The 57671-nt window shown below is 62.3% G+C and carries 50 protein-coding genes and 1 tRNA gene (2 of these 51 cut by a window edge); 22 read left to right on the top strand and 29 right to left on the bottom strand.

Annotation, left to right across the window (positions count from 1 at the left end; all coding sequences use genetic code 11):
- Positions 1-2858, bottom strand: partial view of a retention module-containing protein gene (locus KI610_RS06985; RefSeq protein ID WP_264179201.1) — the 5' end (the start) only. It extends 7573 nt beyond the left edge of the window; 2858 of the gene's 10431 nt are visible here — the first part of the coding sequence; its start codon is at positions 2856-2858; its stop codon lies beyond the left edge, outside the window.
- A gap of 48 nt (positions 2859-2906) precedes the next feature.
- On the opposite strand from KI610_RS06985, the gene KI610_RS06980 reads away from it, so the two are divergent.
- Positions 2907-3215, top strand: coding sequence for a hypothetical protein (locus KI610_RS06980; RefSeq protein ID WP_226497935.1), 309 nt, complete (start codon positions 2907-2909; stop codon positions 3213-3215).
- On the opposite strand, the gene KI610_RS06975 is transcribed toward KI610_RS06980, so the two are convergent.
- From KI610_RS06975 to KI610_RS06925, 11 genes are all read right to left on the bottom strand, one after another.
- On the bottom strand, positions 3186-3800 hold the full coding sequence (locus tag KI610_RS06975; protein ID WP_226497934.1) for a helix-turn-helix transcriptional regulator: 615 nt from the start codon (positions 3798-3800) through the stop codon (positions 3186-3188). The two genes, KI610_RS06980 and KI610_RS06975, sit on opposite strands and share 30 nt — an antisense overlap.
- Positions 3800-5215 (bottom strand): HlyD family type I secretion periplasmic adaptor subunit, encoded by a 1416-nt coding sequence (locus KI610_RS06970; RefSeq protein WP_226497933.1) that lies wholly within the window; start codon positions 5213-5215, stop codon positions 3800-3802. The genes KI610_RS06975 and KI610_RS06970 overlap by 1 nt, the downstream gene beginning before the upstream one ends.
- Positions 5212-7389, bottom strand: coding sequence for a type I secretion system permease/ATPase (locus tag KI610_RS06965; protein WP_226497932.1), 2178 nt, complete (start codon positions 7387-7389; stop codon positions 5212-5214). Before KI610_RS06965 ends, KI610_RS06970 begins: the two co-directional genes overlap by 4 nt.
- A 107-nt stretch (positions 7390-7496) precedes the next feature.
- Positions 7497-9563, bottom strand: coding sequence for a sodium-translocating pyrophosphatase (locus KI610_RS06960; protein WP_226497931.1), 2067 nt, complete (start codon positions 9561-9563; stop codon positions 7497-7499).
- A 25-nt stretch (positions 9564-9588) separates the two neighbouring features.
- Positions 9589-10848 carry a 6-phosphofructokinase gene (locus KI610_RS06955; RefSeq protein WP_226497930.1) on the bottom strand — a complete coding sequence of 420 codons (1260 nt, stop codon included), beginning with the start codon at positions 10846-10848 and terminating at the stop codon, positions 9589-9591.
- Between the two features lie 9 nt (positions 10849-10857).
- Positions 10858-11511: an adenylate kinase gene (gene adk, locus KI610_RS06950; protein WP_226497929.1), complete on the bottom strand. Its 654-nt coding sequence runs from the start codon at positions 11509-11511 to the stop codon at positions 10858-10860.
- Between the two features lie 101 nt (positions 11512-11612).
- Entirely contained in the window at positions 11613-12386 is a 774-nt protein-coding gene (gene kdsB, locus KI610_RS06945) for a 3-deoxy-manno-octulosonate cytidylyltransferase (RefSeq protein WP_226497928.1), read from the bottom strand.
- Positions 12386-12562, bottom strand: a complete 177-nt coding sequence (locus KI610_RS06940) for a Trm112 family protein (RefSeq protein WP_226401137.1) — start codon at positions 12560-12562, stop codon at positions 12386-12388. The genes kdsB and KI610_RS06940 overlap by 1 nt, the downstream gene beginning before the upstream one ends.
- The gene (gene lpxK, locus KI610_RS06935) at positions 12543-13541 is read right to left on the bottom strand and encodes a tetraacyldisaccharide 4'-kinase (protein ID WP_226497927.1); all 999 of its coding nucleotides are present in this window, start codon (positions 13539-13541) and stop codon (positions 12543-12545) included. The genes KI610_RS06940 and lpxK overlap by 20 nt, the downstream gene beginning before the upstream one ends.
- Entirely contained in the window at positions 13541-13954 is a 414-nt protein-coding gene (locus KI610_RS06930) for an ExbD/TolR family protein (RefSeq protein ID WP_226401139.1), read from the bottom strand. The genes lpxK and KI610_RS06930 overlap by 1 nt, the downstream gene beginning before the upstream one ends.
- A 3-nt stretch (positions 13955-13957) precedes the next feature.
- The gene (locus KI610_RS06925; protein WP_226497926.1) at positions 13958-14563 is read right to left on the bottom strand and encodes a MotA/TolQ/ExbB proton channel family protein; all 606 of its coding nucleotides are present in this window, start codon (positions 14561-14563) and stop codon (positions 13958-13960) included.
- Positions 14564-14846: 283 nt separating this feature from the next.
- On the opposite strand from KI610_RS06925, the gene xseA reads away from it, so the two are divergent.
- The 9 genes from xseA (at position 14847) to KI610_RS06880 (ending at position 23747) form a co-directional block, all read left to right on the top strand.
- On the top strand, positions 14847-16199 hold the full coding sequence (xseA, locus tag KI610_RS06920; protein WP_226497925.1) for an exodeoxyribonuclease VII large subunit: 1353 nt from the start codon (positions 14847-14849) through the stop codon (positions 16197-16199).
- Between the two features lie 43 nt (positions 16200-16242).
- Positions 16243-16827, top strand: coding sequence for a superoxide dismutase (locus KI610_RS06915; protein WP_226497924.1), 585 nt, complete (start codon positions 16243-16245; stop codon positions 16825-16827).
- Between the two features lie 233 nt (positions 16828-17060).
- Positions 17061-17804 (top strand): class I SAM-dependent methyltransferase, encoded by a 744-nt coding sequence (locus tag KI610_RS06910; RefSeq protein ID WP_226497923.1) that lies wholly within the window; start codon positions 17061-17063, stop codon positions 17802-17804.
- Between the two features lie 77 nt (positions 17805-17881).
- A complete protein-coding gene (locus KI610_RS06905; protein ID WP_226497922.1) occupies positions 17882-18655 on the top strand; it encodes a class I SAM-dependent methyltransferase in 774 nt (257 codons plus the stop codon).
- Complete coding sequence (locus KI610_RS06900; protein ID WP_226497921.1) at positions 18652-19470, top strand: aldolase/citrate lyase family protein; 819 nt, start codon at positions 18652-18654, stop codon at positions 19468-19470. The genes KI610_RS06905 and KI610_RS06900 overlap by 4 nt, the downstream gene beginning before the upstream one ends.
- The gene (locus KI610_RS06895; RefSeq protein ID WP_226497920.1) at positions 19467-20414 is read left to right on the top strand and encodes a D-2-hydroxyacid dehydrogenase; all 948 of its coding nucleotides are present in this window, start codon (positions 19467-19469) and stop codon (positions 20412-20414) included. The genes KI610_RS06900 and KI610_RS06895 overlap by 4 nt, the downstream gene beginning before the upstream one ends.
- Positions 20414-21112 (top strand): glycosyltransferase, encoded by a 699-nt coding sequence (locus KI610_RS06890; RefSeq protein ID WP_226497919.1) that lies wholly within the window; start codon positions 20414-20416, stop codon positions 21110-21112. Before KI610_RS06895 ends, KI610_RS06890 begins: the two co-directional genes overlap by 1 nt.
- Positions 21113-21132: 20 nt before the next feature.
- On the top strand, positions 21133-22764 hold the full coding sequence (locus KI610_RS06885; RefSeq protein ID WP_226497918.1) for a hypothetical protein: 1632 nt from the start codon (positions 21133-21135) through the stop codon (positions 22762-22764).
- A 101-nt stretch (positions 22765-22865) separates the two neighbouring features.
- Positions 22866-23747 carry a lysylphosphatidylglycerol synthase transmembrane domain-containing protein gene (locus KI610_RS06880; protein ID WP_404827479.1) on the top strand — a complete coding sequence of 294 codons (882 nt, stop codon included), beginning with the start codon at positions 22866-22868 and terminating at the stop codon, positions 23745-23747.
- A gap of 262 nt (positions 23748-24009) precedes the next feature.
- Here the strand turns inward: KI610_RS06880 and KI610_RS06875 are convergent, their stop codons facing one another.
- Positions 24010-24543, bottom strand: a complete 534-nt coding sequence (locus KI610_RS06875; protein WP_226497916.1) for a hypothetical protein — start codon at positions 24541-24543, stop codon at positions 24010-24012.
- Positions 24544-24935: 392 nt separating this feature from the next.
- Here KI610_RS06875 and KI610_RS06870 point away from each other — a divergent pair, with 392 nt between their 5' ends.
- From KI610_RS06870 to KI610_RS06840, 7 genes are all read left to right on the top strand, one after another.
- The gene (locus KI610_RS06870) at positions 24936-26915 is read left to right on the top strand and encodes a tetratricopeptide repeat-containing protein (protein WP_226497915.1); all 1980 of its coding nucleotides are present in this window, start codon (positions 24936-24938) and stop codon (positions 26913-26915) included.
- 69 nt (positions 26916-26984) lie between these two features.
- Positions 26985-27821, top strand: a complete 837-nt coding sequence (locus tag KI610_RS06865) for a caspase family protein (RefSeq protein ID WP_226497914.1) — start codon at positions 26985-26987, stop codon at positions 27819-27821.
- 38 nt (positions 27822-27859) lie between these two features.
- Positions 27860-33301, top strand: coding sequence for a DUF7379 domain-containing protein (locus tag KI610_RS06860; protein ID WP_226497913.1), 5442 nt, complete (start codon positions 27860-27862; stop codon positions 33299-33301).
- Positions 33298-34146 (top strand): D-Ala-D-Ala carboxypeptidase family metallohydrolase, encoded by an 849-nt coding sequence (locus tag KI610_RS06855; protein WP_226497912.1) that lies wholly within the window; start codon positions 33298-33300, stop codon positions 34144-34146. The genes KI610_RS06860 and KI610_RS06855 overlap by 4 nt, the downstream gene beginning before the upstream one ends.
- Positions 34147-34149: 3 nt before the next feature.
- The gene (locus KI610_RS06850) at positions 34150-35718 is read left to right on the top strand and encodes a hypothetical protein (protein WP_226497911.1); all 1569 of its coding nucleotides are present in this window, start codon (positions 34150-34152) and stop codon (positions 35716-35718) included.
- Positions 35719-35730: 12 nt separating this feature from the next.
- The gene (locus tag KI610_RS06845; RefSeq protein ID WP_226497910.1) at positions 35731-36909 is read left to right on the top strand and encodes a patatin-like phospholipase family protein; all 1179 of its coding nucleotides are present in this window, start codon (positions 35731-35733) and stop codon (positions 36907-36909) included.
- Entirely contained in the window at positions 36906-38267 is a 1362-nt protein-coding gene (locus KI610_RS06840; protein WP_226497909.1) for a tetratricopeptide repeat-containing protein, read from the top strand. The genes KI610_RS06845 and KI610_RS06840 overlap by 4 nt, the downstream gene beginning before the upstream one ends.
- A gap of 5 nt (positions 38268-38272) precedes the next feature.
- Here KI610_RS06840 and KI610_RS06835 read toward each other — a convergent pair whose 3' ends face one another.
- From KI610_RS06835 to KI610_RS06815, 5 genes are all read right to left on the bottom strand, one after another.
- Complete coding sequence (locus KI610_RS06835; RefSeq protein ID WP_226497908.1) at positions 38273-41272, bottom strand: EAL domain-containing protein; 3000 nt, start codon at positions 41270-41272, stop codon at positions 38273-38275.
- A complete protein-coding gene (locus tag KI610_RS06830; RefSeq protein WP_226497907.1) occupies positions 41269-42294 on the bottom strand; it encodes a cytochrome-c peroxidase in 1026 nt (341 codons plus the stop codon). The genes KI610_RS06835 and KI610_RS06830 overlap by 4 nt, the downstream gene beginning before the upstream one ends.
- Before the next feature lie 73 nt (positions 42295-42367).
- The gene (locus KI610_RS06825) at positions 42368-42901 is read right to left on the bottom strand and encodes a chorismate--pyruvate lyase family protein (RefSeq protein WP_226497906.1); all 534 of its coding nucleotides are present in this window, start codon (positions 42899-42901) and stop codon (positions 42368-42370) included.
- Complete coding sequence (locus KI610_RS06820) at positions 42901-43344, bottom strand: DUF192 domain-containing protein (protein ID WP_226497905.1); 444 nt, start codon at positions 43342-43344, stop codon at positions 42901-42903. The genes KI610_RS06825 and KI610_RS06820 overlap by 1 nt, the downstream gene beginning before the upstream one ends.
- On the bottom strand, positions 43337-43912 hold the full coding sequence (locus tag KI610_RS06815; protein ID WP_226497904.1) for a pseudouridine synthase: 576 nt from the start codon (positions 43910-43912) through the stop codon (positions 43337-43339). The genes KI610_RS06820 and KI610_RS06815 overlap by 8 nt, the downstream gene beginning before the upstream one ends.
- A 179-nt stretch (positions 43913-44091) precedes the next feature.
- Between KI610_RS06815 and KI610_RS06810 the strand changes: the two genes are divergently transcribed.
- Positions 44092-44697, top strand: coding sequence for a Yip1 family protein (locus tag KI610_RS06810; RefSeq protein ID WP_226497903.1), 606 nt, complete (start codon positions 44092-44094; stop codon positions 44695-44697).
- A 7-nt stretch (positions 44698-44704) separates the two neighbouring features.
- Here KI610_RS06810 and KI610_RS06805 read toward each other — a convergent pair whose 3' ends face one another.
- The 7 genes from KI610_RS06805 to KI610_RS06775 all read right to left on the bottom strand — a co-directional run bounded on the left by KI610_RS06805 (position 44705) and on the right by KI610_RS06775 (position 48940).
- Entirely contained in the window at positions 44705-45235 is a 531-nt protein-coding gene (locus KI610_RS06805) for a hypothetical protein (RefSeq protein ID WP_226497902.1), read from the bottom strand.
- Positions 45236-45245: 10 nt separating this feature from the next.
- Entirely contained in the window at positions 45246-45587 is a 342-nt protein-coding gene (locus tag KI610_RS06800) for a 4a-hydroxytetrahydrobiopterin dehydratase (RefSeq protein WP_226497901.1), read from the bottom strand.
- A 57-nt stretch (positions 45588-45644) separates the two neighbouring features.
- Positions 45645-46193: a hypothetical protein gene (locus KI610_RS06795; RefSeq protein ID WP_226497900.1), complete on the bottom strand. Its 549-nt coding sequence runs from the start codon at positions 46191-46193 to the stop codon at positions 45645-45647.
- Positions 46194-46216: 23 nt separating this feature from the next.
- Entirely contained in the window at positions 46217-46486 is a 270-nt protein-coding gene (locus KI610_RS06790) for a DUF3460 family protein (RefSeq protein WP_226497899.1), read from the bottom strand.
- A gap of 255 nt (positions 46487-46741) precedes the next feature.
- Positions 46742-46826 (bottom strand) — tRNA-Leu (locus tag KI610_RS06785).
- Between the two features lie 77 nt (positions 46827-46903).
- Complete coding sequence (locus KI610_RS06780) at positions 46904-48148, bottom strand: nucleoside recognition domain-containing protein (RefSeq protein WP_226497898.1); 1245 nt, start codon at positions 48146-48148, stop codon at positions 46904-46906.
- Between the two features lie 57 nt (positions 48149-48205).
- Positions 48206-48940 carry a L,D-transpeptidase family protein gene (locus KI610_RS06775; protein WP_226497897.1) on the bottom strand — a complete coding sequence of 245 codons (735 nt, stop codon included), beginning with the start codon at positions 48938-48940 and terminating at the stop codon, positions 48206-48208.
- Positions 48941-49173: 233 nt separating this feature from the next.
- On the opposite strand from KI610_RS06775, the gene KI610_RS06770 reads away from it, so the two are divergent.
- Entirely contained in the window at positions 49174-49965 is a 792-nt protein-coding gene (locus KI610_RS06770) for a PEP-CTERM sorting domain-containing protein (RefSeq protein WP_226497896.1), read from the top strand.
- 324 nt (positions 49966-50289) lie between these two features.
- Here the strand turns inward: KI610_RS06770 and KI610_RS06765 are convergent, their stop codons facing one another.
- Entirely contained in the window at positions 50290-51219 is a 930-nt protein-coding gene (locus KI610_RS06765; protein WP_226497895.1) for a toll/interleukin-1 receptor domain-containing protein, read from the bottom strand.
- A 403-nt stretch (positions 51220-51622) separates the two neighbouring features.
- Between KI610_RS06765 and KI610_RS06760 the strand changes: the two genes are divergently transcribed.
- Both KI610_RS06760 and KI610_RS06755 read left to right on the top strand, forming a co-directional pair.
- Complete coding sequence (locus KI610_RS06760; RefSeq protein ID WP_226497894.1) at positions 51623-52216, top strand: TMEM175 family protein; 594 nt, start codon at positions 51623-51625, stop codon at positions 52214-52216.
- Positions 52217-52248: 32 nt separating this feature from the next.
- The gene (locus KI610_RS06755; RefSeq protein ID WP_226497893.1) at positions 52249-52836 is read left to right on the top strand and encodes an outer membrane lipoprotein; all 588 of its coding nucleotides are present in this window, start codon (positions 52249-52251) and stop codon (positions 52834-52836) included.
- A 99-nt stretch (positions 52837-52935) separates the two neighbouring features.
- Here the strand turns inward: KI610_RS06755 and KI610_RS06750 are convergent, their stop codons facing one another.
- The 3 genes from KI610_RS06750 to nirJ all read right to left on the bottom strand — a co-directional run bounded on the left by KI610_RS06750 (position 52936) and on the right by nirJ (position 56522).
- On the bottom strand, positions 52936-53100 hold the full coding sequence (locus KI610_RS06750; protein WP_226401232.1) for a DUF3149 domain-containing protein: 165 nt from the start codon (positions 53098-53100) through the stop codon (positions 52936-52938).
- 714 nt (positions 53101-53814) lie between these two features.
- Positions 53815-55386 (bottom strand): nitrite reductase, encoded by a 1572-nt coding sequence (locus tag KI610_RS06745; RefSeq protein ID WP_226497892.1) that lies wholly within the window; start codon positions 55384-55386, stop codon positions 53815-53817.
- Positions 55383-56522 carry a heme d1 biosynthesis radical SAM protein NirJ gene (nirJ, locus tag KI610_RS06740; RefSeq protein WP_226497891.1) on the bottom strand — a complete coding sequence of 380 codons (1140 nt, stop codon included), beginning with the start codon at positions 56520-56522 and terminating at the stop codon, positions 55383-55385. Before nirJ ends, KI610_RS06745 begins: the two co-directional genes overlap by 4 nt.
- A gap of 126 nt (positions 56523-56648) precedes the next feature.
- Between nirJ and KI610_RS06735 the strand changes: the two genes are divergently transcribed.
- Positions 56649-57671, top strand: the 5' portion of a protein-coding gene (locus tag KI610_RS06735) for a cyanophycin metabolism-associated ABC transporter (RefSeq protein ID WP_226497890.1). 1275 nt of this gene lie beyond the right edge of the window; the window shows 1023 of its 2298 coding nt (coding positions 1-1023); it begins with the start codon at positions 56649-56651; the stop codon falls past the right edge of the window.

The following is a 57671-nucleotide window of genomic DNA, read 5'->3' as shown; positions in this document are numbered from 1 at the left end:
ATGGTCAGGCTCAGGTTTTCTGTCGCTTCGCTGGTGCTGTCGCTGACCGTCGGAACGCTGACCGTGAAACTGGTGACGCCGGCCGGAACGCTGATCTGGCCAGTGCCGCTGTTGTAGGTGACGCCGTCACTGAAGCTCAGGGCGTTGGTGTAGTCGCTGCCCAGGTGGGCGCTGCCGTCGGCCAGAACAAGTGTGTAGCTGGTGGCGCTGCTGCTGGCGTTGGACAGGCTGACCGTGAACACGGCCGCGTTGCCTTCGCTGACGGTGACGCTGTTGATGCCGGCGTCGAGCGGGTCGTCTACGCTCGTGATGGTGGGGACGCCGTCGTCGTCAATGATGGTGCCGACGGCCGTGACGCCGCCAATGCTGAGGGCCGTCGTTTCGTCCGCTTCGTCGATGTTGTCCGGGCTCGTCGCGTAGCTCACGGTGAAGCTGGTGACGCCGGCCGGAACACTGATCTGGCCGGTGCTGCTGTCGTAGCTGACGCCGTCGCTGAAGCTCGGGGTCGTCACAAAGTCGGTGCCCGCCGTCGCCGTCGTGCCGCCCAGGCTGAAGCTGTAGCTGGTCGCCGTGCTCGAAGCGTTGGAGAGGGTCACGGTGTGGGCCAGGTCGCCGCCTTCGGTGATGCTGGCAGCCGTCACGCTGCTGATGGTCGGCGCCGCGTCGTTGTCGATGATGGTGCCGGTGCCAACCACGCCACCAATGGTCAGGCTCAGGTTTTCTGTCGCTTCGCTGGTGCTGTCGCTGACCGTCGGAACGCTGACCGTGAAACTGGTGACGCCGGCCGGAACGCTGATCTGGCCAGTGCCGCTGTTGTAGGTGACGCCGTCACTGAAGCTCAGGGCGTTGGTGTAGTCGCTGCCCAGGTGGGCGCTGCCGTCGGCCAGAACAAGTGTGTAGCTGGTGGCGCTGCTGCTGGCGTTGGACAGGCTGACCGTGAACACGGCCGCGTTGCCTTCGCTGACGGTGACGCTGTTGATGCCGGCGTCGAGCGGGTCGTCTACGCTCGTGATGGTGGGGACGCCGTCGTCGTCAATGATGGTGCCGACGGCCGTGACGCCGCCAATGCTGAGGGCCGTCGTTTCGTCCGCTTCGTCGATGTTGTCCGGGCTCGTCGCGTAGCTCACGGTGAAGCTGGTGACGCCGGCCGGAACACTGATCTGGCCGGTGCTGCTGTCGTAGCTGACGCCGTCGCTGAAGCTCGGGGTCGTCACAAAGTCGGTGCCCGCCGTCGCCGTCGTGCCGCCCAGGCTGAAGCTGTAGCTGGTCGCCGTGCTCGAAGCGTTGGAGAGGGTCACGGTGTGGGCCAGGTCGCCGCCTTCGGTGATGCTGGCAGCCGTCACGCTGCTGATGGTCGGCGCCGCGTCGTTGTCGATGATGGTGCCGGTGCCAACCACGCCACCAATGGTCAGGCTCAGGTTTTCTGTCGCTTCGCTGGTGCTGTCGCTGACCGTCGGAACGCTGACCGTGAAACTGGTGACGCCGGCCGGAACGCTGATCTGGCCAGTGCCGCTGTTGTAGGTGACGCCGTCACTGAAGCTCAGGGCGTTGGTGTAGTCGCTGCCCAGGTGGGCGCTGCCGTCGGCCAGAACAAGTGTGTAGCTGGTGGCGCTGCTGCTGGCGTTGGACAGGCTGACCGTGAACACGGCCGCGTTGCCTTCGCTGACGGTGACGCTGTTGATGCCGGCGTCGAGCGGGTCGTCTACGCTCGTGATGGTGGGGACGCCGTCGTCGTCAATGATGGTGCCGACGGCCGTGACGCCGCCAATGCTGAGGGCCGTCGTTTCGTCCGCTTCGTCGATGTTGTCCGGGCTCGTCGCGTAGCTCACGGTGAAGCTGGTGACGCCGGCCGGAACACTGATCTGGCCGGTGCTGCTGTCGTAGCTGACGCCGTCGCTGAAGCTCGGGGTCGTCACAAAGTCGGTGCCCGCCGTCGCCGTCGTGCCGCCCAGGCTGAAGCTGTAGCTGGTCGCCGTGCTCGAAGCGTTGGAGAGGGTCACGGTGTGGGCCAGGTCGCCGCCTTCGGTGATGCTGGCAGCCGTCACGCTGCTGATGGTCGGCGCCGCGTCGTTGTCGATGATGGTGCCGGTGCCAACCACGCCACCAATGGTCAGGCTCAGGTTTTCTGTCGCTTCGCTGGTGCTGTCGCTGACCGTCGGAACGCTGACCGTGAAACTGGTGACGCCGGCCGGAACGCTGATCTGGCCAGTGCCGCTGTTGTAGGTGACGCCGTCACTGAAGCTCAGGGCGTTGGTGTAGTCGCTGCCCAGGTGGGCGCTGCCGTCGGCCAGAACAAGTGTGTAGCTGGTGGCGCTGCTGCTGGCGTTGGACAGGCTGACCGTGAACACGGCCGCGTTGCCTTCGCTGACGGTGACGCTGTTGATGCCGGCGTCGAGCGGGTCGTCTACGCTCGTGATGGTGGGCTGGGCATCGACGCTAAGGATGACCGGAGCGCCTTCGATTGTCTCCAGCAGACGACCGCGCTCGGTTCCGAACTGGTAGGCCAAGGGATCAACCGTTTCGACGATCCGCAGTAGTTCGATGAAGGTGTGGCCTTCGTTGCCGCCCTGGCCGGCAAGACCGGCGGCCGGCGCTTCCTCTTCAAGCAGGGCGTCAAGATCGCTGCCTGACTTCAAGGCCGAAGCGATCTTCTTGAATCCGTCCTGGTTATTTACTATCGCGCTATCGGCGGCATCAGGCCTGATCGTTGCCGCGACCTCAGCGTCAATTTTCGCTGTTTCACCTGGGCGAACGGTCATTTCGCGGCCATCGGCCAGGGTCAGGACAACGTTGGCACCATCGGCGGCGACGACGCTCTCGCCCTCGCGTATCGCGTCTCCGAGCTTGAGGCGGCGCATATTTCCTGCGCTATCGCGCGCAAATGCTTGACCTGAAAGAACGGAAACTTGGGCGACGACTTGGGCTTGAGCCATGGTGAAACTCCAGACACTATTAGCAATGCTAAAAGTGTAAGTGCAACGATGCCTGTCCAGCTATTGAACCAAAGTACAGTATGGCGACTAAATGTGAGTTATTTCACGCTTTCGCGAGCCTTCACGGGGATTTTCAAGGAGAAATTTACCTGGTCAGAATATTTCAAATTTGGCAAAAATTTCCGGTTGACCGTGGAAGTCGACGCGTCGGCTTTTCAAGGATTTGACGCCAAGCTGATCAGGCATATTGCCCTACAGGTTTACGCCGTTGATGCGCAGTGACAGCTGCAGGCGGTCGCGCAAGGCAAGTTTCTCGAAAACTGCGGACAAATGCGCCTTGACCGTTCTTTCGGTAATCGAAAGCTGGTCGGCGATTTCCTTGTTGCTGGCACCGCCGGCGACGAGCTTTGCCACTTGTGACTCGCGTTCGGAAAGCAGGGCCGACCAGGTATCCACCCTGGCCTCGGGACGCACCTCGAGAGCCCTGGCGGTGCTGCCGACTAGTCTTTGCAGCAAGGACTGACCAATCCACAGTCCGCCATTTTCGACGACGAGGGCGACCTGACGCAACACCTCCGGCGCCGCGTAGGTATTGCAACAGCCGGAGGCGCCCAGGGCGCAGGCTTCGGCAATGATGGCGTCGCCCGGCTCGTCGGCGAGGACGACGACGATCTGCGACGGCGCAATTGTCAATGCACCCAATATCGACGCGAGACTTTCCTGCGGACGGCACCGGCACCAGATAACCCTCAGCTCCCCCTCGGCGGGTACTGGCACAGCATCCCGACGCACCACTCGCGCCTCCGGGAAGGCCTCCAGCCACGATGGCAGCGCCTGTGCATCGCGGTCAACAAAGCAATGAATCATCAACGCTCCGTCAAGGCCACACTCTTGGCCCGCAGGACCGGCTTGAGCATATAGGCCAGAACACTCTTCTTGCCGGTCAAAACATCAACCTCGGCGATCATGCCGGGAATGATCGGCAGGTTGGCATCGCCAAAACCAGGCTTGTTGGTACGGACCCGCACTGTGTAGAAGGCATTTCCCTTGTCGTCCATCACGGTGTCGGCGCCGATGTGTTCAAGCGTTCCGTCAAGGCCGCCATAGATTGAAAAGTCATAGGCGGTGAATTTGACGATCACCGGCTGCCCTGGGCGCAGGAAGGCGATATCCCGCGGCAATACGCGCGCTTCGAGCAACAGGGTATCTTCGAGGGGGACAATCTCGATCATGTCCTTGCCGGGCTGGATCACCCCACCGACGGTATTGACCAGCAAACGCTTGACCGTGCCCTTGACGGGGGAACGAATGGACGACTGCTTGACCCGATCCGACAGGGCAACGCTTCCTTCAGCCAGGCTGTTCAGCTTGGACATGACTTCGGAAAGTTCCTTGCTGGCATCGTTGCGGAAAGTCAGTTCGACCTCCTCGATCTTGCGTTGCGCCTCATTGATCGATGACTGGACCCGGGATATCTGGGCAGAAGCCATATCGCGTTCGCCACGATAGCGGGAAACGTCGCGCTCCAGACGCAGCAACTCGACTTCGGAAATCGCCCCGGAGTTGATCAGGGGCCGCGTGACGGCGAGCTCCTTGGAGGTCAGTTCATACCCCTGTGAGGCCTGCGCCCGCTTCGCCTGCGCTTCGTTCAGCTCCTGATGGCGTTGATTGAGCTGCTGGCGGGCAATTGAAACAGCCGCCGTCAACTCGTCGTTTCTGGCCTCGTAAAACTGGCGTTCCTGCGCGACGATGGACGGGTCGGCCTTCATGACCTCCTCCGGCGGAACGAATGGCTTGCCTTCCGAAATGGCGCGCAGGCGGGCCGCCCTTGCCACCAGCCCAAGATACTGGGCCTGGTTTTCCTTGACCGAGGAAACGAAGCGGGTTTCATCTATCTTGATCAGCAACTGCTCGGCCTGCACGACCTCGCCTTCGCGCACCAGTATCTCGGAAACAAGGCCACCATCGATACTCTGCAAAACCTGGACTTGCCGGGAAGGAATCACCTTGCCCTCGCCCCGCGTTACCTCATCCAGTTGCGCAACAGCCGCCCACATGACGAAGACAGCAAAGACAATCCCGATCGAACGTAACAACACGCGCGCCCGGAGAGGTTCCTGACGCAGCATGGCCAGATCGGCATCGCTGGCAAAATCGACGACTTCGACCTCCTCCCGGCTTGGCAGGCGCCCAAGGATGCGCTCGACATAGGGCATCGCCTTTTGAGCAACGCGCTCCAGCCAGGCGTGCACCGCCCCCAGAATCGCTTTCAGGCGCTTCATGACGCCCTCCCGATCCGGCCGCTCTGCAGCGCCTGAATAACCTGGTCGCGCGGACCATCGGCCACGATGCGCCCATCGTCGACGACGAGTACCCGGGTGGCAAGATCAAGCAGGCTGTTGCGATGCGTAACGATCAGGACCGTCTTGTGCCCCGCCATGACCTTCAGGCGCTCCTTGAATTGCTGCTCGGAGGAAAAGTCCATGGCGCTGGTTGGCTCGTCAAGCAACAGAATCGGCGGATCCATGAGGAAGGCCCGGGCAATCGCCACACCCTGCCGCTGACCGCCCGAAAGGGAATCGCCCCGCTCGCCGATCATCATGTCAAAACCATCCGGATGGCGATTGACGAACTCAGTCAAGCCACCCGCCTCGGCGGCCGCCACGATGGTAGCGTCGTCGGCATAGGGCGCACCGATCGAAATGTTTTCGCGCAGCGTGCCATAGAACAAAGTGACATCCTGCGCGACGTAGCCGATATTGCGCCGAAGATCGGCGGGGTCGAGCTGACGAAGGTCGACGCCATCAATGCTGACCGCCCCACCGGTCGGCTGATACAGGCCGAGCAGCAATTTCTGCAGGGTCGTCTTGCCCGACCCGATACGGCCGATCACCACGACCTTTTCGCCTTCGTTGATCCGGCAGGTCAGGCCCTTCAAGGCAGCCACCTGGCAATTCGGGTAGCTGAACTGGACATCGCGGAATTCGATATTTCCCTTCAGTTCCGGGCGATGCACAAAGTTGGCATCGGCCGGTCGTTCAACCGGGTTGTGCATGATCTGTTCAAGCGAAGTCAGCGCCACCTTGGCGTTGTGGTATTGCATCAGCAAACCGACCATCTGCCCCAGGGGCGCCACCGCCCGGGAGGTCAGCATCGTGCAGGCGATCAGGCCGCCCATACTGAGCTTCCCATCACCAATCAGATAAACGCCGGCAATGACGACCACGACATTGACGATCTGCTGGATTTCCATTGCCCCGTTGGTCGCGGCGGCAGACAGAAAACGCATCTGGTTGTTTATACCGGCGACGTAGGAAACCGTCTTTTCCCACTTGGCTTGCATCAGCCCTTCGGCACCTTGCGTCTTAATGGTTTCCAGCGCGGTCAGGCTTTCGATCAAGGTCGCATTGCGCAAGGCTCCCGCTCGATAGGTCGTTTCCGAAAGTGCATGCATCTTGTGCTGAAGCACATAGGCATAGATCACCACGAAGACGATGGCCAGCAACACTGGAATGATCAGTTGCCAGGCAATCAGGGCAATCACCAGAACGAAAAGCAGGGCAAACGGCAAGTCGATGAAAGCCGTGACCGAAGCCGATGTTATGAAATCCCGAACCGACTCGAAGGAGCGCAGGTTCGAGGCAAATGCACCGACCGCCGCCGGCCTGGACTCCATGCGCACGCCGAGCACGCGCTCCATGATCGAAGCGGAAAGCTTGATGTCGATCCGCGCCCCGGCCAGATCGATGAAATAACCGCGCAAGGAGCGCAGAACCATGTCGACACCAATGATCAACACAACGCCCAAGGCCAGAACCCATAGCGTTTCCATCGCCCGGTTGGGGACGACGCGATCATAGACATTCATCGTGAACAGCGGCATGGCCAAGGCCATCACGTTGATCAGCAAAGCGGCGCCAAGGACGTCGCGGTAGATCGGCATCTGCTCGGCCAAAGCGCCCCAGAACCAGTGGCGAAGCTTGACATCGCCAACCTGCGGAGTGCGACTGTCAAAGCGGAAATGCGGCCGGGCAAAAATAGCAATTCCCGTGTAGCGACGAGCCAAATCTTCGCGCGCCATCTGGTGGGAGCCCTGGCCGGTTTCCGGAAAGAGCAAGCGGGCTGTTTGGCCGGACTCGTCCCAGCCGAGCAATACGCAGGCCTCGTCACCCTCCAGCAAAAGTACGGCCGGCAGGAGCGCATCATTGACGCGATCCAGAGAACGCTTGACCACTTTGGCGGAAAGTCCGGAGCGACTTGCAGCACGGCCAAACAACGAAGGCGTCAGCGAACCTTTCTCGAGGGGCAGTCCGGCAACCAGCGCAGCCCGCGTACTCGGGCGTCCGTAAATTCGCGTCAACTCGACCAGACAGTCGAGCAAGGGGTCATGGTGCAGGATATCTTCCCGCACACCGGAATTGCCGACGCCGGCCGAACCGCTTGCTACTTCACTCATGCCACTCCCAGATTTCTTTTGCAGATTCTAACTTGGCTTGAAAATCACAAATCAAAGAAATGTAAAAAAGGCGGCCGCAGCCGCCTCCTTCAAAACAATACCGCAAATCAAGCTATCAGCGGAACAATCAACAAGGCAACCAGGTTGATGATCTTGATCAGCGGGTTAACGGCTGGCCCGGCCGTATCCTTATAGGGATCGCCGACCGTATCGCCCGTCACGGCCGCTTTGTGCGCATCCGAGCCCTTACCGCCGAAGTGACCATCCTCAATGTACTTCTTGGCATTGTCCCAAGCACCGCCACCCGTCGTCATCGAAATGGCAACGAACAGGCCCGTCACGATGGTACCGACCAACAGACCACCGAGAGCGACCGGACCGAGAACCAGACCAACCACGATAGGCACGGCGACCGGCAGGATCGACGGAATCATCATTTCCTTGATCGCCGCCACGGTCAACATATCGACGGCACGCGAATAATCCGGCTTGGCCGTCCCTTCCATGATGCCCGGAATTTCCTTGAACTGGCGACGGACCTCGACGACCACGGCACCGGCTGAACGCCCCACCGCTTCCATGGCCATGGCACCGAACAGGAAGGGAATCAGGCCACCGATGAAGAGGCCGATGATGACCAGGTGATTGGACAGGTCAAAGGTGAAGACCTTGCCCGACACGGCCTCCAGACCATGGGTGTAGTCAGCAAAGAGCACCAGAGCCGCCAGACCGGCGGAGCCGATGGCGTAACCCTTGGTCACGGCCTTCGTCGTGTTGCCGACGGCATCGAGCGGATCGGTAACGTTGCGCACTTCCTTCGGCAATTCGGCCATTTCGGCAATGCCGCCGGCGTTGTCGGTGATCGGACCGTAGGCATCAAGCGCCACGACGATACCGGCCATCGACAGCATGGATGTGGCGGCAATGGCGATACCGAACAGCCCGCCCATCGCAAAGGCAGCCCAGATGGCGGCACAGACCGAGAGCACCGGCCAGGCGGTCGATTTCATCGACACGCCGATACCGGCAATGATGTTGGTGGCGTGGCCGGTCTGACAAGCAGCGGCAACGTGTTTCACCGGCGCGTAATCGGTGCCGGTGTAGTACTCGGTGATCCAAACCAGCGCAGCGGTCAGCACCAGGCCGACGACGGAGCAGCCGAACATGGTCATGGTGTTGATCACACTACCGTCGGGCAACGTGGCACCCGCACCGATCAGCCAGGAGGTGACCGGGTAATAGAAGACCAGGGCCAGCACGCCGGCGACAATCAGGCCGCGATAAAGAGCCGCCATGATCTTGCCGCCTTCGGTCGCCTTGACGAAATAGCAACCAACGATGGAGGCGATGATCGACACGCCGCCCAGCGCTAACGGATAAAGCACGAAGTTTTCGCCCAGACCGGTTGCCGTCTTGATGATCAGCGCGGCCAGAACCATGGTGGCCACCACGGTCACGACGTAGGTCTCGAACAGGTCAGCGGCCATACCGGCGCAGTCGCCAACGTTGTCACCGACGTTGTCGGCGATCACCGCCGGATTGCGCGGGTCGTCCTCGGGAATACCGGCCTCGACCTTGCCCACCAGGTCGGCGCCAACGTCAGCCCCCTTGGTGAAGATGCCGCCGCCCAGACGGGCAAAGATCGAAATCAGCGAGGAGCCGAAGGCCAGGCCAACCAGCGGTTCGATGACATGGTGCAAGTCGGCGCCGGGACCATTGGCCGACTTGAGGAAAGCGAAGTAACCAGCGACACCGAGCAACCCAAGCCCGACCACCAGCATGCCGGTAATCGCGCCGCCCTTGAAGGCGACATCGAGTGCGGCCGAAATGCCGCTACGCGCTGCTTCTGCCGTGCGCACATTGGCGCGCACCGAAACGTTCATGCCGATAAACCCGGCAGCGCCGGAAAGCACTGCGCCGATCAGGAAACCGAAGGCGGTCAGCCAGCCAAGCTTGGGAATAAAACCGATCACCAGGAAGAGGACAATACCGACCATGGCGATGGTCTTGTACTGTCGGCTGAGGTATGCCTCCGCGCCTTCCTGAATTGCCTTGGCAATCTCTTTCATGCGCTCGTTGCCGGCTGGCAACGCGAGGATCTGCTGACTGGAAACCCAGCCGTACAACACTGCTAGAACGGCGCACCCAAGCGCCAACCACAACGGTGTAGACATACACTCCCTCCCTAGATTGATGGAACTACACGTTGAACGCCCCCAGCTTTCTAGTAATGGAAACGTTCTTCAAACGCACATAATCGGGGAGCCCCTTGCGGTACGGCGGCGGCTCCTCGCCTTCGATCAGCGGTTGCAGGTAGGCACGGCAGGCATCGGTGATATGAAATCCATCAGCCGAGATGAATTCGGGAGGCATCTTGCGTTCGACATTGGCGATGTCCTTGAGCGGCGCATCGCCGATTTCCCAGCGATATGGGGCATCGGCCAGACGATTGATGGTCGCCATCACGGCATTTTTGCCCTGCAAAGCCAGGTCCACCGCAGCAACGCCCAGGGCATGCGCCTGCTCGATATCGGTCCGCGAAGCCAGGTGGCGGGCCGAGCGCTGCAGGTAGTCGGCCAGCGCCCAGTGATATTTGTAGCCGAGCTTGTCCTTGATCAACTGCGCCACGATCTGTCCGACACCGCCCAACTGGGAGTGCCCGAAAGCATCCTTGGTACCGGATTCGGCAATCAGCTTGCCGGAAGCATCGGACAAGCCTTCGGAGACAGCGACGGTGCAATAGCCATACAGCTTGACGCACTCATCGGCGCGCGCCAGAAAGCGCTCCGGATCAAACGGAACCTCGGGAAAGAGCAGGATGTGCGGCGGTTCGCCGACATTCTCCGAAGCCAGACCACAGGCGGCGGTAATCCAGCCAGCGTGACGGCCCATGACTTCGAGGACAAAAATCTTGGTGGAGGTGCGCGCCATCGAGGCGACGTCGTAGCCGGCCTCACGGATCGAGGTGGCGACATACTTGGCGACCGAGCCGAAGCCCGGGCAGCAATCGGTCAGCGGCAGATCGTTGTCGACGGTCTTCGGCACCCCGACGCAAACTACCGGGTAGCCCATCTTTTCGGCGATCTGCGACACTTTCCAGGCGGTGTCCATGGAATCGTTGCCGCCGTTGTAGAAGAAGTAGCCAATGTCATGCGCTTTGAAGACATCGATCAGGCGCTCGTACTGGGCGCGATGCTCTTCTAGGCTTTTCAGTTTGTAGCGGCAGGAACCGAAGGCGCCGCCCGGCGTCGAGCGCAGGCGGGCAATGTCCTCGTCGGATTCGAGGCTGGTATCGATCAGGTCTTCGGTCAGCGCACCGATAATGCCATCGCGGCCGGCGTACACTTTCCCGATCCTGTCGGTATGACGACGTGCTTCCTGGATCAGGCCGCACGCCGTTGCATTGATGACGGCGGTAACGCCCCCTGACTGTGCGTAGAAGGCGTTTTTCACCGTCATCTTCGTCCCTTACTTCAGTGCTTCAAAAACGCTCTTGGTGATGCCATCGACGCTACCGACACCAGCCACCTTGCGAACCTTCGGGGCCTTGGCATCGCCTTCGGCCGCCCATTTGCCGTAGAACTCGACCAGCGGCTTGGTTTGCGAGTGGTAGATTTCCAGGCGCTTCTTGACGGTTTCTTCCTTGTCGTCATCGCGCTGGACCAGCGGCTCACCGGTTACGTCATCAATGCCTTCGACCTTCGGCGGGTTGAACACGACGTGGTAGGTGCGGCCCGAAGCCAGGTGGGCACGGCGACCGGCCATACGGGTGACGATGTCGCTGTCCGGCACGTCGATTTCGAGGACGAAATCAAGCGGCACGCCAGCGTCACGCATGGCCTGAGCCTGCGGAATGGTGCGCGGGAAGCCGTCAAACAGGTAGCCGTTCTTGCAATCGTCCTGGGTCAGACGATCCTTGACCATGCCGATAATGACCGCATCCGGGACCAGGCCGCCGGCATCCATGTGCTTCTTGGCTTCCAGACCGAGCGGCGTGCCGGCTTTGACTTGTGCGCGGAGCATGTCGCCGGTGGAAATTTGCGGGATGCCAAATTCTTTGGAGATGAATGTGGCTTGCGTACCCTTGCCGGCGCCGGGAGCGCCCAACAAAATCAATTTCATGAAAAGTCCCTCGGGTTTTTAACTATTGAAAATTATTGTTATCGGCTTCGTTTCAGCGTCTGTGACGGCCGTTCTCTAAAGGCGAAAAATTACTCGGAATTTCAGGCCCGGTCAAACAGTTTGCGCATCCGCTCTGCATCTTCGGGCGTATCGACGCCAGGCGCCGGGGCTGCGTCGATCAACGTCACGCTGATGCGGTAGCCATGCCACAAGGCGCGCAACTGCTCGAGCGATTCGAAGTGTTCGGTCGGTGCCACGGTCAACCCGGAAAAAGCCTTCAAAAACGAAGCGCGGTAGGCGTACAAACCGACGTGACGATAGGCCGGGAAATTGGCTGGCAGCGTTTCGCCACCCGCTTCTCTGGCGAAATGGTCACGAGCATAGGGAATCGGCGCGCGGGAAAAATACGCGGCGTCGCCATCGGCTCGGCAGACCACCTTGACGACGTTCGGGTTGAAGAAATCGGCCGGATCGGTGATCGGGTGCGCGACGGTGGCGATGTCGGCGCCGGAGGCAGCCAGTTGGCGCGCCGTCTGGAGGATGACCTCAGGCTCGATCAAGGGCTCGTCGCCCTGGACATTGACGATGATGGTGTCACCGCCCCAGCCACGTTGTTCGACGACCTCGGCCAGACGGTCGGTGCCGGTCGGATGGTCGCTGCGCGTCATGAGCGCGGCGACTTCGTGCGCTTCGGCGGCAGCACGGACGTCCGGATGATCGGTCGCCACCCAGATTTCCTCGGCGCCCGACAAACGCGCCCGCTCGGCCACCCGGACGACCATCGGCTTGCCGCCGAGATCAAGCAGCGGCTTGCCCGGCAAGCGGGTCGACGCGTAACGCGCCGGGATGACGACCTTGAAGGCGAGGCCGGACATTACTGCCCGTCCGCGTTGAGCTGGCGCGCTTCGTCCTCGAGCATGATCGGGATGTCGTCGCGGATCGGGAAGGCCAGCTTGCAGGGTTTGCAGACCAGTTCCTTCTCAGCCTTGCGGTGTTCGAGATTGCCCTTGCAAATCGGGCAGACGAGAATATCAAGCAGCCTGGCGTCCATGGAGTTTCTCCAAAATCAGTTCAATAAGGGCCGGCGAAAGCTCGGCCTCGACGGGCAGAACCCAGGTTTCACCCGCCGTCAGTCCGGCGCATTTTACTGCATCCTTCTCGGTCATCAGCAGGATGCCGTCTTTGGCAAAATCCAGATCGGCGGCCGAATAGCGATGATGGTCGGGAAACGGGTGATTTTCGCAGTTCAATCCCAGCGTTTCCAGCGTCTGAAAGAAACGCGCCGGATTGCCGATGCCGGCCAGCGCATGCAGCCGGCCGCGGCCACGCAGGCTCTCGGCCGAACAGGTTTGCTGCGAATCGCCGAGGCGATAAAAGCAGCCGGGCTGCAGCCTCATGTCGAAAGTTGGCGCCGAGGCGGCAAACCGGGATTTCAAATTATTGCCAATAATCGCGTCGACCGTGGCAAGTCGCCCCAGCGGTTCGCGCAGCGGCCCGACCGGCAGTCGCCAGCCGTTGCCGGCGCCGCGCGCGTCGAAAACGACCAGTTCGACATCGCGGGCCAGCGCGTAGTGTTGCAAGCCGTCGTCGCAGAGCACGACATTGACCTCCGGGTGCGCCGCAAGCAGGGCAGCGCCAGCGGCGGCGCGCTGGCGGCCGACGCAGACCGGCACCCCGCTGCGCCGGGCGAGGAGCAAAGGTTCATCGCCCACCTCTTCCGGCCTCGAATTGGCGCTCACCGAAACCACGCCATCGCCGCTGCGCCCGTAACCGCGGCTGACAATCCCCGGCTGCCAGCCGCGCGCCGTGAGTTGCTGCGCCAGCCAGAGGGTCAGCGGCGTCTTGCCGGCGCCACCGACAATCAGGTTGCCGACGACAATGACCGGCACGGGCAGCCGCACCGGCTTGGCCAGCCGGCGATTGAGCGCGCTCAACAGGCTGTAGAGCCAATTCAGCGGCAGCAAAAGCCACAACGCCGGCGTCAGCCGGCGTTGCTCGAACCACTGTCGCTGTAGCCAGCGGGCAAACATCAACGATTCTGGGTGGCGAAGGAAATGTGTGGATAACCGGCTGTCTGCGCCGCCTGCATGACGTCGACGACGCTTTGATGCGTCGCCTTGGCATCGGCGTTGATGACGATCAGCGGATCCTCGCGACTACCCGCCGCCCGGCGCAGCCCGTCGGCGATGCTCTTGACGTCACTGGTCGCCAACGGCGACTTGTTGATCAGCACCTGGCCAGTGGCCGTCACGGCCACATCGACCTCGTTGGGCTGCTCGGCCTGCTTGCTGGCGTCGGCCGTCGGCAGGTTGATCTCCAGCCCGGAGAACTTGGCATAGGTGGTGGTCAGCATCAGGAAGATGATGATGACCAGCAATACGTCAATCAACGGAATCAGGTTGATTTCCGGCTCTTCCCGGCTGCGGCCACGCTGGAAATTCATCGCTTACTTCCGCTCGCCGTGCATGTACTCGACGAGGCGGACGGCCTGCTGCTCCATCTCGACAACGAAGCCGTCGGCCAGCGCCCGGAAATGGCGCCAGGCGATCAGACTGGGGATGGCGATGACCAGACCGAAACCGGTGTTGTACAGCGCCACGGAAATACCGTGGGCCAGTTGCATCGGATTGGTACCGGTCGGCGACTGCGAACCGAAAATCTCGATCATCCCGACCACGGTGCCGAACAGACCCATGAGCGGGCTGACCGAGGCGATGGTGCCAAGCGTCGTCAGGTAGCGATTGAGCTCGTGTGAAACGGCCGAACCGGCTTCCTCGATCGATTCCTTCATGATCTCGCGCGACGCATTAACGTTGCGCAGGCCGGCCGACAGCACGCGGCCGAGCGGCGAATGGGCATCAAGATCCTCAAGCAGCTTGTCGTTGTTGGCGCCCCGCTTGAACTCGCCGACCGCGCGCTTGAGCAAGCCGGCCGGGACAACCTTGGCATGGCGCAGGGCAACGACGCGCTCGATAATCAACGCCACCGAAATGATCGAAGCCAGTAGCAAGGGGTAGATGGGCCAACCGGCCGCCTTAATGATCTCAAGCACGTGAGGGAATCCTTGATGGAATATTAGCCCGCAATTCTGCCCTGCCCCCCGCCGCAGGGCAAGCGGCGAAATGACGGCCCTGGCGCGGCTTATCCCCAAAACCTGTGGATAAGTCTGTGAATGAAGTGTCTACAGTTGCGCTAACTCCCAACCAGCAAAGGACTTTTTACACTCTGCCAAAAAACAAGGCATGTTCTTTACATCTTTAATAATCAAAGACTTAAGAAAACAAAACCCTGTCAACGACTGACCGCAAAATAAAGGCGCGGGTTACAATTGACAAATGCAAAATGCCATTCAACCTGTCGGTAACTCTGTCCTCAGCGTATCCAGCCTGAATAGACAGGTCCGGGATTGCCTCGAATCGGCCTTCCCACTGACCTGGGTCAGCGGCGAAATATCCAACCTGACCTACGCCGCCTCGGGCCACGTCTATTTCTCGCTCAAGGACGCCAGTGCCCAGGTGCGCTGCGTCATGTGGCGAAGCCGGGCACAAGTGCTCGGCTGGCGGCTGGAGAACGGCCAGAAGATCGAAGCCCGCGTGCTGGTTTCCTTCTACGAACCGCGCGGCGAATTCCAGCTCAACGTTGAAGCCATCCGCCGCGCCGGCCAGGGCGACCTCTTCGAACGCTTCCTGCAACTCAAGGCCAAACTTGAAAATGAGGGCATTTTTGCCGTTGACCGTAAGAAAGCCCTGCCCAGCTTCCCGCGTCGCCTGGCCATCGTCACCAGCCCGCAGGCCGCCGCCCTGCGCGACGTCCTGACCACACTGCACCGGCGCGCCCCGCACGTCGCCATCACGCTCTTCCCGACTCCCGTCCAGGGCGAAGGCGCCGGCGCCAAAATCGCCGACGCCATCGCCCTGGCCGCCAACAGCGATTGCGATGCGATCATTCTGTGTCGTGGCGGCGGCAGCATCGAAGACCTCTGGGCCTTCAACGAAGAAAGCGTCGCCCGCGCCATCAACGCCTCCGCCATTCCGGTCATCTCCGGCGTCGGCCATGAAACCGACTTCACCATCGCCGATTTCGCCGCCGACCTGCGCGCCCCGACCCCGACTGCCGCTGCCGAACTGGCCAGCCCCGACCGCGACGCCCTGCTCGACCGCCTGACCCAGCTCGAAAACCACCTCGGCCGGCGCATGGACCGCACGCTATCTGATCAATTGCAGCGCCTCGACTGGCTCACCACCCGCCTCGTGCACCCGGCCGAACGCATCAGCCAACGCCAGCGCGAAGCCGAAACGCTGGGCTCGCGCCTGCACCACGCCCTGCGCCGCCAAACCGAGCACTGCGCCGTCCGCCTGCAATCGCTCGGCCTCCGCCACGCCAGTGCCCGGCCGCGCCCGGAAAAGCTGGCCGAAGGCATCGCCCACCTGCAATATCGTCTGTCCCGGCAGACCCAATGGGCAATTTCTCAATATTCCGGGAAACTAAATTCACTTGGCAGCAGTCTGACCCAGCTTGATCCACACGCCGTCCTGTCGCGAGGTTATACACTTGCCATGGATGCCGACGGCCGGGCCATCCGCGACGCCACCCGATTAAGCCCGGGCGACCTGCTCAAACTGCGCTTTGCCAGCGGTTCGGCCGAAGCCACGGTAAATCAGGTTGTCGCCAGCCCGGAAGCTGACTAGAATTTTCGATTCACCCCTCATCAAACCCCAACGGAGAACATAAATGGAACACCAACTGCCCGCCCTGCCGTTTGCCAAAGACGCCCTCGCCCCCCACATGTCGGCCGAGACCTTTGACTACCACTACAGCAAGCACCATCAGGCCTATGTCACCAACCTGAACAACCTGATCAAGGGCACCGAGTACGAAAACCTCGACCTCGAAGCCATCGTCAAGAAGGCCCCGGCCGGCGGCATCTACAACAACGCAGCCCAGGTCTGGAACCACACCTTCTTCTGGAACTGCCTGACCCCGAACGGCGGCGGCGTACCCAAGGGCGGCCTGGCTGCAGCCATCGACGCCAAGTGGGGTTCGCTCGACGCCTTCAAGACCGCCTTCCAGACCTCCGCCGTCGGCAACTTCGGTTCCGGCTGGACCTGGCTGGTCAAGAAGGCTGACGGCTCGGTCGACATCGTCAACATGGGCGCCGCCGGCACCCCGCTGACCACCGGCGACAAGGCCCTGCTCTGCGTCGACGTCTGGGAACACGCCTACTACATCGACTACCGCAACATGCGCCCGAAATTCGTCGAAACCTACCTGGCCTCCATGGTCAACTGGTCGTTCGCCGAAGCCAACTTCGCCTGAGTCGAAAAGTCATTTTCGGGACGGCTATGCCGAATCCCGAAGCATCAAAAAAGGAGCCGGTTGGCTCCTTTTTTATCTGCAAATTTGGCCGATGATGCCGAAAGTGATGGGTAAAACAACCGACTTCTGAAGTCAACGCGTAGAATCTGCCTAATTCCCGACATTTTTATGCCGACCCGCCCGGCAAATATGGTTTGCTCAGATAACCCCTAAACTAATGCTCCCAAGTCCAAATGGCCAACCCATCACAGGAAGCGCAGTCAAACGCGCAGCATAACTCTTATCAACGCTGGTACTACGAGAGCATCAACAAGAAAACCATGCGACCCTCGGCTGGCGCGCGCTATATCGGACGCCAGATCGATCGAATGGCAAGGATCGCCCAACTGGACGAGGCAGAGAATATCCTGGAAGTAGGCTGCGGCCAGGGTCGCTACTCTGTCCCAATGCTTGACGTCGGCTACAGCCTCACCTGCCTAGATCTATCCCCGGTCCTGCTACAGCGCATGTTGGATGCAGCGCGCACGCCGCCACGGCAAGTCATAGCTTGCGATCTGGCAGAGGTAGCGGCACATACGAGCGAACGGTTCGACCGCGCCATCGGCTTCTTCACGCTGCATCACATGCACGACCTCGATGACATTTTCCTTGGCCTCGCCAAGGTACTAAAGCCCGGTGCAGTGGTTGCATTTTGTGAGCCCGTAGCCTGGAATCCGCTTTACTACATACAGATCGCGCTCACGCCACGTATGACATGGAAGGGCGACGGCGGCGTTGCCCGCATGCGGCCCGGACTTGTCCTGCCTGCACTTGAACGTGCCGGATTCGTTGACGCGCGATCTACTGCATTCGGTTTCTTCCCACCATTCATTACCAATCGCGGTTGGGGCGCTACCCTCGAGACCCTTCTGGAGCGAGCTAGGGTGTTCTCGCCGCTGCACGCATTTCAGATTTTCTCGGCAACCTACCGGGGCTGACCATGCCGTCATGGACCTGCCCTGACTGCAGGCTACCACTCACGGGGGCGGAACTACGCTGCGCTGACTGTGGTTTCATGCTGTCACTCGAAAATGGAATATGGGTCGGGGCACGCGGATTCCGGCCTGAACGCTTCGCTGAGGCGCGGCGAGACCATCTGTCCCAAATCTCCGAAACGCACTTCTGGTTCGATGCACGCGCTCGGCTAATCACACGAATTCTTGACTCGCTACCGCTTTCCGGCCGCACCGCCGCGCTAGAGATTGGCTGCGGCAGCGGTGGTTTTCTGCCTGTGCTGCGCGCCCGGTTTGGTGAGGTCGTCGGCGTCGATGCTTACGAAAGCTCGCTCCGGGAAGCAGTACGCTGCGAGCCCGAAGCCGTGCCCGTTCAGGCGGACGCTCATCGCATACCGCTCGCCGCCGGGCAATTCGACCTCATTGTTGCGCTTGACGTGCTGGAACACCTTGAGCCGGAAAAATTCTTCGCCGAGGCTGCGCGCTTGGTCCGACCAGGTGGCTTTCTGTTACTTTCTGTACCGGCTTTTCCGCTACTATGGGGCGATGCCGACGTAAGGGCAGGCCATCGCTGCCGCTACCGGCGCCGCCGTCTGATCGAAGAAATTACCCAGCATGGCTGGGCGCCGCTCGGAACTGCTTACTATCAATGCCTGCTGTTCGGCGCCATGCTCCTCTCGCGCCGCTTGGCACAGGGGGACATCAGTAGCGTCGAACGCCAACCGCCGGCATGGATGGGTCGGTTGTTTGCCACCATCAATCGCACCGAACTACTACTCCTCGGACGGCATGCTCCATTCGGCACTTCGCTGATCGCCTGGGCTCAACGTTCATGACCAAGAGCCTGCTTGATCTCGTGCTGTTCGTACGCACCCCCCTCAATGTCGCACGCGCCATCGATGTAGGCATCCGCAGTTTCATGGTCGACATGGAATGGCGCGGCAAACACGACCGCCAGACGGGAGCCAATACTGAAATCGATCCTGCCAGCGCCGCAGATCTGGAACACGTCTGTCATGCTGCCCTGCCGCACGGCGCACGCGTGTTCTGCCGAATCAATCCATACGGGCCATGGACCGCAGGAGAAGTCGACCGCGCCATAGAATGCGGCGCGGAGCGTCTGTTCCTACCGATGGTAAAAAATGCAGACGAAGTCGCAGGATTCCTTGCCATGATCGGCGGTCGCTCTGAGTCCGCCATCCTCATCGAGACCGAGGAAGCCGTCGCCGCCGCTGCGAGCATCGCGCCACTGCCGACCGATGCGGTCTATATCGGGCTGAACGATTTGTCCATCAGCCGTGGTGTGTCCAGCATCTTTCCGCCCATGTGCGACGGTACCATTGAGTACGTTCGCAAATTGTTCGCCGGGCGTGAATTCGGGTTCGGTGGTGTCACTGCGTTGGATGGAGGCCATCCACTGCCGTGCCGCCTGCTACTGGAAGAAATGGTTCGCCTCGACTGTTCATTCAGCTTCCTGCGTCGCTCGTTCATGAGTGATTTGTGGCCTCGCCTGGATTGCGCCGCGCAGATCGAACTTGTGCGCGGCTATCTGAAAATGCTCACAGCGCGAACCCCGGCAATCGTCGAGGCCGATCACATCAATCTATGCGATGCGGTGAGCAAGTTACTTGTACCCTCACTACAGAAATGATCGGCAAGGTCGTCGTCAGCTATCCCTGCGACGTAACGCATTTGGCTAATTTGCAGGCGTGCGCGCCTGGTTGGCAGATTGTGCCGGTATCCAGCGAGCAGCAGGCACTGCGCGAATTCGAAGACGCTGACGTGGTGCTCGGCAATCCCCATTTCATCCAAGCTCTGCCGTTTGCGCGCCGCCTGAAGTGGATGCAGTCAAACTCGGTAGGTATGGATCTGCTGCTCTCCAGCGAGCGCGTGCGCACTGGCGACTTCCTGATCAGCAACGCGCGGGGCGTTTATGACAATGAGTTGGCCGATCACACGTTGGCGATGATACTCAGCCTGTTGCGCGGCATCACCGCATCTGAGCGCAACCGCTTGGCCGGCTTGTGGCATCGTCGCGCCCTCGTCTCGATTGAAGACACGCACACACTGGTCTTCGGATATGGCGGCGTTGGACGCGAGGTCTGCCGCCGCCTGCGGCTCATGGGCGGGCGGGTGACTGCCGTGCGGCGCCAGCCTGATGTGGATGCGGTATCCGAGGTTCCCATCATCGGGTTGAATGAGGGCTTGGCACGCCTGCCACAGGCCGACATCGTCGTGCTGGCCCTACCGCTCACTGCGGAAACCGAAAACCTGTTCGACAGAAAAAACATCGCTGCACTACCGACCGGCTGCTTCCTCATAAACGTTTCACGCGGTGGCCTAATCGATGAGCAGGCCCTCGAGTCGGCGCTCGACCGGCTGGGTGGCGTCGGTCTCGACTGCCTGCGCGAGGAACCCCCCCCCAGCGGGCACTGGGCCTGGCGGCATCCTGGCGTACTATTGACGCCGCACGTCGGCCGAGCCCCCGAGTCGCCGACATGCCGACGCTTCTACTCGCTGTTCGAACACAATCTCGGACGCTGGGCTAGCGGCCAATCACCAGTCAATCTTATCGACAGGACGCTGGGCTACTGATGCTGGCGCCCGACGTATCTGTCGTCCTGCCACTGTATCGCAACTCAGCCAGCATGCAGGAGTTGGTCGAGCGTTTGGCAAAAGCGCTAGCAGACGAAAAGTTCGAAATCATCGGGGTCGACGATGCCTGCCCAGAAGTCAGCGGCGAAGTTCTCCTGAGTTCCGCCGCCTCGCTTGGTGTCGAAACAAGGCTGATAAGGCATGCGCGCAATCTCGGCCAGAACCGGGCCGTGCTGGCGGGTCTTCAGGAAGCCCGAGGACGACACATTGTGGTCATGGACTCTGACCTTCAAGATCCGCCGGAAGAGATTCCGCGGCTTCTGGCCGAGGCACGCACAAGCGGCGTCCAGGTAGTCTTCGGCCGGCGAGTCGGGACCTACCGCAGGCTCTCTGACGAGTTGACCTCCTATGTCTTCAAGTGGCTGCTGTTTCGGCTCGCAAATTGCGGTTTCGATCCGCGCATCGGCTTGTTCTTCGTACTGGATAGCGAGGCGCGGATGCAGTTGGTCGCCCCACGCGGAGCGGCGCCCTATGTGATGGCAATGCTGGCGTGTGCACATCCGTCGTGGTGCAGCGTGGCATATGAGCGTCATGCGCGTTCCTCCGGCCGTTCAGCATACTCATTCAAGCGAAGGTTCGTGTTGGCAATAAATGCCTTTCACTGCTACGCGCAGATCAAGCGTGAGGGTCGCTTATGAGACAGGCAGTTAGCCCGACTGTGCGTGACAGCCTGGTCACTGCTGTACTGTTCTCGGGGGCACTCGCCTATTATTTATCCTACGCTTGGTCGTTCCCGTTCAATTTCGGCGACGAGGGCTACCTCTATGCCGTCGCAGGAGGTGTCGCGCACGGCTTGCAGCTTTATCGGGACATAGAACTCAACAGCTATATGCCCGGCCTGTTTTTCTTGTTCTCACTCTTCTCCGGAACACCCGGCGAGACGTTGAATGCCTCGCGCGCAACGATGGCCGTGATGCTCGCGTTCAACGTCTGCCTGCTCTATCTGATCACGCGGGCTGCGGGTAGTCGGGTGATGGCGATAGCTGTCGCGCTCGTGCTGTGCCTTGTGCCGGGCCCCTGGTACAAGGCCTATCAGCCAACGCTGTGGCTCGCCCTGCTCGGTTGCGCGCAACAATATTTCATGACCAGACGCACGGCCTGGCTAGCAGCACTAGGGGCATGCACCGCGCTGGGCCTGTACTTCAGGATAGAGGTCTCGATAGCTGGCTTCGTCATGCTGGCACTTGTGTTGTGGCTTACCCGCGCTCTACACGTCGATACGAGCAGTAGCTTCACGGCGGATACCGGAGTTGCTTTCACCGGCTTCGTTCTGACGTTGTTACCGTTGCTCACGCTGCTGGATGCAGACCGCATCCTCGCCGACTACGTGACGCAGCTCATTGAGCTACCTCGGCACGTTGGGGAACGCATCGCAGGACCTTACCGCCTCGAAGCGCCGGGATTGTGGCGGCTCGGGCATTTGTCGCATGGAAGAACGCACGCATGGCTCTACTGGGGGGCGATCCTGGTCCCGGGGCTGCTCGTTGCGAATACGATATGGCTCGCACGGGAAGCGCGTACCGATCACGCGCTGCGCAACGAGTTGGGTCTTTCGTTGCTGGCCTTGGTCTGGCTTGCCATGAATCTACCTCAATACGCCTGGGAGCGTCCCGATCCAGCGCATCTTGCCGAGCGCCTGTTCGCATTACTCGCAGCAACTCCAATTATCGTCGCTCCGTTCATACGTCAGTTCGGCTCCTCGACCAGCCAGCCACGACGCGCACTTAGCGTGGTTCTTGCGTCGGTTCTGATTTCGTACTTCGTGGCCTATTTGATGATCCGCCACAGTGGAGACATTTCCGGCGGCTACCACCGAGCGTCGTTCCACCCAGTGCTCGCCAATGGAATGAAGCTACCTCTCTCCCAACCAATGCAACCGCTGCTGGAACGGATCATCGCCGACACTTCGCCGAACGACCCCATCGTCGCCCTGCCCTACGGGCCTGGTTTCAATGTGGTCACTGACCGGCCTTTTCCCTCGCGGCAGATATACCTATTCCCGTTCAACACAAACCCGCTTGTCGAAGCCAATTTCATCTGTGCGCTGGAACTGAAACATGTGCGCTATGTGCTGTACAACGAAAATTTTTCGCTCGACAGGACAGAGCGCACACGCATGTCGAACTACGCTCCTCGCCTGCATGCGTACCTCAAATCTCACTTCGCTATCGACCAAGGCGTTGACAACTGGTTGCTGTTACGTCGGACAAATACGGCACAGAGGGAAGAACAGTCCGCTGGGTGCGCACTCAAGTGGCCGGACGAGCTCTCACCGGGTCCAAGTCGATGAGTGTGAGCAGCGATCGGCCGACAACGTACCCACTGAGTATCCGCATACTGATCCTATTCGCGCGTCTCGCTGTCTCAGTGGTACTGCTCGCGGCACTCGGGATGCGCATCAATCTGGAGGACATGGAGAGGCGTTGGTACAGCGCAGACATGCCGCTGCTTGTGAGCGCAACGCTACTGCTTCTATCTCTGACTTTGCTGAACGCCGGTCGCTGGCGCATCATCCTGCACCTCGCCGGCAATCCCATCAGTCTGGTACGGGCCGAGAGCTACGTGCTGATTGGTATGTTCTTCAACCAAACGGTGTTCCCATCCCTAGCTGGTGAAGTCGCCAAGGTCTGGCTTGCCCGCCGCGCTGGTATTCCTCTCAGCATAACGGTGGCAAGCCTGCTGGTCGATCGATCGCTGGCGCTGGCGGGACTCGCATTACTGGCGACCACGACCCTGCTGCTCAGCGCAATGGGCGCCATCACGCTCGGCAGCACGCTGGTACTTCCGCTCATCGCATTGATCTCGGCAATCACCATGGCACTTATGCTCATGGCGCGCATGGATCGAGTTGAGATACCGGCATGGCTGAGACGTCCCTGGTTCGGCACGCTGGCGGGACTGATGCAATTGGCGCTCTCGGATACACGCACCCGCGCCCTAACGCTAGCCATGTCGGTAGTGATTCATATCGGCATCGCCACAGCGATGTTCCTCATCGCCTGCTCGCTCCAGGTGCCGATGCAGTTGGGCCACTGCCTGGCGCTGGTTCCTCCCGTAATGCTGCTAACCATGCTGCCAGTATCGCTGGCGGGCTGGGGACTGCGCGAGGGTGCGATGGTAGTGGCGTTTGGACAGGTTGGCATCGCCGCGCCCGATTCTTTCCTCGTATCTACCACCTTTGGCGGAGTCATGCTTTTCCTGGGGCTGAGCGGTGGAATTCCGCTGCTTTTCTGGCGGCGCCACTCTGCATGCGAAATCCGCGTAGTTTCGTAAGTTCACCAGCACGACGGGAGAGGAACCTAGTGCCACCTACACAGTGCCGGTGGCTTCACCCCAGCCCGTAGCTGCCGGGAAAGAAGTATGGAGTGAAGGAAGATTTTTCGCCATTTCCCCCCTCAGCTGCAGCAACCTGCAACACTCCGGCCATTCAGCTCCTCCAAAACCAACGTTGGCAATGGTCAACGAGCGCCCCCCCACCCGAGACTCATTTCCTGAAATCCCAAAAGGGGCCAAATGCCCCTTTTTCATTCAGCTTTCAGCCCTTGCCGGCCACTCTCTTCACCGTCAGCGTGACCAGGAACGGAAATTCCGCGTCGGCGGATTTGATGACGCGATACGCCGGTCCGACGGCGCGGGCTATCCAGGCGGTCAGGGCGTCGAGGTTCACGGCTTCGCAGCGCAGGTCGGCGATGACGCAGCCATCATCTTCGTAGACCGGGAAGTCGGTGCAGCCGACCGGCTTGGCTTCCTGGTCGTAGACCCGGCAGGCGCCGCAGCTTTGATCGTAGGCGGGGCAGGGTTTGCTGTGGGCGTAGTAGAGCCCGTTTCCGGCCCGGATTTCTTCGGGGCCCTGGCCGGCGGCGAGGCGCCGGTCGAAGGCGGGGCGCGATTCGCCGAGTTGCCAGAGAGTCTTGATTTGTTTCCATTCCAGCTCAAGAACGAGCACGTCGAGCCGGCAGCACGGCTTCGAGCATTGGGCGCAATGGGGGATGACGGCGGCGACCTGATAGGCGGCGGCCGCCGCGGCAAGCTCGGTGGCCAGGCGACGGCGGGGGTTATGGGCGCTCATGAAAAGACGGCCTTGGGAAGCGTGGATGAGGGAATAGTGCGGTTCATCGGCCACTGATAGCACGATCTGAAAGCACGGCGCAAGAGTCGAAGCGGGATTCACGCCTGCCTGAATTCCCGTCTTTCCGGAAAAGACGGCCGGGCCCGGCCGCCAGGCCACCGCCGTGACATTTCATTTTTGCCCGTTTTTTCCGGTTGACCGTGAAATTCATCACAACGACGATCAGACAACGGTGCTTGGCATGACACGATCATCGGTCTAAGATGGATTCAACGACTTGCATGCAGGCAAGTCCGCAGTGCATCAAAAGAATGCCGCAAACCACCCGCCAGCGATCAACCAAAGATCGTACCGGGGGTCGGCTGATGAGTCAGGCCAACAGAGGGGCGCCCATGAGTCTGCATGTCTTCGTCGCCATGCCGTTCGGTATCAAAGCCGCCGATGACGGCCGGCTGATCGATTTCGACCGGGTTTATGGCGAGCTGATCCGGCCGGCCCTGGAGAGCGCCGGGTTGACGGTTTTGCGCGCCGACGAGGAACAGGGCGCCGGCGACATTCGCGCCGACCTTTTCCAGGAACTGCTGATGGCCGACCTCGTCGTCGCCGACCTGACGCTCGACAATCCCAATGTCTGGTACGAACTCGGCGTCCGCCATGCCCTGCGCGCCCGCGGCGTCATCCTCGTCCAGGGGCCGCGCGCCGCCCAGCCCTTCGACATCTACACCGACCGCAAGCTCAATTACCACCTGCTCGACAGCGCCCCCGACCCGCAAAGGCTGGCAACCGACATCGCGGCGCTGGCCAACATGGCCAAAAGCACGCTCAAAGCCTGGCGCGGCCGCAAGACCAGCCCGGTGTACAGCCTCCTGCCCAACCTCGAAGAACCCGACTGGACGCGCTTGCGCGTCGGCAATGCGCTCGAATACTGGGAAAACCACGACGAATGGGCGACCCGCATCGAGGTGGCGCGCAACGCCAATCATCCGGAGGACATTCTCGTCCTGGCCGACGAGGCGCCGGCCACGCCGCTGCGTGTCGAAGCCCATCTCAAGGCCGGCGAGGCGCTGCGCCGCATGGAGCACTTCCATTTCGCCCTCGAACAATGCGACCTGGCCCTCGAATTCGCCCCGGACAACCACGAAGCTGCCCGCCAGCGCGGCGTCTGCCTGCAACGCCTGGGCCGCACCGACGAAGCGCGGGCGGTCTACAAGAAGCTGATCGCCGACAACGAAGACGACATCGAAGCCTGGGAACTGCTCGGCCGCCTGGACAAGGAAGAATGGGTCAGAGCCTGGCGCATCCCGGGTCACACGCCGGAGCAGATGCGCAGCGATGCGGCCTACGAAGACGCCCTGCTGCGCGACACCATCCTGAGCTACAGCCGGGCCTTCCGGAGCAGCCCGGGCCATTACCTGTCGGGCATCAATGCGGTGATGATGATGCACGTTTACCGCGACCTGACCGGCGACCCGCGCTTTGCCAACGAGGCCGCCATCATGGCCGGCGGTGTCCGCTGGGCGGCATCGTGCGAGCGCGACGATGCCTGCCTTTTCTGGGCCTTGGCCAACCTCGGTGGCCTGGCCATCATCGATGGCGACCCGGCCGCCGTCGGCGCCGCCTTTCGCGAGGCCATCGCCCACGCCGACAACGACTGGCTGGCCCTCGAAGCGACCTACAAACACCTCGCCCTGCTCTCGGCCCTCGGCTTCCGTCCGGACAACGTGACCATGGCGCTGGCCACGCTCGAACGCGCCATGCTGCGCCTAAAGCCGCCCGCCAGCCAGCGCCAGCCGGACAAGGTTTTTCTCTTTTCCGGCCACATGATCGACCGCCCCGACCGGGCCGATCCGCGCTTTCCGGCTGACAAGGAGTCCATCGCCGCGGCCCGCATCGGCGAGTTGCTCGACAGCCTCGGCGCCGGCCCGGACGACCTCGCCTTCGCCCAGGGCGCGGCCGGTGGCGACATCCTCTTTGCCGAAGCCTGCCTGGCCCGCGGCGTCCCTTTCCAGATGCTGCTGCCGCTAGCCGAGCCGGACTTCATCGAAGCCTCGATTCTCCCCTCGGCCAACGGCGAAGCCTGGCGCCAGCGCTATCTCGCCCTGCGCGACAAAGTCGCCCTGGCGCCGCGCATCATGCCGGACGAACTCGGCCCGCTGCCGCGCGACCGCGACGGCCGCGAAATGAACGCCTTCGAGCGCTGCAACCTGTGGCTGCTTTACAGCGCGCTGGCCCAGGGCCTCAGCCGGGTCCGCTTCATCTGCCTGTGGAATGGCGGCGGCGGCGACGGCACCGGCGGCACGGCGCACATGGTGCGAGAGGTCAAACGCCGAACCGGGCAAGTGAGCTGGCTCGATACGCGCCTGCTCTGGTAACCTGAATGTCATTTTTTTGATTCACCCTGTTGTTTGTAGCGCTTCGCCAACCAAAAAAGGAGACGAATCATGGCCAAGAAGACGGCACTCTGCATCGGCATCAACAACTATCCCGGCACGCACATGGACCTCCAGGGCTGCGTCAATGACGCGCAGGACTGGGCGGCCGTTCTCGCCGCGCGCGGCTACAAGACCACGCTGCTGCTCGACGACAAGGCAACCAAGGCCGCCATGGTCGATGCCATGACGAAGCTCATCGCCAGCGGCGGCAAGGGCGACAGCCTGGTCATCACCTTCTCCGGCCACGGCACCTACCAGCCGGACGAAGACGGCGACGAGGTGGACGGCCTCGACGAGGCGCTTTGCCCCTACGACCTGCAAACCAGCGGCAGCGCCCTGACCGACGACGAAATCAAGGCCATTTTCGCCACCCGCAAGGGCGGCGCCCGCCTGCTGCTCATTGCCGACAGCTGCCATTCCGGCACCGTGACGCGCGCCGCCAAGGCCGACAAGGACGCCGATACCCGGCCGCGCTTCATGCCGATGGGCAACTGGCTGCCGGCCAGCCGTCTGCCCAAGAATTTCGCCGGCAAGACGGCACAAACCATGGTCGCGCCAATCGGCACCTCGCCGCTCACCGGCGCCTTCGTCAAGCAGGTTGGCGACCTGTTGCTGGCCGGTTGCAAGGAGGGCCCCAACAACTACAGCTACGACGCCAAGATAAACGGCCGCTACAACGGCGCCTTCACCTACTACGCCCTCAAGGCGCTCAAGACCTTGAAGCCCGAGGCGACCTGCAACGACTGGTACAAGGCCATCCTCAAGAGCCTGCCCTCGGCCAGTTATCCGCAGATGCCGCAGCTGTTCGGCACGAGCGCCGCCAAGACGCGCAAGGCATTGACCTGATTCACCCCAGCCCCGACGAGCAGTAGAGGAGACACAGCATGACGACACGCACGATACGCATTCGCGGCACCAAAGTCGGTGCCGGCAGCCGCGGGGCCAGCCAGCCCGGCGGGCCCGAGCCGCTCTTCCGCCTCGCCCCGGGCAGCGCCCGCGATGGCGCCGGTGAGGAGATCGAGGTCAAACCGGAAACGGTGGTGCGCGTCGCCCTCGAAAACGGTTTCGTGCTGTGGAGCCGGGCCGATGACCTGACCCGCGAATACGGCAGCCCGCCGCCACGCGGCGCTGGTGGGGCCTGGGAATTCACCCGCCTGACGCCGCGCCGGGCGGTGGTCAGCGAACGCGGGGCGGCCGGGCTGGCGATTCGTGTGCTCGAATTTTTCGGCGTCGATATCGGCAAGAAAGTCGCCGGCAAGCTCGGCAAGGTGCTCGAAGACAAGAAACTGCACGCCAAGGGACCGGGGCTCTACCGTATCGCTGCCGGCAACGCGCTGACCCTGACGCCGGTTCCCGGCAGCGGCCCGCTCCCCGCCGCCCCCGGGCCGATCCTCGTTTTCATCCACGGCACGGCGTCGAGCACCGCCGGCAGCTACGACAAGCTCTGGGATCCGCGCAATGCCGATGCCCTGAAGCTGCGCGCCAGCCTGACGACGACGTACGGCGAGCGCATTTTCGGCCTCGAACACCGGACGCTGACCGAAAGCCCGATCCAGAACGCCTACGCCCTGCTTGAACGCCTGCCAGAAGGCGCCGACGTCCATCTCGTCTCGCACTCGCGCGGCGGCCTGGTCGGCGAACTGCTCTGCCTTTCCGGCTGCGCCAAGCTGGCTGACGTCCTGACACCATTTCAAATTCAGACCTTTTTTGCCGTTGACCGTAGCATTGCCCCGCAAATGGGCCTGGCGCCGCTTTCCGCCGCCGAAGAAAAGGCGCGCAACGCCGCCTACGGCGCCGACCGCGAACTGCTAGTCAAATTCGTCACGCTGCTCGGCAAGAAGAAAATCCGCGTCAGCCGTTTCGTCCGCGTCGCCTGCCCGGCCCGCGGCACGACGCTGGCCTCCGGGCGGCTCGACCGCTGGCTGTCGGTGCTCGACTACCTGTCGTTTACCTCGCTCGGCAACGGCGTCATCGGCGGCGCCGTCGATTTCATGCAGGCCATCGTCGCCGAACGCACCGACCCGCGCACCCTGCCCGGCGTAGAGGCGATGATTCCCGGCTCGGCCCTGACCCGCTTGCTCAACAGCCTGCCAGCGCTGGCCACCGACGCCGATCTGTCGGTCATCGCCGGCGACATCGAGGGTGGCGACTCGCTGTGGAACTCGCTCAAGGTGCTGGCCACCGACTGGTTCTACAAGAACGAGCACGACCTCGTCGTCGATACCGCCTCGATGCTCGGCGGCCTGCCGCGCCTCAACGGCGGCGCCCGCTTCCGCAAGGATCAGGGGGCCAAGGTCAATCATTTCCGTTACTTCACCAACGGCCAGAGCATCAACTGGCTGCGCGCCGCGCTGAGCCGCGGCGACCAGGAGAGCGGCGGCTTCCTGCCCATCGAAAGTGCGGGCAAGAGCCGTTCCGCCATTCCCCGGGGGCCGATCCGCCGCAAGCGCGCCGACAACGTGCCACGGCCGATTGCCGTCGTCCTGCCCGGCACCATGGGCAGCGAACTGAAGGCCGGCGACGATGAGGTCTGGCTAAATTATGCCTCGCTGTTCACCGGCGGCCTGGGCAAGCTGCGCATGGGCAAGCCGGACATCACGCCGGTCGGCCTGATCGAAGATTTCTACGGCCCGCTCGTCGATTTCCTGGCGCGCAGCCACGACGTCGACATCTTCCCCTACGACTGGCGCCACTCGATCCGCGAGGCGGCGGTGCATCTGGCCGAAACCCTGGCCCCGCTCGTCGACCGCGCCGAGCGCACGCAACAGCCGCTGCGCCTCGTCGCCCACTCGATGGGCGGCCTCGTCGTCCGTTCGATGATCGCCGACAAGGGCGCCGGTGCGGCGCTCTGGGAGCGCATCAAGCGCCTGCCGGGCAGCCGTTTCCTGATGCTCGGCACGCCCAACCTCGGCTCCTACGAAGCGGTGCGCTGGCTGACCGGCCTCAATTCGACGCAGGCCAAGCTCGCGCTGCTCGACATCACGCACGGCACCGACCAGATCATCGACATCGTCCGCGCTTACCCCGGCCTGCTCGAACTGCTCCCCTTCGCGCCGCGCGATCCCGATTTCACCGACCTCACGCACTGGCAGGCGATCAAGGAAAGCACTGAGGCCGACTGGAATCTGGCCGACGCGGCGACGCTCAAGGAAGCGGCCGTCTCGTGGCAACGCCTGCGCGCCGCGCCGGCCGACCCGCTCATGTGCTACGTCGCCGGTTGCCAGCCGGCCACCGTTGTCGACTACCAGCTGGTCAGCCGTGAAGACGAGCCGCCGAGCCAGCGCAAGAAGCTCGAATTCATCGCCACCGCCTCCGGCGACGGCACGGTGAGCTGGGATTCCGGCCGTCTGCCCGGCGTCCCCATGTGGTACGTCGAAGACACCGGGCACGACGCCCTGTGCGCCCAGCCCAAGGCCTTCCCCGGCTATCTCGACCTGCTCGTCAAGGGCAGCACGACGCTGCTCCCGGCTGCACCGCCGGCCCAATCGCGCGCGGCCAGCAGCGAGGAGCGTTTTGTCCTGCCCAGCCTGCCGCTGGCCGACAGCATTCCCGGCCCGGACGAGATCGGCACATTTGGTTTTTCGGGCGGATTTCCGGTTGACCGTGGGAATGGCGAAAAAGCCGGTTTGGTCATCGATGTCGGCATCACCCACGGCAGCCTTGCCTACGCCAAGCACCCGGTGGTCGTCGGCCACTACCAGGGCGACACCATCGTCAGCGCCGAGAAGGCGCTCGACTGGCAGCTCCAGGGCGCCCTGTCGCGCCGGGTCGACCTCGACATTTATCCCGGCCCGCTCGGCACGAGCAAGACATTCCTCAACGACAGCCCGACCGCCAAGCCCTCCGGCGCCGTCGTCGTCGGCCTCGGCGAGGTCGGCAAACTGAGCCCCGGCCAGCTCGAAGAGGCCATGCGTAGCGCCCTGCTCGACTTCGCGCTGACCGTCGCCGCCTGGCCGGACGACCGTTTCGGCGAAGCCGGCCGGCCGCGTTCGGCCGCCATCAGCTGCCTGCTCATCGGCACCGGCGCTGGCGGCATGCCGATCGGCGATGCCGTCGAAGCGGTCCTGCGCGCCGCCATTGCCGCCAATGCGCGGCTGGCCGACAGCGAAATGGATGGCCGGGTACTGATCGGCCAGGTCGAGTTCGTCGAACTCTATGAAGACCTCGCCATCTCGGCCGCCCACGCCGTCCGCAAGGCCGTCGACAACGTCGAGCTGGGCGGCAGCCTGCGCTGGACAGCGATGGCCATCGAAGCCGGCCAGGCCGGCCAGCACCGCCTGCGCGCCGACGAGCCGCCGGAATGGTGGCACCGCCTCGAAATCATCGAGGACAGGGACAACGACCAGACCCTGCGCTTCACTTTCCCGACCGACAAGGCGCGCGCCGAGGAAACCATGGCCACCGGCCAGTTGTCGCTGGCCGACTCGTTCATCGAACTGGCCAGCCAGGACACCAACCGCAACGCCGAGGCAGCCAGGACGCTGTTCGAACTGCTGCTGCCGGTCCGCGTCAAGGAACTGTCGGGCCAGCAGGGCAACCTCGTGGTCCTCGTCGACCAGCGCTCGGCGCGCTATCCGTGGGAACTGCTCGAAGATCGCTGGGGCAGCAGCCCGCGCCCGCCGGCCGTCAATGCCGGCATGATCCGTCAGTTCAAGACGAAAAACTTCCGCGCCCGGCCGGCCCACGCGCCGAACGACACGGCGCTCGTCATCGGCAACCCGGACCTCAGCCAGTCGCCGGATTTCGCCGACCTGCCCGGCGCCCGCAACGAGGCGCTGAGCGTTGTCGGCACCCTGGCCAACGCCGGCTACGAGGTGACCGACCGCATCGACGAAAGCACGTCGGGCATCCTCGAAGCCCTGCACCGCGAGAAATGGCGCATCCTCCACCTGGCCGGGCACGGCGTCTATGACTACCAGTCGGCGCGCATGAGCGTCGCCCGCTCGGGCATGGTCATCGGCCCCGACACCATCCTGACGCCCGGCGACATCGACCAGATGCGCTGGGTGCCGGAACTGGTCTTCATCAACTGCTGTCACGTCGGTCGCATCGACGGGCACGGCAAGACCGAACCCGGCGTGCTCGCTGCCAACCTCGCCGAGCAGTTCATCAGCATGGGCGTCAAGGCCGTCATCGCTGCCGGCTGGGCCGTCGACGACGACGCCGGCAAGGCCTTCGCCGAAGGCTTCTACCGGCGCATGGTGGCCGGCGAATTCTTCGGCGAAGCGGTGCGCGCCGCCCGCGAGGAGATTTTCGTCCTCTGCGACAACGTCAATACCTGGGGCGCCTACCAGTGCTACGGCGATCCGAACTATCGGCTGTCGCGCGACGTTGTCGCGCGGCAAAAGGAAATGCAGCCCTACACGACGCCGCACGAACTGGTCGTGGACCTCGAAAACCTGGCCAGCGAACTGCACGACGGCCGCGACAGCTCGGATATCGCCGAGCGCATCGAGCGCCGCCAGAGCCGCATCCCGGCAACGCAAAAGAAAGGCTGGGCAGCGCGGGCCGACGTTGCGGCAGCGCTCGGTTTCGTCTGGGGCGAAGCGGCCGAATGGGAGAAAGGCATCGCCAGCCTGGGCACCGCCATCGCGGCCGAACGCGGCCAATGCGCCGTGCGCGTCATCGAGCAACTGGCCAACTACGAGGTCAGGCTGGCCGGCCGCACCTGGCTGGCCGCCGCCGCAGGCCAGCGTGACGACCAGCTGCGGGCCAGCCTGCGCCAGGCCATCGAGCCGGCCATCACCCGGCTCGCGGCACTGTGCGCCAGCGGCCCGACCAGCGAACGGCTGAGCCTGCTCGGCGCCGCCTACAAGCGGCTGGCGCTCATCGAAACAGCCGACGGCGGGCGCTGCGAAGCGCTGGTCAACATGGCCGAGCATTACCGCGACGCCTACGCCCGGCACGGCAAGACCTACGCCTTCACCAACTGGGCCAGCGCCGCCCTGCTCATCCGCCGCTTTTACCCCGAGCAGCCGACCGACCAGCCGCCGCTGCTCGGCCTGGCCACCCTGAGCCGGGATATTGCCCGCCTGTGCAAGGAACTCGAGAAGAGCAATGCGAACGATCCGAATTTCTGGGACAGCGCCAGCCTGGCCGATCTCGATCTGATCCAGGCGATGGCCGAAGGCGCCGCCGGCAAGACGGCCAAGGCCGCCGCGAGCGGCGATGCCGCCCGGCAAACCTACCGTCAGGCCGTCCGGCGCGGTGCCAGCGTGCGCGAGCGCTCATCCGTCACCGAGCACCTCGACTTCCTGCGCGCCCACTACCCGGACGACGACCCGATGCCCGGGCTGATTGACCAGATCAAGGAGGACCTCGCATGACTCCCCGCCCAACATCGGCCAAACCGCGCCCGCCCCGCCAGGCGGCGCCGGCTGCCAAGCCCGCGACGAAAGCAGCCACGACGAGCAAGGCCAAGGCGAGCACCACGCCGGCTCCAGCCAAAGCCAGCACCAAAGCCGCCGCCCAATCCCGGAAAACGCCAGCCGCGAAAATAGCCGCCGCCACGCCGGCCGCCAAGCCGCGTTCGACCCCGGCACCAGCCCCCGTCGCGGCCACTCCGCCGGCCAGATCGCGCAGCGCCTCGCGCTCGGCCACTCCCACGGTCGACCGGAAAAATGCGCCGATTTCAGAATTTTCTCTGGCCAATACCAGCCACGACACACGCATTGCCCCGAACTTTCTGGTCTATGAACTGACCCGTTCGGAGCTGGCTGACCGGCGCGGCATCGCCAACCATTTCCCGACCGACCGGGAACTGCGCGCCGCCATCAATCTCGCCCGCGAGGTCCTGCAGCCGATTCGCGACAAGTTCGGCAGCTTCACGCCGAACAGCGTTTTCCGCGGCCACCCGCTCGAACGGGCGCTCAAGAACAAGCCGGCGAGCTGGCTGAGCACCAGCCAGCACTCGCGCGGCGAAGCTTGCGACATCGAGATCGTCGGCATGAGCACGCTGGCCCTGGCCAACTGGGCGAAGGACAACCTCAAGACTTTCGACCAGATCATCTGTGAGTGCTACGACCCGGCCAAAGGCCCCAACTCGGGCTGGGTGCACATTTCGCTCAAGGCGCCGGGCAGCGGCGAGAACCGCCGGCAACTGCTGAGCTACATCGCCGACCACGGCAAGATGGTCTACGTGCCCGGCCTGCGCGCCACGGCGCTTGCCTGAACCATGGCCTCCGGCAAGATTCTCACCCTGCTGATCGTCGCCACGCTGCTGGCGCTGGTCGGCGCCTGGGTCGTCGCGCGCAGCTACCGGAAGAGCATGCAGCGACTGATGAAAGCGCCGGTCGCTGCATCATCAGGCGCCAGCGTCCCGGCCCCGGCACGTCAGCACCATGCGACATTTCCGACACTCTCCGACAACGATGACGCCTACCGTCGGCTGCTCTTTTCCTTCATCGGCCTGACCCTGGTCATCGCCCTGACGCGAACGGTGCTGACCCAGATCATCGCCGACGGCCCGATCACCCTCAAAACCGTCGCCACCCTCGGCGCCGCCTATGCCTGGCCCGTCCTGCCCGTGCTCGCCGTCATCGGCCGCTGGTCGCGCCTGCGTTTCGTCGGCGCCATGCTCGGCTGGCTGGTCTTTGCCATCCTGTTGCTGACCTGGCGGACCAACGAGAACATCACTTTTGCCCAGGTCGTCGGCTGGATGCTGTTCGACACCGGCCTGCCGCTCATCGTCGTCACCGCGCTGTGCCTGGGCGGCGCCACACGCGCCGTCGGCCCCTGGTTGGCCCCCCTGTTCATCGTGTTCAGCGGCTCGTCGCAGCTCGGACTCGATCTGCTCGCCGCCATGATCGAGGCCGAAAGCCCGTTCGTCGTTTGGCTGGCAGGCTGGATGGGCGCAAAGACGGCCTTCACGCTGTTTGCCGTGCTGCCCTGGCTGATCGCCTGGTGGCCGGCCCGGGCGCTCGGCCGCTGGCTGGCCGGCGCCTACCGCGAGCGGCAGATTTCCGAACTGTTCTACCTGTTCACCGCGGTATGGACCATCGCGCTGGTCGGTCCGGCCCTCGGCGCCATCCACGAGCTTGGCTGGGGCGCCGTCGTCTGTTTCGCCCCGCTGCTGTGGATTCCGCTCGGCGCCGTGCTCATGCAACGCTTTGCCGCGCCAAGCAGCACCGGCACCCCGCCCACCTTGCTCATCCTCCGGGTCTTTCAGCAGGACGCCAACGCCCAGAACATTTTCGACCGCGTCATCGAACGCTGGCGCCTGAGCGGCAACACCGTGCTCATTGCCGGCACCGATCTGGCTGACCGCACCATCGATGCCGACGACGTGTTCACCTTCCTCGACGGCCGCCTGGCCGAGCGTTTCATCGCGCAAGCGGGCGACATCGAATCGCGGCTGGGCCAGTTCGAGTTCGAGCCCGATGTCGAAGGACGCTACCGGATCAACGAATGCTATTGCCATGACAACACCTGGCAACAGGCGCTCGACCGGCTGGTCGGGATCAGCGACGTGGTGCTCATGGACCTGCGCAACTTCAAGGCAAAGAACGCCGGCTGCGTCCATGAACTCGGTGTGCTGGCCAAAGCCCCCAAGCTCGCCCGTGTCGTCATCCTGACCAACCACGAGACCGAACGCGACGCCGCTCAGGCTGCAGCCGCCGGCGCCCCGGCGAATCGCTTTGTCTGGCTGGCCGAAGGCGAAAAGTCCGGCCTCCAGCCGGCAGACGTTCTGGCCGCACTTTTCCCGTCAGCAACGGCCCCGAGCGCCGTGCCTCAGCCCCGATAAAAGGAGACTCCCGTGAATCAGCAAGTCCTCGCCCGCATGAAGGCCACCGGCCCGAAAAAAATCCTCGCCTGCGACGGTGGCGGCATCCTCGGTCTGATGAGCGTCGAAATCCTCGCCAAGCTCGAAGCCGATCTGCGCACCCGTTTCAGCAAGCCCGACCTCGTCCTCGCCGACTATTTCGATTTCGTCTGCGGCACGAGCACCGGCGCCATCATCGCCAGCTGCATTTCGACCGGCATGAGCACCGAGCAGATCCGCAAGTTCTACACTGATAGCGGCAAGCAGATGTTCGACAAGGCGTCGCTGCTCAAGCGCCTCAAATACAGCTACAACGACGAACCTCTGGCCAAAAAGCTGCGCGAGGAGCTCGACAAGGCGCTGCACCACACCGCCAGCGCCGCCGAACCGAATGCCGTGCTGGGCGATGCAGGGCTGCGCACGCTGCTCATGATGGTCATGCGCAACGTCACCACCGATTCGCCGTGGCCGGTCAGCAACAATCCTCTGGCCAAATACAACGATGTGACGCGCCCCGACTGCAACCTCAAGCTGCCCCTCTGGCAACTGGTCCGCGCCAGCACGGCCGCCCCGGTCTTCTTCCCGCCCGAGGTCGTCACCTTCGGCGAGGGCACGGCCAAACCCTACGAGTTCATCTTCGTCGATGGCGGCGTCACGACTTACAACAACCCGGCCTTTCTCGCCTTCCAGATGGTCACCGCCGCGCCGTACAAGATCAGCTGGCCGACCGGCGACGACCGGCTGCTCATCGTTTCGGTCGGCACCGGCAGCGCCGCCAAGGCACGGCCTGACCTCGATGCCGACGACCTGTGGCTGGTCGACAACGCCAAGAATCTGCCAGGCGCCCTCATGAATGCCGCCTCGGCCGGCTGGGACATGGCCTGCCGCGTCGTCGGCGACTGCCGCTTCGGCCCGAAGATCGACCGCGAAATCGACGACCTCGTGCCGAGCGAGACCTGCCCGATCACCTCGACGATTCCCAAGCAGTTCGCCTACGTTCGCTACGACCCGGATGTGTCGCAGGACGGCCTCAACAAGCTCGGCCTCGCCGATATCAAGGCGGAACAGGTCCAGGTCATGGATTCGGTCAAGCACATGCCGGAAATCCAGCGCGTCGGCGTCGCCTATGCCGCCAGGAACGTCAGCCTCAAGCATCTTAGGGGCTTCGCATGACTACCTGTTTCGTCATCCAGGGCTTCGGCAAGAAGACCGACTACACCGACGGCCGCGTCCTCGACCTCGACGCCTCCTACGCCATCATCAAGGAAGCGGTCGAGGCGGCCGGGCTGCAATCGATCCGCGCCGACGAAATCCAGCATTCGACAGTGATCGACGTCCCGATGTACGAAATGCTGCTGCAGGCCGACGTTGTCATCGCCGACCTGTCGACCTACAACGTCAATGCCGCCTACGAACTCGGCGTGCGCTACGCACTGCGCCCGCGCACCACCATCGTCGTCGCCGAGGAAGGCTTCAAGAATCCCTTCGACGTCGGCCACATCGCCATCCGCCGTTACAAGCACCTCGGCGAGGACATCGGCGCCAAGGAGGCGGTGCGCTTCAAGAACGATTTGAAAACGGCGATCATGGAAATCCTCGCCTCCAACCGCGCTGACAGCCCGGTTTACACCTTCCTGCCGCAACTGGCCCCGCCGCAGATGGCCTCTGCGCAGGCCGCTGCTCCGGCTCCCGCACCGGCCGGCGCAGCATTACCACAGGCGCGGGGCGGCTTGTTCACCGTGGCCGTCGCCTGCCCGCCGGGACTCGACACCGACCAAGCAGCTGCCGCTACGCCCGAAGCGCTGGCCACGCCCAAGGCGATGCTCGACGAGGCCTTGGCCAAAATCAATCCGCCCGCCGGCGAGGCGAGCGACTTTGCCGGCGCCCGCGCCCTGCTCCAGAAAGTCAGCGAGCTGCGCCCGAACGACCCCTTCGTCACCCAGCAACTGGTTGTCGCCACCTACAAATCAAAGCAGCCCGATGCGCAAAGCGCCTTGATTGAAGCGCGCGGCATCATGGAAAAATCACTCGACCCGGTGTCCACCAACGACCCGGAAACCCTCGGGCTGTGGGGCGCCATCCACAAGCGCCTGTGGGAACTCCAGTCACGCCCGGCTGACCTCAATGCTGCGGTCGACGGTTACGAACGCGGATTTTCACTACGCCGCGACTGGTACAACGGCATCAACTACGCCTTCCTGCTCGACCTGCGGGCGGTCGAATGGCTCAAGGCCGGCAACAAGGACGACGCGATTGCCGACTCGGTGCTCGCCCGCCGTGTCCGCAGCGAAGTAGGCCGACTTGCCCTGGCGCCTGCCGCCGACAAGGATGCCGACCCGAAGAAACGCTTCTGGGCCGTCGCCACGCTGTGGGAGGCCGCCCTCGGCCGCGGCGATGCAGCCGAGACAGCGCGCTGGGGCGCCGAGGTGGAAGCGCTCGCCGTGCCGCAATGGATGCAGGACACACGGCTCGACCAGGGGCGCAAACTGGTCGAATTGCAGAAGACATTTGCCGCGCTCTCGGCGGTTTGAGCTACCTAACTCCGGCGGACGCCGACCAGGCGTTGCAGTTGCAGGAGTAGTGCCAACGTCTCGTCGCGCGCGGCGAGGAGATCGGGGATCAGGGTCCGTGACGCCTCGATCCTGCCATCGCGCCAGCAGTTGTCGATCTGGCTGGCAATCTCGTGGATGCGCTGGTGCGGGCGTTCGATTTCGGCAAAGACCGGATGGCTTTCGTAACGCCGCCGGGTTTCGCCGAAATACCACTGGCCGAATTCGCACTTGCTCGTGTTGTCGAGGTGAGAACATGGCGCCGGTTGCCCCTCGTTGGTGGCATAGACGATCTGGCTGACCCAGTTACGCAGCTGGATTTCGGCAATCAGCATGGGGTAATCGGCGGCGTCCCAATACAGGTCGCTGATCTCCCGCCACATCGGGTCGGGCTGCCACTGTCTGACCCAGTCGACGATCTTTTCGGCCGGCATCGGCTTGGCGATGCCGTAGCCCTGAGCGTGATCGCAATTGAGCTGAAGCAGCAGGCGGCCGTGTTCGACGGTTTCGACACCTTCGGCGATGATTTCGCGCTGGAAGGCGCTGGCCAGGCTGATGACGCCCTGGACGATGACCAGATTGTTGTAATCGCTGAGAATTTCGCGGACGAAGCTCTGGTCGATCTTGATGATCTCGGCCGGCAGACGCTTGAGGTAGGTCAGCGAGGAATAGCCGGTGCCGAAGTCGTCGAGCGAGAAGCGCACACCGAGAGCACGACATTCGTCGATGACCCGCGAGGTCTTGGCGACATCTTCCAGCGCCGCAGTTTCGAGAATTTCCATTTCGAGCAGATGGGCGACGCCGGGGTGGAGAAACAGCGCGGCCTTGAGCTTTTCGACGAATTCCGGGGCCTGCAACTGCTTGCTGGCGACATTGACGCTGACCGTCAGATCGAGCCCGGCCGCGTGCCACACCTCCATCTGGCCGAGCGCCATTTCGATGACCCAGTCGCCGATCAGCTTGACCATCACGTCATCGTTGATCAGCGGCAGGAATTCGCTCGGCGCCAGGATGCCGCGCTCCGGGTGGTTCCAGCGGATCAGCGCCTCGGCACCGGTCACCTTGCCCAGGCGCATGTTGACCTTGGGCTGGTAGTAGAGGACGAATTCGTGATCGTCGAGCGCCTGGCGGATGCGGTTGACGTGGTCGCGCCGGCTGCGCGTGTGGCGGTCCTGCTCGGCGTCGAAAATCTGGAAGCAGTTCTTGCCGGCCTGCTTGGCGCGATACATTGCCTGGTCGGCATGGCGCAACAGGGTGTCCGGGTCTTCGTCGTCGTTCGGGAACAGCGTGACCCCGATGCTGGCCGAAATGCTGATGGCTTCGGGCAGGACGGTCAGCGGCTTGGCGATCTGGGCTTGCAGGCGACGGATTGCTTCCTGGCATTCGGCTTCGCTGGAAAAACCGAGCAGGAGCAGGACGAACTCGTCACCGCCGAGACGGGCAACGGTGTCGCCGCCGCGCATGATCTGGCGCATGCGATTGGCGATTTCGATGAGCACCATGTCGCCCGCGCCATGCCCCCAGGTGTCATTGACCGGCTTGAAGCCGTCGAGATCGAGGTAGCAGATGGCCATCAGCGTGGTCGTCCGACGGGTCTGGGCGATGCCCTGGACGAGGCGGTCGGCGAGCAGGGTGCGGTTCGGCAGCTCGGTCAGCGGATCGTAGTAGGCCATCTGCGTGAGCTGCGACTCCTGCGCCTTGAGGCGGCCGATGTCGGAGAAGACGGCGACGTAGTTGGTGAGTTTGCCGGCACTGTCGCGCACGGCAGAGATCGACAGCAGCTCGGGGTAAACCTCGCCGTATTTGTTGCGATTCCAGATTTCGCCGCGCCAGCTATCGGTTTCGTTGATGCTCTTCCACATCGCCTCGTAGAACTCGCGGTCGTGACGACCGGACTTGAGGACGCGGGGATTGCGCCCGATGACTTCGCTGCGCTCCCAGCCGGTGATGCGCGAGAAGGCCGGGTTGACGTCGAGAATATTGCCCGAGGCGTCGGTCAGCGTGATGCCATCGTGGGCACTGCGGAAGGCGGTGGCGTGCAGGATCAGCTGCTTCTCGACAGCGAGTTGCGCCGCGTAGCGCTCGCCAAGTTCGCGATTGGCCGTGGCCAGCGAGCGGCGAGCCAGGTCGAGCCGAAAGAACAGATAGGCCAGGAAAGCCGTGAGCAGAATGGCCATGGCGTACAGCGCCATGCGGTAACGGGTGACCGCATGGTGCGCCCGGGCATGTCCGGCCGCATACTTGCCGGTGAGTTTTTCGAGCAGTGCGTCGCTGCGCAAATTGCTGATTTCGGCCATCAGGGCCTCGAGCGAGCCGAGTCGCTGGCCGATGCTGTCGCCGTGGCGAAGAATGTTGTCGACCAGGTGTTTCTGCGCCGTTCCCCCGGCGAGGTCAGCCAGTTCGTTGCGCGCGGAAAGAACGCGGTCGCCCCCCTCCTTGCTTGGGGTGTGGGCAAAAGCCAGCACCTCGCGGGCATATTTGCCAACCGGATCGCGCAGGCTGCCCGGCAGCGAGGACAGGAGCTGGGTATCGAGGAAGGCCGAGGTGGCTATCGGGAAGAAGGAAATCGAATTACGCAGGATGGCGTTGTCGCGCTTGAACTGGTCGACCATCCCGGCCTTGCGGGTCATCGCCGCGGATAGCTCGCCGGCCACGGTGGCGACCGCCGCGCGATCCTCGGCAGCGAGAAAGCCCGGGGCATCGCCCACTTCCCTGGCGAGCAGCTCGGCCCGGCTCATGTAGCTGGTCATCGCGTCGTAATTGCGCACCTGCTCGAGGCGATTGGCCAGGATTTGTCCGTCCACGCGGGCGTTGAATTCGCCCAGATCGCGCAGTTTCTGCGTATAGGCGAAGTGCACTTCCGGCGAGACGCTTTCGGCCAGGTAAAACAGCCAGCTCAGCGCCGAGACGAAAATGCCGACGAACAGGGCAAGGCCCAGCCGGAAGTAGCGTGGCGAGATGCCCAGCAAGGATTCGGGAAGGCTCATTGCAGCCGTTTTCCTTCCCATTCGCCGGTCAGGGTTTTGAGGAATGCAGTCAGTGCCTTGACGTCTTCGCCGGAAAGTTCGCGGCCCAACTGGTAACGCCCCATGATGATCACCGCCTCTTCGAGCGATTGGGCCGAACCGTCATGGAAGTAAGGCGGCGTGACTTCGACATTGCGCAGGCTGGGCACCTTGAAGACGTTCTTGTCGATGTCGAGGCCGGACACGTTGAAGCGGCCGAGGTCGGCCTGGCGGCTGGTATCGTTCGCGAGGTAACTGCCCATGACGCCAAAACGCTGGAACATGTTGCCGCCAACGCCGGCGCCCTGATGGCAGCTGGCGCAACCGTAATCGAGAAAACGCTGGTAGCCGGAGCGTTCGAGCGGATCGAGCGCCTCCTTGTCGCCACGCAGGAAGCGGTCGAAACGACTGTTCGGGGTGAGTAGCGTGCGCTCGTAGGCGGCAATGGCATCGACGATCGTGTCGCCGCTGATGCCCTGCGGGTAGATCCGGCCGAACTCCCGGCGATAGTGTTCGTCGCGGCTGAGTTTGGGTATGACTTCGGCCCACTTGGAGGCCATTTCGAGCGGATTGTGCACCGGCCCGGAGGCCTGGGCTTCAAGGCTGGCGGCGCGACCATCCCAGAACTGGGTGAAATTCAGGCTGCTGTTGAATACCGTCGGGGCATTGACGCCCCCTTTCCGGCCTTCGATGCCGACCGAAACGGGCTGGCGGTCGCTGCCGCCGCTGTCTAGCTGGTGGCAGGTGGCGCAGGAAACGGTGTCGTCATGGGAAAGACGGGGATCGAAAAACAGGCGTTTGCCGAGGGCGACCTTGTCGGCCGGCAGGTCCGGCACGGGGGGCAAGGGCAACAGCGGGCCGGAACCCGAAAGCGTGCTTTGCAGCGAGGTGCTGTCGAGGCTGGCCACGGTTTTGTCGGCAGGAGCATCGCTGCGCATGCCCCAAAAAGCAGCAGCAAGCGCCAAGGACACCAGCATCAGGGCCAGGAATTTTCGGAAACTCATCGTTTGATTATAGAACTGGCCAGGGTTTCATGGCGAACAGGCACCGGAAGCGCGGCGCGAAGGAAGGCAAGAATCAGCAAGCGAGAAAAGCCACGGCCGGCAAAAACACTTCAGTCACCAGCACCTGCTGCGCCCCGAGGCGATGCAGCGAGCGGCGAGCCCACAGGGTGTCGCCGGCCATGCCCAAAGCTGCGGCACGCTGGAAAAGCGGGTGACGCTTGTCGAGCCGGCGAAACTCGATGGCGCCGCGTTGAAAACCGGGATGGGTAAACAGCAGCGAGCCGAGCGAGTTGCTGCCGAGGCGGGACAGCCAGCGGCTCAGGCGGCCATTGCTGGCGGTGGACAGCGTGGTGTGGGCAAAAATGACCGGCACGCCGTCGCATTCGAGCGCCACCTCGCGGACCCAGGCCGGGTGGCGCGATGGGTTGAGAAGCAGACCTTCGTCAGCCAGCGCATGGCCCTTTTCGTAACGCAGCAGGCGGACGCGAAACTGGCGGCTGTGGCGCTGGCAACGTGCCGTCAGCGAACCCGGCTCGGTCAGCCAGGAGGCCAGGGCAGCATCGAGCGGCCCGCCGATCGGGCGGGGACGCCATTCGTTTCGACTCATTATTGGGGACGCGGCGCCTTGTCGAGGCCGCCGAGCTTGACGCCGGGCTTGATGCCGCGCTGGGCGAACCAGCCGAGGTTCATTTCCAGCGCATAGCGGGCCGGGCGGCGGGCGCAGTGGTTGTCTTCGGTTTGCGGCTGCATGTCTTCGATGTTGATGATTTTGCCCTCCGCATCCATGAAGGCGACCGAGAGCGGCAGCAGCGTGTTGCGCATCCACATGCAGTGGGTGTTTTCCTGGGTGAACACGAAGAGCATGCCGCGCTGGGTCGGCATGGCCTTGCGATTCATGAGGCCGACCTGACGGTTCTGGTCATTGGCCGCGACTTCCGCCTCGATGCGGTGGAAGCCGGCGCTCAGCTCCATGACTGGCATGGCGCTCTGCGCCCAGGCCGTTGCGCTCATGGCCAGGCCGACCAGCAGGCCGACGAGTGTCTTATTCATTGAATTTTCCTTGCAAATCCTGGTAACTGCCGTCGATCTTTCGCCATTCACCCAGCGCCAGACCGTCCAGCGTCGCCGCCCCGATGGCAGCCCGTATCAGACGGAGCGTAGGATAACCGATGGCCGCCGTCATCCGCCGCACCTGGCGGTTCTTGCCTTCGGCAATGCGGATTTCCAGCCACGAAGTCGGGATCGCGGCGCGGTAGCGGATCGGCGGATCGCGCAGCCAGAGTCCGGGCGGTTCGCCGATCAGCCGTGCCTTGGCTGGCTTGGCGGTGAAGTCGGAAAGCGCGATGCCGGCGCGCAGTTTGTCGAGCGCGGCCTCGTCGGGCACGCCTTCGACCTGCGCCCAGTAGGTTTTTTCCAGCTTGTGTTTGGGGTCGGCGATCCACGCCTGCAACTTGCCGTCGTCGGTCAGGATGAGCAGGCCTTCGCTGTCGGCATCGAGCCGGCCGGCGACGTATACGCCCTTGACCGGGATGAATTCATCGAGCGCCCGCCACTTTCCCTCCGGCGTGAACTGGCTGAGGACGCCATAAGGCTTGTTGAAGAGGATGACGGAAGACACGCGGGCGGGTTTCACGAACGGGGCAGGATTTCAATTTTCGCCGATTTTTCCCGTTGACCGTAGGAGTGGTCGGAAAAAGGCGGAACCGGGACGGAAGAACGAATCTCTAAACATTGTCCCGCTCCTGCCGTTGCCGCACCCGGCGTCCGGCACTTTTGGCGGCGACAAGGAGGTTCATCATGTCCCTGACTCATTTCCCGGCGATGCTGACATCGGAAACCGAGGGTTGGTCCGATATTGAACGCAGCCATCCGCCCGCCCGCTCCCTGATGTTCGGTCTGGTCATGCCGCTGTCGATCATTCCCCCGGCGATGGTCGCCTTTGCCGAACTGGCTTATCCCGGCGCAATTTTTCCGCTTTCCGTGCCGGCGATGACCGGCGGCCAGTTGCTGGCCAGCGGTATCGTTTTGTTCGCCGTGCAGTTGGCCATGGTTTCCTTCATGGCCATGCTGATCCAGCGCATGACCAGCGATCAGGATCACGATCCCGGTTACGAGAAGGCCTACACGCTGGCGGCCATTGCGCCAGTGCCGCTGTGGCTGTCGTCGCTGGCCTTGTTCGTGCCCAGCCTGACGGTCAATGTGCTGGTCGTGGTGGCGGCCTGGTTCGCTTCGGCTGCGCTGATCCGCCACGGCGTGCGGCCGCTGCTCAAGGTTAACGACGAGCGCAAGGCGCATTACATCTCGAATCTGGTGACGGCAACCGGGGTCATGGCCTGGTTCGCGCTGATGATCATTTCAGCCGCCCTGCTCAGCGTGCTACACGGACTGGCGGCGATGTTCTGAAGGCGTTCTAGCCGCGCAGTTGGTGAAAGCTGTCGAGAAAGGCCGACTTGGCATCAAGCGGCATGAGCGGCCGGATGCTTTCGGGCAGGGGCAGGATGTCGCGAAGATTGGCCCAGGCTTCGGTCGAGTGCGGCATGAGGTCGCGCTTTTCGGTAGCCAGGGCAATCAGGTCGGCGACCTTGATCGCCGGATCGAGGTGCTCAAGATCGACAGCGAACCGCTCGCCGATGATCTGCATGACGCGAGCTTCGATGGCACTGAACTCAGGAAACAGATTCTTGAGCGGCTTGACCATGTCGCCGAGGTAGGCTTCGGCGGCGTCGTGCAGCAGGGCCGCCAGTCGTAGCGGCGCGGGCACCAGTTGCATGACCATCAGGCTGTGCTGGGCCACCGAATAGAACTCCCGCGTCTGGCCGTTGAAACGGCACTGATAGGCCAGACCGTGCGCGATGTCCTCGATGGCGACATCATCGATATGCGGGCGGGTGAGGAAAAAGCGGTGACCGAGAAAGGTCGAAACGTAGGGGCTGTCGATCATGACCGCCAGTTTATACGTTTAGCAGGTTGCGCTCGATCTTGGCGGCACAGATGAAATCGTTCTCCGACAGTCCGCCGATGGCGTGCGTCGAGTAGCGCACCCGGCACGTCCGGTAGCCGACCTCGAGATCGGGATGATGATTCTCGCGATGCGAAATCCAGGCAAGCGCATTCACAAAGGCCATGGTTTCGTAATAGTTGCGGAACTGGAAAGTCTTGCTGATCTCGCCGCCCGTTTGCCCCCAACCATCGAGGCTCGGCAACAGCCGGTCGATTTGCTCCCGAGATATGGGCGGCGTGCCGCCTTCGCAGGGAGCACAACTCTTTTCGCTCAGATTGCAGACGGTTTCCATGGCATGACTCCTCGTTGGCACTTGATTGCCGGACAAGGGCAATCAGGCTCGGCACCTTCAGTGACTTGCCGGTGACTGTCGGTGGGCAAACTCGCGGGCGGCCTGATTGTAATTGGCGATGCCGTCGACCTGATCAACCGGCAAAACCGGCGCGGGAATATCGACCGGGATGGCATTGGCCCGGGTCAGTGGTTGCGCCTTCGTAAAATCGGCCTGGTGGGCGGCGGCGAGGAGCGCCGAGTAAACCGGATTGAACCGGCTGTTGGCGATGGCGCGCTGCGCCGGGTTATCTATCAGCGATTGCAGGGCAAGCCGGGCCGCCGAGGTGTCGCGCCGGGCGGCCAGAAGTTCGGCATTGAGGGCGCCGGCTTGGCGAGGTACCGAAATGACCGGAGAGGTCTGGCCGGGGGCGCTCTGCGGCAAAGTGCCGGCTGTGGCCGTTGCCGCCAGACGGCGCCCCTGCTCCGAGAGGCTGACAATGCTGGACGGCGTCCCGGCCACAACCGCATTTCGCGTTGCCGGCGTCGCCAATGCCCTGGCGGCGAACGGAGTGATCGGATTCACGCTGCCGAGCGAGACGGGCTGAAAACTCAAGTTGATGGCCATGGCGACGCTCTTCCGATGGGCGCCTAATGCTTCGTGGCGCGCCAGGCCGAACTGTAAAAGCCGTAACCATCAGCCTCGACGCTGTCCTGCTCGGCCTTTTGCTGATCCGCCAGATCGACTTTCTTGTCCCAGTAGAGCAGGCGTCCGTCGTGCTGATCGACGAGTGCCTCGGGATGATCAACGAGAAACTGATCAATGAAATGCGTGTATTCCGAGACATATCCGCGGTCGATTTCGCCGGCCGGGTGCTCGGTGCTGCCCGGATGGAACAGCCTGCTGATGAAATTGCTCATCGTCCTTCCTTTCACGCCAGAAGGTTGCTTATTCGCCTCCTGACTTCAGGCGGCAGCGAATTCCGTTATGGTCAGGGCGCCGCACCTGTCGCGAATGGCCTGGATTGCTTCCATTCAATCTTTCGATTCAGCAGGAACGGCAAGGTTCCCGCCGGCAAGGTTTAGTCAATCGATTGACCAAAACAGCGACGCGACATGAACAAGCCGGGAATGACATACGGAGGAATTGATTCTGAGTGTATTCATCAGAATTATTGGTGCCTTGGGCGAGACTCGAACTCGCACAGCTTGCGCCACTACCCCCTCAAGATAGCGTGTCTACCAATTTCACCACCAAGGCATTGCCGCCGTCCGGAGATTGCTTCCGGCGACGAAGGGGCGCGATTCTAGCGGGGAATTGCCTCGCTGTTAAGCCCCTCAGTGGTAAAACGCGTAGCCGATCAGAATGGCGCCGACCAGCCCGACAGCATCGGCGATCAGGCCGCAAGCCAGGGCGTAGCGGGTTTTGGTGATGTTCACGCTGCCGAAATAGACGGCCAGGACGTAGAAGGTGGTTTCGGTCGAACCCTGGATGATGGCGGCCAGTTTGCCCTGGAAGGAATCGACGCCATAGGTCGTCATGACATCGACCATGAGGCCGCGGGCGCCGCTGCCGGAAAGCGTTTTCATGAGGCCGACGGGCAGGGCCGGGACGAAGTCGTCGTTCATGCCAAGCGCCAGGACGAGGCTGCGGATGGCGCCGATCAGGTAATCCATGCCACCTGTCGTGCGGAAGACCGAGATGGCGACGAGCATGGCGATCAGGTAGGGAATGATCTGGACGGCGACGCCGAAACCTTCCTTGGCGCCGTCGACAAAGCTTTCGTAGACGTCGATGCCGCGCCACGCAGCGACGGCGACAAAGAGCACGATGATGGAGACGATCAACCCGCTGCCGAGCAGGCCGATCATCTGCGCCATCTGCTCGGCTGGCATGCCGGCCAGCCAGAAATAGAGGCCGGCCATGAGCCCCGCGAAGCCGGCGAAGAAGGCGAGCACTGGCCGGCAGAACAGGTTGATGCGCTGCCAGATGGCGACTGCGATCAGGCCGGCGCAGAAGGAAACGAAGGTACCGAGCAGGGTCGGCAGAAAGATATCGGCAGCGTTGAAGCCGACCAGCCCCTGCTTGAGCGCGATGCTCTGGCGAATGGCGATGACCGTGGTCGGGATCAGCGTGATGCCGGCGGTATTGAGGACCAGGAACATGATCATCGGGTTGCTGGCGGTATCTTTTTGCGGATTGATTTCCTGCAGTTCGCGCATGGCTTTGAGGCCGAGCGGCGTCGCCGCGTTGTCGAGGCCGAGCATGTTGGCGCTGGCGTTCATGACGATGCTGCCGCTGGCCGGATGGCCGACCGGGATGTCGGGAAAGACGCGGCGGAAGAAGGGGGCGACGAGGCGGCTGAACAGTTCGATCAGCCCGCCTTTTTCACCGATTTTCATGATGCCCAGCCACAGGCTCATGATGCCGACCAGGCCGAGCGAGATGTCGAAACCGGTCTTCGCCGTGTCGAACAAGCCGGTCAGGACGCGCGTGAAGATGTCGAGGTCGCCCTGCAGCAACTGCGCCACCGCGGCGACAAAGCCGACGAGGATGAAGGCGACCCAGATTTTATTGAGCACAGGTGGCGGCGCGGAATGGTGGAAAGGCAGCCAGTCTAGCCGCCCGGGCGAGGACTGTCACCGAATGGGCGGCAAGCACGTCGGTAACCCCCAGGCGGCGCGCCGGGCTACGTATTCGGCCTGCGGCAACTGGACCAGCAAGGGCGTCGCCGAGGCATCGAGCCAGCCGGCGATTTCACTCATGTCGGCCTGCGCCATCGCCGTGCAGCCGGCCGTCGGCACGCCCTCGCCGGCCCAGACATGGAGAAAAATACACGAGCCGGCGCCCGGCACCGGCGGCTCGGCGTTGTGGGCGACGACGGCGCCGATGGCGTAGCGTTCGTCAGATCTCAGCATGTCCTCGCACGACGTCCAGTCGGGCGTTACGGCGGATTGATCGACGATGCGGTTGTAATGGGCCGAAGCCGGGTCGTCGATGGCCTTTAGATCGGGCGTCGCGGCCAGGTACGGCAGCCTGGCGACACGGGCCAGCGGGCTGTCCGGCGCGGCGTAGCCGAACAGCGCCGTGATGGCGAATATGCCGGCCGGGGCGCGACCATCGCCCTCACACTTCTCCAACCCGGCAACTGGCGTATGCCGGCCCCGCCCCCAGGCCAACCCGGATTTGCCGAGGCTCACCGCAATCGCCGGCCCGATAGACTGCCAGTCGCCGTCCGGAGGGCTGCGTTCAAAACGCTGCAATCGCCCGCCACTGCTCTCCCAATTCGGCGCGACGACAAGCAGCAACTGACGCGCCGACGCCAGCGCCGTAGCGCTGTCTGGCGAAGAGGTAAGGGAAGCGGAGGACGCCATGCGAGGATTTCGGAAGAGGTTGGCGGGAAGAACGGCGCGCGAAGATATTTCATTTTCGGCCGAATTTTCCGGTCGACCGTGGCAGGCGAATATTTTATGCCGTCGCGCTCAGGCGCGTCTCGTTTGTACTCAATTGGACTGAATGCGGCATATTTCACAGGCGCCAAAAAGCTACGAATCTAGACTGCCGACCACTTGCCACAACAACAATCGCATATTCAGGGAGCTTCTCGGTGAACAAAAACACTTATGGCGTCAGTCTGCTCATCGCGCTGGGCCTGTCTGCCGCTGGCAGCGCGCAGGCCACCCCCATCAGCCTGACGTCACCGGGCGGCACGTACGAGCAGAATTTCGACACGCTCGCCCATCTCGGCAGCTCGTTCACCAATACTGCCTTGCCTGCGGGCTGGGCAATCGCTGAATCAGGTGGCACTCGGGCCAACCAGGCGTACGCCGTAGGCGCGGGCAGCGGCCAAACTGGCGACACCTACAGCTTCGGCGAGGCAGGCTCGACGGAACGCGCGCTGGGCTCGCTAAGCAGTGGAACACTCATTCCGATGTTCGGCGCCGAGTTCATCAACAATACCGACGCCACCATCACCACCCTCGACATCGCCTTCACCGGCGAACTCTGGCGCCTCGGTACGGCTGCCCGCACCGACAAGCTGACCTTCCAGTACAGCACCGACGCCACCTCGCTGACGACGGGCACCTACCATGATTTCAGCGCACTCGATTTCGTGACGCCCAACACGACCTGGGACGGAAATGCGAAGGACAATTTTAAGGACATCCACGCCACCATCATCGGCCTCGACATCGCCGCCAAATCGACCTTCTGGATCCGCTGGTCCGACATTGATGCCGGTGGCTCCGACGACGGCCTGGCCATCGACAACTTCTCGCTGACCGCGCAAGGCGCCCTCGCCCAGGCTTCCCTCGCCGTGCCGGAACCGGGTTCACTGGCGCTGGCCAGCATCGCCCTGGTCGGCCTGCTGGGCACCCGCCGCCACAACCGCCGCTGAGCACATTTCAATTTTGTCCGTTTTTCCCGGTTGACCGTGGGACTGGCAGGCTTTTCCGTGATCCTTGCCAGCGCCGATTCCCGCGGTCTCGCACCTCAGCCAGAGTTGTACCAAATATGCAGAATCGCATCAGCTTGACTGACAAATCTCAATGACGTTGACCAGCCGACATCCTCTTAGCCAACGATTCTCGAACGGCATACGAGTGCCCAGTGCTGCCGTAGCTGGCTTTAAAAAGCTGTCATTCAGGAACGTTCAAGGTCAGGGGCATGGCGCGGCTTTATGCGCCAGGCCCCCTGCACCGCAAGGTTAGCCATCGCTTCGCTAGAACGGTATGTCATCGTCAAAGTCGAAGACGCTCTTCTTGAAGAAAACGGGGCTGAGCTTATGACTAGCCAAGAGTTCGTTTAGCTTTTCGAGAGGCTTCGCAGCCATCAGAACTACCGAGTTGGCAGCCGCCTCCTGCAGTTGCTGCAGATTGCCCTTCGGTAGAGCCTTCACAGAAGCGAGAAATCCAAGCTTCTCCAAAACTTCAACTTCCGACTTCGCTTGAAGGGTTGTCTCTGTGAGGCACGACAGCATCTTCGCTCTTGTTTTGGGTGACGAGGTAAGAATCCGGAAAATTTCTTCGGCGACGGCTGCCACCGTTTTGCCCGTGGCATTGAGCCCCTGATACTTTGAGATAAAGCCATATGGTTCCAAACCACGCATGATTGGAATTACGAGGGTGCCCCGACCGACTGCGATTCCCACCTCTTGGTCGGTCCAGTTGCTCTCTTTGAAACCAGGCATCAGGATTGCCGCAAGTGCATCCATTGAGTAGAGACCGGCTTCAATCTCGTCCATCCACTCGCGAGTTGGTTCAATATCGACATGCGCGACAAAGGCAGATATTCCATATTTTCTGAGCGCCGCCTGTAACTGCCCCGTAGTGCTCTTGAATGACGATAAGTGGCTGAGAAAGAGCTTGAAATGGAATGGTTCCCAGAATGTAGCCTCAAGCGTCTTCGTCGAATCAGCAACAACGTGATTGTGCGGAACCTCCAGTTCATCCGCTATGCGGATGATTAGATCCTCTGATTCATCGGCAAGCAGTTCTTTCGAATAGACCCACTTGCTGTTTACGCCGGAGGTTGGTTTCTTGATGTCGACGCCATGCGCTTTCAGATATGTGTCGATCTCGCCGTAACTCATACGGCTCTGAAGCTCTCGACCTATGCGATCTATCAGGCTCAGGCGTTCAATTACCTTCATGGTGCCTCGCGATAGCTAACAGTTATTCAACTGAACCAGCGGTCCGCATAGTGATAATCGTAAAACATGGCAATTCAAAGTAACGGATTGATTCATTTTAGGGGCGACTCCGGCAGGCTGTCCGCATATGCAATGATAGTACGGACCGGCGAAAAGTCGGGATGCAGACGGCAAGAATGTTCTAGCCAAAGGTAGCTATGGAGCAGCTTCTTGAAGGACAGCTCATGGCTGATCTCTGCCTGACGATAGTTTCATTTTCACAATATCAAGCTGGTCATCTGCCAGATATTCGCTGGTCAGTGTCGAGGAGAAAAGAATCCAGTTGATATTCCGCAGAAAACGGCACTTATCGTGGGCGCCGTGGTCTCTGAGCCAGGGCAATCATCAGCGTACGGGGGAAATCATGGGCAAAGGCCGCCTGGAGGCATTCAGCGATGGCGTCATGGCCATCATCATCACGATCATGGTGCTGGAGTTGAAAGTGCCACATGGCGAACGCCTCGATGCGCTGACCGCCTTGATCCCGGTGTTTTTCAGTTATGTGCTGAGCTTCGTATACGTGGGCATTTACTGGAACAACCATCACCACATGCTGCACACGGCGCAAAAGGTGACCGGGCCTATCCTGTGGGCCAATTTGCATTTGCTTTTCTGGCTATCGCTGTTCCCGTTTGCTACCGGCTGGATGGGCGAAAACCACTTCGCGGCGGTACCGTCGGCACTCTACGGTGGGGTGCTGTTCATGGCCACGGTTGCCTACTGGATATTGCAGGAAACCATTGTCGCCTCGCAAGGCGACAACTCCCTGTTGCGCAAGGCGCTGGGGCGGGACTGGAAGGGGAAGTCTTCGCCGGTGGTCTACGCGGTTGCCATGGTCACGGCCTTCTGGTCGCCCTCCCTGGCGCAAGGCCTGTACGTCTTGCTGGCACTGGTCTGGCTGATTCCCGACAGGCGGATCGAGAAGGCGCTGGCGGGCACGGGAAGCCCGGCCAGTTAAAGCGAGCGGCGGCAATCGACATTGCCTGGCACATGCGGCACCATGAGGATGCACTTGAATTCGCCAGCCTGATCGCCGGGCGCTTCGCCCAAAAACACACAAATTCACCGGCTGCCCTGAATGGCCGGGTCATGGAGGAAACGATCGTGACTGCATTGAAAAAATCCGCGGCCGCATTGGGCCTGGCCGGCATGCTCGCCCTCACCGGCTGCGCGCCGATGTACGGCCCCGGCTGGGAACAGGACTACCCGCCGATCGCCTATTCGCGCGATCTTCACCCGGGCTACGGCTCGGTGTACGCCATCGACCTGATCCGCCCCGAGAACAATAATGGCATCGGCGTCGGGGCGATTGCCGGCGCCGTGATCGGCGGGCTGATCGGCCATCAGGTCGGCGAAGGCAATGGCAACACGGCGGCCACGGTGATCGGCGCAGCGGGCGGCGCACTGATCGGACATCAAATTGAAAAGTCGAACCAGCCGCAGGGCGACCAGTTCCGGCTGACCATCCGGATGGAAAACGGCGGCTATCAGACCTTGATTCAGAATTCCGATTTCGTCGATCTGCGCGTCGGCGACCGCCTGCACATCGACAACGGTGGCGCCGTTCGGCGCTATTGATCTACCGGCTCAAACCGACAGCCGGCAGGACCAGGAGCAGCGGGGTATGTTTTTGCTCATTCTCCCCGGCCTCCTGGCCTTTGCTTGTCAGCACTCAGCCTAATGTACGCCGGCCACGTGCTTGTGTGAGCTGAGCTCCTTCTCCTCCTGCTTGGCGTGCTGCATTGCGTAGCGCCAGATGTAGACCGCCATGACCAAAATAAAGCCAATGGTGATCAAGCTGAGTATGCCGATGTCGGACGTGAATAAGAGTTCCCATGCCATGAGTCTTCTCCAGTAATGGTGAATAGGGATGAATGCGTTTTGCTGCCGGCGTTTATGTGCAAGACATATGCCCGGTGCTGGCTCGGGGCAAAAATGCCAAGCCAGGGCGGCGAAAAAACGACTCGTCAGGAAAGAATGGGGTCTGCCGAATTGGCCTGCACGACAGGCGGGACGGCTGTTTGCCAAGGTCTTGGCGAGCGTGATTCGTCGCTCGCCCGCTGGCGCGACATCCGGTTCGACGCGTTCGAACGACTGCCAGTTATGACAATCAGCAAAAACACACCGCCAAAAATGACATGAGCCACCCGGCCCTCCGGCCGGTCATCAGGCAACTGAGCGGAGCTGGTTCAACTGCCCGAACCCCTCATCGCGTTTGGCGAAGCGGTCGGGTTGGAAGCCGGCATTTCCCCTGCTGTGGCGCATTTCCGGTTTGCAGCGTGATCAGGAAATAGTCGTCGAATTTCAATGGCGGCGGTTCGGCTCCTCTTCCCCTGGGAGGAAAGGAAGAGGCGCCTTTGGGTACTGCCAGCTTCCGGAGAGCTTTATAGCCAGATACGTGCCAAAAGCATATCAACGGACAAAACAACCAAAAATCAATAACTTAAAAAACGGCGAATGAAAAACACCCGCCACTTCCGTCAAAATTGTCAGTCAGGACTGACAACACCCACTTCCACGGTCAACCGGAAATTTCGCCCAAAAATGAAATTCCGTTCAGTGGCTGGTGCCTTCCGATTTCGTGATCTTGTTCCAGACGTTGTACTTGCCGACCGGCTTCTTCATCGGCAGGCGCTTCACTTCCTTGAGCGTCGTCGCGTCGTAGATGATCAGCGCGCCATTCATGTCCCACAGGCTGGCCAGCACGTATTTGCCATCCTTGGTGAACTCGACGTGGGCGAAGGTCTTGCCCGGTTCCGGCTTGAGTTCGGCGACGATTTCCAGCGTTTCCTTGTCGATGACCTGCATGGTGTCCTTGAACTCCTTGCTCATCATCGAATCGGTCCACGCGTAGCGGCTGTTTTCGTGGCTGCGCATGAAAAAGCCGGGGCCGCGCGTCTTGATCTGCTTGATGGTTTTCCAGGTCTGCATGTCGATGATGCTGATCAGGCCTTCATTGAGGTTGGGTGTCGCCATCACGGTTCTGCCCTGCCATTTCCAGCTGATGCCGGAACCGAGGTGCGGCATGCCGGGCAGCTCAAGATCGGCGATCTTCTTGCGCGCATCGAGGTTGACCACCTGGCCGGTCACTGCGGCCTTGGCGTCGTTGCGTGAGGCGCCCATGACCTCGTCGTAGCCCTGGGTGAAATAGAAGTCGTCGAGGTAATCGTCGAGCTGGCTGCGCTGCGGGTTGAGGAAACCGGGAACGAAGGCGCCTTCCTTGTATTTGAAGTCGTGGATCATGCCGGCCGGGATGTCGTCGGCCTGCGGGTTGTACGAGACCTCCCAGACTTCCTTGACGTCCTTGAGCGCAGCAACGAAGCTCTGGCGCGGGCTGGCGTCATAGACGGCCGAGACGCGGGAAGTCGTCTTGCCGTCCCTGTCGGCCACCGGCAGGATTTTCTTGAGGTTCAGATCGGCGTCGAGGATGACCAGACTGTGCGGCAGGTAATTGGCCACCGCCACCCACTTGCCATCGCCCGATACGGCGGCGTTGCGCGTATTGATGCCGGCGCGCACTTCGGCGATGACCTTGAGGTTCCACAGGTCGAACTTGGTGATCCAGCCGTCGCGTGAGGCGAAGAAGACATAGCGTCCGTCCGGCGTGAACTTCGGCCCGCCGTGCAGGGCGAAACGTGACTGGAAGCGGTGGATAGGTTCCAGCTTGTCGCCGTCGAGGATGGAAACATGATGGTCGCCGCTCTCGACAACGACGAAAAGGTTCATCGGATCGGCCTTGAACGCCGGCTTGGCGGGCAAGGGATGCTTTTCATAAACGATGCGCGAAGCGTTTATTTCTTTCTCGCCCCAAGCCGGCATCGGTTTGATCGCGGTGTAGGCAAAATCGACCAGCGCCTTGATTTCCTCGGCCGACAGCTTGTCGCCAAAGCCCAGCATCTGGGTCGCCGGGCGCCCCTCCCTGATGACTTTTTCAGCTTCCGGCTTGCGCAGGCGGGCCAGGTTTTCCGGAATCAACGCCGGCCCGATGCCGCCCAGCCGCGCCTCGCCGTGACAGGCGGCGCAATGTTCCTTGTAAGCGCTCGGCGCATCGGCGGCCTGCGCCAGCTCGGCCATCATTAGCAGGGAGCAGACGGCAAAGCCGGCCGGGATCAGGATGTTCCACTTCATGATGCGATTTCCTCGTCGGACAGGTAGCAGCCCGGGTCTTCCGCCCAGGCATCGCCGGTCATCTGCTGGGCGCGAACCCGGGTGTTGCCGTTGCAGATCTGCAGGTAGGCGCAGGTTCCGCAGCGCCCCTTGACGGCGCGCGGGTGCTGCTTGAGGCCGGCCATCAGCGCATCCGAGGTATCGGGCCAGATTTCGGAAAACAGCCGATCCTTGACGTTGCCCAGGTTGTGGTGCCACCACATGGTGTCCGGATGCACGTTGCCGAGGTTGTCGATGTTGGCAACATTGACGCCTGACGAGTTGCCGCCCCATTGGCGCAGCTTGGCCTCGACGTGCGCCGCCTTGTCCGGGAAGCGCCGGCGCACCCAGTGCAGGAAATAGACGCCGTCGGCATCGTTGTTACCAGTGGTGAATTCCTTGTTCAGCCCGCGCTGCTGGTATTCCCAGCAGGTATCGAACAACAGGTCCATCGCCCAGCGCGTCAGCTGGTGCTGGGCGTCGTCCTTGCGATTCTTGTTGCCGCGCCCGGCGTAGTTGAGGTGCGAAAAGTAGAAGCGGTCGATGCCTTCATCCTCGACCAGCTTGAGCAGGCCGGGCAGGTCGTGGGCGTTGTCCTGCGTCATCGTGAAGCGGACGCCGATCTTCAGGCCAAGATCGCTGCACAGCCGGATGCCTTTGAGCGAAGCCTCGAAGGCGCCATCCATGCGGCGGAACTTGTCGTGTGTCTCGCGGATGCCGTCGAGCGAGACACCGACGTAGTTGAAATCACACTCGGCGATCTTGGCTATGTTGCTCTCGTCGATCAGCGTGCCGTTCGACGACAGCCCGACATAAAAACCCTTGGCCTTAGCGCGTTTGGCGATGTCGTAAATATCCGGCCGGAGCAGCGGTTCGCCGCCGGACAGAATGAGCACGGGCACCTTGAAATCGCGCAGGTCGTCCATCACCGTGAAAACCTGTTCGGTGCTCAACTCGCCGGGAAAATTGGTATCGGCCGAAATCGAATAGCAATGCTTGCAGGTCAGATTGCAGCGCCGGATCAGGTTCCAGATCACCACCGGGCCGGGCGGATTGCGCTTGGGGACCAGCGGCGTCGGTGCGGCAATTTCCTGCATGTACTGGGAGATGCGAAACATGAACGTCCTTGTTCTGGGCTTTTGGCCATTCAACGGCAGCCCGCCCCCTCATTCCTTGATACGCGTCAACCGTCGGAACAATGACGCGTTAGATGGGCACGCCTAGCCCTGCGGTATACTTCACCGATGAATCCGAACGCACAGAATTTGGTTGGCAACGAGCCAGCCCTGCCGAGCCGCTGGGCTGCCGAGCTTGAGGCAAAACTGGCCAGCGGTGAAAAAACCCAGGCCTGGGTCGAGATCGATCTCGACAATCGCCTGCAATACGCCGCCGGCCTCGTTCTCGTCACCGACCGCCGCTTTCTCGCCTTCGCCCCGGGTAACAGCCATTGGCAGGAATGGCCGCTGCGCGGCGGGCTGACGCTCAGCCACCACGACCACGCCGGTGTCGGCGCGCTCGAACTGATCGATGAAAAAGGCCAGCTTGCCACCTGGCGCTACACGCTGGCCAAGAATCTGGCCGCATTGCGCGTCATCGCCGAATTCGACCTGCACCGCGACAGCATCGTCAGCGGTCAGCCCGTGCAAAGAGCAAACGCAGAAGATTGCTGCCCGAAATGCAATGCCCCGCTGCCGCCCGGCGAAGACGAATGCCCGGTGTGCAATCGCGAAGCGACCGTTGCGCCATCGACGTGGACGCTGTTCCGCCTGTGGCGTTTCGCCCGACCCTACCGCTGGCAACTATTGACCGGCTTTATCCTGACTTTGGCCTCCACGGCCGCCCAGCTGGTCCCGCCCTACCTGACCATGCCACTCATGGACGACGTGCTGATCCCGTTCCAGAACGGCAAGCCCATCGACTGGCCGCTGGTCGGCATGTATCTCGGCGGCCTGTTCGGCGCCGCCGTGCTGGCCTGGGGCCTCGGCTGGATCCGCACCTACATCCTGTCGCTGGTCTCCGAACGCATGGGCCGCGACCTGCGCACGCAGACCTACGACCACCTGCTCGGCCTGTCGCTCGAGTATTTCGGCGGCAAACGGACCGGCGACCTCATGGCGCGCATCGGCAACGAAACTGACCGTATCAACATCTTCCTGTCGCTCGACCTGCTTAACTTCGCCACCGACGTGCTGATGATCACGATGACCGCCGTCATCCTGTTCAGCATCAACCCGTGGCTGGCGCTCGTCACCCTGCTGCCGCTGCCG

The organism is Ferribacterium limneticum, from assembly GCF_020510565.1.
Classification (GTDB): domain Bacteria; phylum Pseudomonadota; class Gammaproteobacteria; order Burkholderiales; family Rhodocyclaceae; genus Azonexus; species Azonexus limneticus_B.
The sequence above is the reverse complement of the archived record's forward strand: the minus strand, read 5'-3'. Positions and strand labels throughout refer to the sequence as shown.

Excerpts from the sequence above, each read along its gene's own strand:
- KI610_RS06930 (WP_226401139.1), bottom strand. The coding sequence starts at position 13,954 with ATGAATTTCCAGCGTGGCCGCAGCCGGGAAGAGCCGGAAATCAACCTG.
- xseA (WP_226497925.1), top strand. The coding sequence starts at position 14,847 with ATGCAAAATGCCATTCAACCTGTCGGTAACTCTGTCCTCAGCGTATCC.
- KI610_RS06830 (WP_226497907.1), bottom strand. The coding sequence starts at position 42,294 with ATGAGTTTCCGAAAATTCCTGGCCCTGATGCTGGTGTCCTTGGCGCTT.
- KI610_RS06800 (WP_226497901.1), bottom strand. The coding sequence starts at position 45,587 with ATGGAAACCGTCTGCAATCTGAGCGAAAAGAGTTGTGCTCCCTGCGAA.
- KI610_RS06820 (WP_226497905.1), bottom strand. The coding sequence starts at position 43,344 with ATGAATAAGACACTCGTCGGCCTGCTGGTCGGCCTGGCCATGAGCGCA.
- KI610_RS06860 (WP_226497913.1), top strand. The coding sequence starts at position 27,860 with ATGACGACACGCACGATACGCATTCGCGGCACCAAAGTCGGTGCCGGC.
- adk (WP_226497929.1), bottom strand. The coding sequence starts at position 11,511 with ATGAAATTGATTTTGTTGGGCGCTCCCGGCGCCGGCAAGGGTACGCAA.
- KI610_RS06875 (WP_226497916.1), bottom strand. The coding sequence starts at position 24,543 with ATGAGCGCCCATAACCCCCGCCGTCGCCTGGCCACCGAGCTTGCCGCG.
- KI610_RS06765 (WP_226497895.1), bottom strand. The coding sequence starts at position 51,219 with ATGAAGGTAATTGAACGCCTGAGCCTGATAGATCGCATAGGTCGAGAG.
- KI610_RS06870 (WP_226497915.1), top strand. The coding sequence starts at position 24,936 with ATGAGTCTGCATGTCTTCGTCGCCATGCCGTTCGGTATCAAAGCCGCC.
- KI610_RS06890 (WP_226497919.1), top strand. The coding sequence starts at position 20,414 with ATGCTGGCGCCCGACGTATCTGTCGTCCTGCCACTGTATCGCAACTCA.
- KI610_RS06895 (WP_226497920.1), top strand. The coding sequence starts at position 19,467 with ATGATCGGCAAGGTCGTCGTCAGCTATCCCTGCGACGTAACGCATTTG.
- KI610_RS06835 (WP_226497908.1), bottom strand. The coding sequence starts at position 41,272 with ATGAGCCTTCCCGAATCCTTGCTGGGCATCTCGCCACGCTACTTCCGG.
- KI610_RS06775 (WP_226497897.1), bottom strand. The coding sequence starts at position 48,940 with ATGGCGTCCTCCGCTTCCCTTACCTCTTCGCCAGACAGCGCTACGGCG.
- KI610_RS06810 (WP_226497903.1), top strand. The coding sequence starts at position 44,092 with ATGTCCCTGACTCATTTCCCGGCGATGCTGACATCGGAAACCGAGGGT.
- KI610_RS06975 (WP_226497934.1), bottom strand. The coding sequence starts at position 3,800 with ATGATTCATTGCTTTGTTGACCGCGATGCACAGGCGCTGCCATCGTGG.
- KI610_RS06850 (WP_226497911.1), top strand. The coding sequence starts at position 34,150 with ATGGCCTCCGGCAAGATTCTCACCCTGCTGATCGTCGCCACGCTGCTG.
- KI610_RS06790 (WP_226497899.1), bottom strand. The coding sequence starts at position 46,486 with ATGAGCAATTTCATCAGCAGGCTGTTCCATCCGGGCAGCACCGAGCAC.
- KI610_RS06855 (WP_226497912.1), top strand. The coding sequence starts at position 33,298 with ATGACTCCCCGCCCAACATCGGCCAAACCGCGCCCGCCCCGCCAGGCG.
- KI610_RS06825 (WP_226497906.1), bottom strand. The coding sequence starts at position 42,901 with ATGAGTCGAAACGAATGGCGTCCCCGCCCGATCGGCGGGCCGCTCGAT.
- nirJ (WP_226497891.1), bottom strand. The coding sequence starts at position 56,522 with ATGTTTCGCATCTCCCAGTACATGCAGGAAATTGCCGCACCGACGCCG.
- KI610_RS06745 (WP_226497892.1), bottom strand. The coding sequence starts at position 55,386 with ATGAAGTGGAACATCCTGATCCCGGCCGGCTTTGCCGTCTGCTCCCTG.
- KI610_RS06960 (WP_226497931.1), bottom strand. The coding sequence starts at position 9,563 with ATGTCTACACCGTTGTGGTTGGCGCTTGGGTGCGCCGTTCTAGCAGTG.
- KI610_RS06940 (WP_226401137.1), bottom strand. The coding sequence starts at position 12,562 with ATGGACGCCAGGCTGCTTGATATTCTCGTCTGCCCGATTTGCAAGGGC.
- KI610_RS06760 (WP_226497894.1), top strand. The coding sequence starts at position 51,623 with ATGGGCAAAGGCCGCCTGGAGGCATTCAGCGATGGCGTCATGGCCATC.
- KI610_RS06915 (WP_226497924.1), top strand. The coding sequence starts at position 16,243 with ATGGAACACCAACTGCCCGCCCTGCCGTTTGCCAAAGACGCCCTCGCC.
- lpxK (WP_226497927.1), bottom strand. The coding sequence starts at position 13,541 with ATGTTTGCCCGCTGGCTACAGCGACAGTGGTTCGAGCAACGCCGGCTG.
- kdsB (WP_226497928.1), bottom strand. The coding sequence starts at position 12,386 with ATGTCCGGCCTCGCCTTCAAGGTCGTCATCCCGGCGCGTTACGCGTCG.
- KI610_RS06755 (WP_226497893.1), top strand. The coding sequence starts at position 52,249 with ATGCGGCACCATGAGGATGCACTTGAATTCGCCAGCCTGATCGCCGGG.
- KI610_RS06840 (WP_226497909.1), top strand. The coding sequence starts at position 36,906 with ATGACTACCTGTTTCGTCATCCAGGGCTTCGGCAAGAAGACCGACTAC.
- KI610_RS06880 (WP_404827479.1), top strand. The coding sequence starts at position 22,866 with ATGCGCATCAATCTGGAGGACATGGAGAGGCGTTGGTACAGCGCAGAC.
- KI610_RS06805 (WP_226497902.1), bottom strand. The coding sequence starts at position 45,235 with ATGATCGACAGCCCCTACGTTTCGACCTTTCTCGGTCACCGCTTTTTC.
- KI610_RS06955 (WP_226497930.1), bottom strand. The coding sequence starts at position 10,848 with ATGACGGTGAAAAACGCCTTCTACGCACAGTCAGGGGGCGTTACCGCC.
- KI610_RS06900 (WP_226497921.1), top strand. The coding sequence starts at position 18,652 with ATGACCAAGAGCCTGCTTGATCTCGTGCTGTTCGTACGCACCCCCCTC.
- KI610_RS06795 (WP_226497900.1), bottom strand. The coding sequence starts at position 46,193 with ATGGCCATCAACTTGAGTTTTCAGCCCGTCTCGCTCGGCAGCGTGAAT.
- KI610_RS06970 (WP_226497933.1), bottom strand. The coding sequence starts at position 5,215 with ATGAAGCGCCTGAAAGCGATTCTGGGGGCGGTGCACGCCTGGCTGGAG.
- KI610_RS06905 (WP_226497922.1), top strand. The coding sequence starts at position 17,882 with ATGCTGTCACTCGAAAATGGAATATGGGTCGGGGCACGCGGATTCCGG.
- KI610_RS06910 (WP_226497923.1), top strand. The coding sequence starts at position 17,061 with ATGGCCAACCCATCACAGGAAGCGCAGTCAAACGCGCAGCATAACTCT.
- KI610_RS06965 (WP_226497932.1), bottom strand. The coding sequence starts at position 7,389 with ATGAGTGAAGTAGCAAGCGGTTCGGCCGGCGTCGGCAATTCCGGTGTG.
- KI610_RS06750 (WP_226401232.1), bottom strand. The coding sequence starts at position 53,100 with ATGGCATGGGAACTCTTATTCACGTCCGACATCGGCATACTCAGCTTG.
- KI610_RS06865 (WP_226497914.1), top strand. The coding sequence starts at position 26,985 with ATGGCCAAGAAGACGGCACTCTGCATCGGCATCAACAACTATCCCGGC.